Origin of the sequence: Zoogloea sp. (genome assembly GCF_041914405.1) — a bacterium.
GTDB lineage: Bacteria > Pseudomonadota > Gammaproteobacteria > Burkholderiales > Rhodocyclaceae > Zoogloea.
The window spans coordinates 170068-226526 of sequence record NZ_JAYSDK010000003.1 but is presented as its reverse complement, the minus strand read 5'-3'; the positions used below and the strand labels follow the sequence as shown (position 1 = coordinate 226526).

The window sequence follows — 56459 nt, the reverse complement described above, 5'->3', positions numbered from 1 at the left end:
GCTTGAGCACCACCTGGTACTGGTAGTAGTGCTGCAGGCGGTTGGGGTTCTCGCCGTAGCGGCCGTCCTTCGGGCGACGGGACGGCTGCACATAGGCCGCGTTCCAGTGCTCGGGACCGATGGAGCGCAGGAAGGTGGCGGTATGGAAGGTGCCGGCGCCGACCTCGATGTCGTAGGGCTGGAGCAGGGTGCAACCGTGCTCGGCCCAGAAGTTCGAGAGGCGCAGGATGATCTGCTGGAAAGTCGGTTTTTGGACGGACATGGGCGCTCCGCGGCGGACAGCCGCGTGAATTTGGGCAAAACGCGGATTTTACTGGGTTTCTGCGCAGTGGGGAGCGTCCACGGCAGGATGCGGCCTTCTCCTCCGGGCGGCCTCACTCCGGTAGCGGCGGCGCCGAGTGTCAAGAAAATGAACAAATCGGCCGTTAAAGGCAGAACATACAAACAATATCGGCCAGCCGGTATCCCACGTGGAAAACCGGCGGCACCTGAAACATTCAGGTTTGAGGAGAGGACCCGCCATGAAACTGGAAAACCTGCGCGTATCCACGCGCATGCGACTACTCGTCGCACTGACCCTGCTCGGCTTGATCGCGCTGTGCGCCGTGAGCCTGGCCCACCTGCACAGCAGCATGATGGATGACCGCAAGCTGCAGACCCAATACCTCGTGGAGAGCGGCATCGGCATTGTCGACCATTTCCACAAGCTCTCGAAGGCCGGCACCCTCAGCGAGGCCGACGCCCAGAAGGCTGCCAAGGATGCCCTGCGCAACGTCCGCTATGCCGGCAACAACTACCTGTTCATCGTCGACAACCGCAGCCATTACGTGCTGCTGCCCCCCAAGCCGGAACGAGAAGGCACCGATGCCAGCGGCCTGAAGGACACCAACGGCAAGGCCATGATCGTTGAAATGGTCAAGGTTGCTGCCGCCGGAGGTGGTTTCGTCGACTATTGGTTTCCGAAGGCAGGCGAGAGCACTCCCCAACCCAAATTGTCCTATGCGGCGCCCTTCGCCCCCTGGGGCTGGGTACTTGGAACCGGCATCTACGTGGATGACGTGGACCGCCAGTTCCACTCCATCGCAGCCTTGCTGGGGGGCATCTCCCTCGGCCTGCTGATCCTGCTCGGCATCGTCGGCTGGCGCGTCAGCACCAGCGTCACCAGCCAGCTCGGCGGCGAACCGACCGATGCCACGGCGGTAATGCAGCGCGCAGCCCAGGGCGACCTGACCGCCAACCTGGGCACGGTACAGAGCGGCAGCATGCTCGGCGCCCTCGACACGATGGTCAGCGCGCTGCGCAGCATGATGGGCGAGATCAACAGTGGCGCCAATCAGCTGGTGCATAACGCCGACCACATCAGCCGCGTATCGAACGAGGTTGCCGCCGCCGCCGAACGCCAATCCGATGCCACCACGTCCATGGCCGCGGCGATGGAGGAGCTGACCGTCAGCTCCAGCCATATCTCAGCCAGCGCACTGGAAACCGAACAGAACTCCCAGGAGGCCATGCGCCTTGCCGCCGAAGGCAGCCAGCGGGTGGATCAGGCCTCCGGTGCGATTCGCAAGATGTCGGAAACCGTCACCAGCGCATCCGGCCGCATCCTGGCGCTGGAGGAGCGCATCGGCCAGGTGTCGTCGATCGCCAACGTGATCAAGGAAATCGCCGGCCAGACCAACCTGCTGGCCCTCAACGCGGCCATTGAAGCAGCCCGTGCCGGCGAGCAGGGGCGCGGCTTCGCAGTGGTCGCCGACGAGGTGCGCAAGCTTGCCGAACGGACCTCCTCGGCCACCACCGAGATCGAGCAGATGATCGCTGGCATCCAGAGCGACACCAGCAGTGCCGTCGAGGCAATGAACGCGGCACTGCCCGAAGTGGATCAGGGCGTCGCGCTCGCGGCTGCGGCCGCCGAGGCCCTTCACGCGATCGAGAGTGGCGCACGCCAGACCCTTGAGCGGGTCCGCGAGATCGCTGACGCGACACGGGAACAGAGCGCCGCCAGCACCTCCATTGCACAACGTGTCGAAGAGATCTCGACGATGGTGGAGAGCACCACCGAGAACATCCGCGGCGCCGCCGATGCCGCTATCGGCCTGGAGAAGATCGCCTTCAGCCTGAAGGACCAGATCGGCCGCTTCCGCGTGTGACCCCGTACCGGCCAGGCCTCTGGGCATGGCCGGTCAGATCACCTCCACGGGCGAATGAATTCGCCCCTACGCCTGCCCCCATATCGGTTGGCCAGGGCTTTCTCGATGCCCACGACCACGGACGTCATTACCGCGGCCGCCGCAATCTCGACCCACGCGGCGACTGGCGGCGGCGCCGACGCAAAGACCCGGTTCATCGCCGGCAGCCATGTGAATAGCGCCTGCAAGACCAGCATCGCCGCGATCCCCGCCCAGAACCAGGGATTGGAGAACCAGCCGCAACGCCAGAACGGGCCACGCAGGTTTCGGCAGTTGAAGAGATAGGCGATCTCCCCCGCCACGAAGACGTTGACCGCCACCGTGCGCGCCTCCTCCAGCGTCGCCCCCAGCCCCCGCCAGCGCAGGAACAGTCCGAAGGATGCCACCAGCAGCAAGGCGCCGACCAACACGATGCGTCGCACCAGCAGGCGATCCACGATGGGCGTGCCCGGTGGCCGCGGCGGGCGGGCCATCACATCACCCTGGATTGGCTCGAAAGCCAGCGCCAAGCCGAGCAGGACCGCAGTGGTCATGTTGATCCACAGGATCTGCAGCGGCGTGATCGGCAGGGTCACGCCGGCCAGCACCGCAAAGAGGATCACCAGGCCCTCGCCGAAATTGGTCGGCAGCGTCCAGATGATGAACTTCACTAGGTTGTCGTAGACGCCGCGCCCCTCCTCCACCGCCGCCTCGATGCTGGCGAAGTTGTCATCTGTGAGGACCATCGCCGCCGCCTCCTTGGCCACCTCCGTACCGCCAGCCCCCATCGCCACGCCGATGTCGGCGGCTTTCAGGGCCGGTGCGTCGTTCACGCCGTCACCGGTCATCGCCACCACCTCGCCGTTGGCCTGCAGGGCCTGCACCAGGCGCAGCTTTTGCTCGGGCTCGACACGGGCAAAAACATTGACATCCCGCGCCACGCGACACAGTCCGTCGGTGTCGAGCTGCGCCAGTTCGCGCCCGGTCAAGGCCCGCGCGTTGCCCTCCACCAGGCCAAGCTGGCGGGCGATCGCCAGTGCCGTCACCGCATGGTCGCCGGTAATCATTTTCACCGTGATGCCGGCCCGGTGGCACGCCCGGATAGCCCCGATCGCCGCCTGACGAGGCGGGTCGAGCATGGCCTGCAGGCCAAGGAAGCACAGGCCATCGGCCAGCGCAGCCTCGTCCAGCGCGTCTTCCGCTATGGACAGGCGGGCGAACGCCAGCACCCGCAACCCTTCCGCCGCCAGGCCGCGCGCCACGTCATTGACAGCCTGCGCATCAAGCGGAACCACGCGGCCATCGCCGTCGAGCATGTTCGCGCAGCGGCGCAGCACGACTTCCGGCGCGCCTTTCAGCATGACAACGCAGCGGCCGTCGGCGCGGTGCAGGGTAGCCATGAATTGGCGCGCCGAGTCGAAGGCGATTTCGTCCAACCGGGGCATCGCCGAGCCCAGCACAGCCTCGTCGAGGCCGCCCTTCCGGGCAGCAACCAGTAGCGCTGCCTCGGTGGGATCGCCGGTAATCTGCCAACAGCCCTCCTCCTCCCGCAAACCGGCGTCATTGCACAGGGCGCCAGCCACCAGCAGTTCACGCAGGGCGGGCGACAGCTCGGTCAATTCTGCGCCACTGGCGCTCACGGCGCCCCGCGGCGCATAGCCATCGCCGCTGAAGTCATACCGCTGGCCACCGGCCAAGGCGGCGCGAACAGTCATCTGGTTCTCGGTAAGGGTGCCGGTCTTGTCGGAGCAGATCACTGTCGTGCTGCCGAGGGTTTCCACCGCCGGCAGGCGACGGATGATCGCGCGGCGGCGGGCCATGCGCGCCACACCGATAGCCAGGGTCACCGTCACGGCGGCAGGCAGTCCTTCAGGAATCGCTCCGACCGCCAACGCCACCGCCGCCATCAGCATGTCGAGCCAGGGTTCGCCGCGCAGGCTGCCGACCCCAAAGCCCAGCGCCGCCAGCGCCAGGATCAGCACCAGCAGCGCACTGGAAAAACGCGCCATGGCCCGGGTCAGCGGGGTTGCCAGCGTGTCGGCTTCTTCCAGCATGTCGGCGATGCGCCCGGTCTCGGTGCCCCGGCCGGTGGCGACCACCAGCCCGGCCGCCTGACCGGCAACGACCAGCGTCCCGGCAAAGGCCATGCAGGTTCGCTCGGCCAGGCCGCTATCGGCGGGCACCGGCTCAGTGTTCTTGCCGACCGCCGTGGATTCGCCAGTGAGGGACGCCTCGGTCACCTGCAAGGCCCGGGTGTCGAACAAGCGTAGGTCGGCCGGCACCTTGTCGCCCGCGGCCAGCCACACCACGTCACCCGGCACCAGTTCGGCGGCGGAGAGGCGTCGCCGTTGGCCAGCCCGCTGCACCGTCACCTCGCTGGCGACACTGCGGGCCAAAGCCGCTAGCGCATCCTCGGCGCGCCCTTCCTGGATGAAACCGATCAATGCATTGACCAGCACCACGCCGAAGATGACGCCCGCGTCGGCCCATTCGTGCAGGAAGGCGGCGGTCGCCCCGCTGGCGAGCAGAATGTAGATCAGCGGTTGATGGAACTGCAGCGCGAAGCGCAGCGCCGCCCCGCGCCCTGGGCGCACCTCGATGCGGTTGGGCCCGTGGACACCCAGGCGCTCGGCGGCGACCTCCTCGGCGAGCCCGTCGACCGGGCTCGACTGGAAGGTCGCGAAAGCCTCCTGATGGGAGCGGGCGTGCCAGCCCGGCGAGTCGACAGGCGTCATGACAATGGGTGCCGGACGGGCCTAGCCCGTCCGGCGGGCTGGGTCAGCCGACCTTGGGCAGGCCCGACAGGGCCATCGCCAGTTCTTTCTCGTCGTAGTCCTGATCGACCAGCTTGCCGGACAGGTAGTTGGTGTAAGCGCTCATGTCGAAATGGCCGTGGCCAGACAGGCAGAACAGGATCGTCTCGCTCTTGCCTTCCGCCTTGCAGCGCAGGGCTTCATCGATGGCGGCACGCACCGCGTGGTTGGACTCCGGCGCCGGCACGATGCCCTCGCTGCGGGCGAACATCACACCGGCCTCGAAACAGGCGGTCTGGTGGTAGTTGCGCGCCTCGATCAGACCCAGTTCCTTCACGTGGCTGACCAGCGGCGCCATGCCGTGGTAGCGCAAGCCACCGGCGTGCAGGCCCGGCGGCGTGAATTCGCTGCCCAGCGTGTGCATCTTGACCAGCGGCGTCATGCGGCCCGTATCGCCGAAATCGTAGGCGTACTGGCCGCGGCTGAGGGACGGACAGGCCGACGGCTCCACCGCGACGATGCGCCGCTTCTTGGCATTGGAACCACCGCGCAATTGCAGGCCGATAAACGGGAAGGCGATGCCGGCGAAGTTGGAGCCGCCGCCAGTGCAACCGATCACGACGTCGGGATCGTCACCAGCCATTTCCAGCTGGGTGATCGCCTCTTCGCCAACGATGGTCTGGTGCAACAGCACGTGATTCAACACCGAGCCGAGGGCGTACTTGGTGTCTTCGTTCTTGGCCGCCACTTCAACGGCCTCGGAGATGGCGATGCCGAGGGAGCCGATGTGGTCCGGATACTGGGCCAGCACCGCGCGGCCGTACTCGGTCTCGTTGGACGGCGAGGCCACGCAACGACCGCCCCAGGTTTCCATCAACGCCCGGCGGTAGGGCTTCTGGTCGTAGGACACACGCACCTGGAAGATCGTCACGTCCAGCCCGAACAGGCCACCGGCGTAAGACAGGGACGAACCCCATTGCCCCGCGCCGGTTTCGGTGGTCAACCGCTTCACCCCTTCCTGGGCGTTGTACCAGGCCTGGGGCACGGCGGAGTTGGGCTTGTGGCTGCCGGCCGGCGACACGCCTTCGTACTTGTAATAGATCTTGGCCGGCGTATCGAGCAGCTTCTCGAGGCGGCGGGCGCGGAACAGCGGGCTGGGCCGCCACTGGCACAACACGTCGCGGACCGGCTCGGGAATGTCGATCCAGCGCTCGGTGGACATCTCCTGCTCGATGATCGCGTTCGGGAACAAGGGCGCCAGGTCGGACGGGCCGAGGGGCTGCAGGGTGCCGGGATGCAGCGGCGGCGGCAGAGGCACCGGCAGGTCGGCGGCAATGTTGTACCAGGACTTGGGCATGCGGCTTTCGTCGAGCTGGTACTTGATCCTATCGGTCATGGCGATCTTCCTTGCGTTGGTCTTGTTATCGAACGGAGCGGCAGGCCGCCAGCACACGGCGGGCAGGAGCTGCAATGCATTGAAACTGGATAGTCCGGATGATAACCCGACCGGCTCAAGCGCGTCGGCGAGCCCCCGCCACCACAGCGCCGACAACCAACATGGCCACGGCCACCGCCGGCCAGTTGCCCCAGCGGGCGTAGGGTGTCAGCCCCCGGTAGCCGCGCACCTCGGCATGCAGGGCGCCGGCTTCAAATGGCGGCAGCACCGCCTGCACGCTGCCATCCGGCCGGACCACCGCGGTCATGCCGGTGTTGGTGGAGCGCAGCATCGGCCGGCCGGTTTCAAGCGCTCTTATCCGGGCGATCTGCAGGTGCTGGGGCTGGGCCCAGGAATCCCCGTACCAGGCCAGGTTGGAGATATTGAGCATCAGGCTCGCCTCCGGCAGGCTGCGGATCAGCTCCTCACCGAAAACATCCTCGTAGCAGATATTGATGGCGAGCTTCTGCCCCGCCAGGTGCAGCGGCGGCTGGCGCTGGGCGCCACGGGTCTGATCGGCCATCGGAATGCTGACCAGGTCGTAGAACCATCGGAACATCGGCGGTGAATACTCGCCGAAAGGCACCAGATGCTGCTTGGCGTAGTGGCCGGACGGCGACAGGCCGAGACTGATCGCCGCATTGAAGATATGCCCGTCACCATCGCGGGTGAAGGTGCCGAGCACCGCGTCGGCACCATTCGCTACGGCAATCTGCCGTACCGCATCCAGGTATCCAGGCGGGAGATCATCCACCAGCAGCGGGATGGTGGTTTCCGGCAACACGACGAGCTGGGCCGGGTTGTCACGCAGCATCGTCAGGTTGCGCTCCAACCAGTGGCGCAGCATCTCCGGACGCCACTTGAGGCTCTGCTCCACGTTGGTTTGCAGCAGGGCGACCTTCACCGGTTCACCGACGGGTTCGGTCCAGGCCACCTGGCGCAGGCCCGCGCCCACCACCAGCATTGCCGCGCCCCCCGCCAGCAGACGCCCGCTGCGCCGCCGCAGCGCCTCGACACCCAGGGCCGCCAGCAGGGCCAGCAGGCCACCGACGCCATACACGCCGAACAGCGGCGCGAATCCCGCCAGCGGACTCGGTGGCGTCTGGCTGTAGCCGCTGGCCAGCCACGGAAAGCCGGTGAACACCCAGCCGCGCAGCCATTCGGAAAGCAGCCAGAGAGCAGCGAACAGCGCTGCATCCCAGCCGGGCCGACCGCGCCGCAGGCGGGCAAACAGGACGCCCGCCAAGCCCGCGTAAAGCGAGACGAAGGCGCAGAACAGCAGGATTGCCAGCGCCGCCAGCGCCATCGGCATGCCACCGAAACGGTGCAGCGCCACATACAGCCACGAAACCCCGGCCAACATCGCGCCGAGCTCCCAGGTCCAGGCGATGGAGAAGCCAGTCCGCATCGGCCGCCGGCTGTCGGCCAATGCCGCGCCGAGAAGCCAGTAAAGCAGGCCCAGCGCCAGCGCGGCAACGGGGAACAGTTCGAACGGGGCGTAAGCAAAGACTGACGCGCCCCCCGCCAGCAGGGCCGCGCCCTGACGCAGGAAACGCATCAGCCGCCGACCGCTTCCGGATCGGGCAGGCGCTCGACGAGCAGGGAATGCACGCGTCGGCTATCGGCGCGCAGCACCTGGAAGCGCAGCCCTTCCAGGTCCACCACCTCATTGCGCTTGGGCAGGCGCCCGAGCTTGCGGATCAGCAAGCCGCCGACGGTGTCGTACTCGGAATCGCTGAAGGTGGTACTGAAGGCTTCGTTGAAATCCTCGATCTCGGTGCCGGCCTTGACGCGGTAGCGGCCTGCCTGGTCGAGGCGGATGTTGTCGGCGGTCTCGTCGAAGTCGTATTCATCCTCGATGTCGCCGACGATTTGCTCCAGCACATCCTCGATGGTCACCAGTCCCGCCACACCGCCGTACTCGTCCACGACGATCGCCATGTGGTTGCGGCTGACTCGGAAATCGCGCAACAGCACGTTGAGGCGCTTGGATTCCGGCACGAAGACGGCCGGGCGGAGCATGTCGCGGAGATCGAAGGCTTCGCCGGCGAAGACCCGCAGCAGGTCCTTGGCGAGGAGGATGCCAACTACGTCATCCTTGCCTTCACCGATGACCGGGAAGCGCGAATGGGCTGCGTTGATGGCAAAACGGGTAATGTCTTCGATGGAGTCGTCCACATTGACGACATCCATCTGCGCCCGGGGAATCATCACGTCGCGCACCTTCATGTCGGAGACCTGCAAGGCTCCTTCGATGATGGCCAGGGCATCCGCGTCGAACAGGTTACGGTCGTGAGCGGAATGCAGCAGGTGCAGCAACTCTTCCCGGTCTTCCGGCTCCCGGGTCAGGAGTGCGGACAGCCGTTCGAGCAAAGACGGTTTACTACTATAGGGTTCCATAAAAAGGGTGGATGAGAAATGGGCCATGGGCAATGGCCGACCCATCGGTCCGACATTGCCCATGGCGCATTGCTCAGCCCACCATCGAGTCTCCGGCTAGCGTTCGTCCGCGTAGGGGTCAGCGTAGCCCAATTCAACCAGGATGGCGCGCTCCCGCGCTTCCATTTCCTCCGCCTCGGAATCCTCTTCGTGGTCAAAGCCTTGCAAATGCAGCATACCATGCACACTTAAGTGAGCGTAATGCGCATCCAGGGGCTTGCCCTGCTCCGCCGCCTCCTTCTCGACGACCTGCCGGCACAGCACCAGATCGCCCATCAGCGGCAAACCTTCCGGCAGGGGCATGTCCTCGCCTTCATCATAGGCAAAGGTCAGCACGTTGGTGGCGTAGTCCTTGCCCCGGTAATCCCGGTTGAGTTCCCGGCCCTCGGCCTCATCGACGATACGCACGGTGATCCGCGCAGCACCGGGCTCGGCCGCCCGCAGCCAGCGGCGGAATTCGGTGCGGGACGGTACGCCTTCCCTATTGCAGGCGTATTGCACGGAAAGGTCGAGGCGGCGGGGCAGTTTGATGTCGCTCATTGCTGGTTCTGCTGTTGCTGGTTGCGGTTCTGGGTGTGGTGCTCGTAGGCGGCGACGATGCGCGCCACCAGAGGATGACGGACCACATCTTCCTTGAGGAACTGGGTGAAGGCGACGCCGCGCACGTCGGCGAGCACCTGCGCAGCTTCGCCGAGGCCGCTCTTCTGGCCGCGCGGCAGGTCCACCTGGGTCAGGTCGCCGGTGATCACCGCCTTCGAGCCGATGCCGATGCGGGTCAGGAACATCTTCATCTGCTCCGGCGAGGTGTTCTGCGCTTCGTCGAGGATGATGAAGGCCCGCGACAGGGTGCGCCCGCGCATGAAGGCCAGCGGTGCGATCTCGATACAGCCGCGCTCGAACAACTTGGTCACGCGGTCGAAGCCCATCAGGTCGTAAAGCGCGTCGTACAGCGGACGCAGATACGGATCCACCTTCTGGGCCAGGTCGCCGGGCAGGAAGCCGAGGCGCTCACCGGCTTCTACCGCCGGACGGGTGAGCACGATGCGCTCCACGTGCTCCCGCTCGAAGGCATCCACCGCACTGGCCACTGCCAGGTAGGTCTTGCCGGTGCCGGCCGGCCCGATGCCGAATGTGATGTCGTGCTCCTGGATCTGGCGCAGGTAGTCCACCTGGCGCGGCGTGCGGCCATGCAGCTCGCTCTTGCGGGTCAGCAGGGCCGGCGCCGGCTGGTTGGCCTGGGACAAATTGCTCAACTCGATGAGACCGAGCTGGATGTCATCCACAGACAAGGCGTTATCGGCGCGGCCATAGAAGTGGCGCAGCGCCCGCGCAGTGATCTGGGTCTGCGGCGGCTCGCCGTTCAACGTGAAGCGCTCGCCGCGGCGAGCGATGGTCACGTCGAAGGCGGTTTCGATCTGGCGGATGTTCTCGTCGAGCGCCCCGCACAGATTGGCGAGTCGCACGTTGTCGAGGGGATGCAGGACGATTTCGGTCGGTTTCATCGGACGCATGCTGCCAGAGCCGCGCCCGCGGGGGAAGACACGATCATCGACAGCTCAGTCCCGGGTGACGATCTCGCCACGCAGGGAATGGGGCAATGCCGACACGATGGTGACGTCCACGAAATTGCCGATCAAGCGCGGATTGCCGGCGAAATTGACAACGCGGTTGTTGTCGGTGCGCCCGGCCAGCTCGTTCGGATCCTTCTTCGACGGCCCTTCCACCAGAATGCGCTGAACGGTACCGACCATGCTCTCGCTGATCTTCGCGGCGTTTTCCTCGACGCGCTTCTGCAGACGGGACAGGCGCGCCAGCTTGACGTCCTGCGGCGTATCGTCGGCCAGATCGGCGGCCGGCGTACCGGGGCGCGAGCTGTAGACGAAGCTGAAGGAGGTGTCGAAGCCCAGATCGTCGATCAGCTTCATCGTCGCCTCGAAATCCGCCTCAGTCTCGCCGGGGAAGCCGACGATGAAGTCGGACGACAGGGAGATGTCCGGCCGCGCGCCGCGCAGCTTGCGCACCAGTGACTTGTATTCGAGCACCGTGTAGCCGCGCTTCATCGCCGCCAGCACCCGGTCGGAACCGGCCTGCACCGGCAGGTGCAGGTGCGACACGAGCTTGGGCAGCTTGGCGTAGGCATCAACGACGCGCTGGGTCATCTCGCGGGGATGGGACGTGGTGTAGCGGATCCGTTCGATGCCCGGGATTTCATGCACGCATTCGAGCAGGAAGGCAAAGTCGGCCATCTCGCCGCCATCGCCATCCACCGGCGCACGCCAGGCATTGACGTTCTGGCCGAGCAGGGTCACTTCCTTGACACCCTGGGCAGCCAGCCCCGCCACTTCAGCCAGCACGTCGGCCAGCGGACGGTAGATCTCGTCGCCGCGGGTATAGGGCACGATGCAGAAGGTGCAGTACTTGGAGCAGCCTTCCATGATCGACACGAAGGCACTCGCCCCTTCCACGCGGGCCGGCGGCAGGTTGTCGAACTTCTCGATTTCCGGGAAGGAGATATCCACCTGCGAACGCCCCGAAGCCTTGCGCTCGGCAATCAGCTTGGGCAGGCGATGCAGGGTTTGCGGCCCGAACACCAGGTCAACATACGGCGCGCGCGCCACGATGGCCTCGCCCTCCTGGCTCGCCACGCAACCTCCGACACCGATGATCAGGTTGGGGTTCTGCTGCTTGAGATGCTTGACCCGCCCGAGGTCATGAAAGACCTTCTCTTGCGCCTTCTCGCGCACGGAACAGGTATTGAAGAGGATCACGTCCGCCTCTTCAGGGTTGTCCGTTTTTTCCAGCCCATCGGCCGCCCCGAGCACATCCGCCATCTTGTCCGAGTCGTACTCGTTCATCTGGCAACCGAAAGTCCGGATATAAAGTTTTTTCATCGCATGTTGACCAACAACCATCAAGACACTATTATAGCGGCCTTCTCCGGTCGGTGATGTAGCTCAGATGGTTAGAGCGATGGATTCATAACCCATAGGTCGGCGGTTCGACTCCGCCCATCACCACCAACAGATTCAAGCAAAAAGGCCAATCCGCAAGGATTGGCCTTTTTGCTTTGGGGCTTAGCCATCCTCATCGCCGCGAAATCCCCGCCAGCGCCGCCTTCACCAGATCAGCCGCAGCGCGAATCTGTAAATCTCCGTGACACCCCCGCGGCCTGAACGCGAGCGAGACATAGTTCTCATCCCCCGCCGGCCCACACCTTGGACAATCAAGTCCAACAACAGGGAGGTCTTATGGGCTCAATACATGCAAGCACAAAGCGCTGGAATGGCCTGGAGCGTCGCTCGGGAGAGGATCGTCGACAGATCGAAGGCGAATCGCCGACTGGACACGAACGCAGGAAGCGCCCCGAGCCACGTCAAATGACAGTCGTCGAGTTGTTCCTCTCTCCGGAACAATGGCGTGTTGCGCAACGGCATTGGCTCGCCGCACCCAGCAGCGACACTCAAGGCATCTAAAGAACGCGCACCGACGAACGGCGGCCTATTGCACACCAACAGAGTGCCGCCCAGCGCCCTACCCACCAGGGCGTTTCGCAGCCCCCCAAAAATAGAATCAAACCGTCTATCTTGACGCCCCGGGCACATACGCGAATAACGCTGAAGCTCGCTCCTCTGCTCGCCCACCCGCAGCGCAAAACCCAGTCGACGCTTTGAAGCCCCCCCTGCCATCAAGCCGGGCAAGATCACTCCCGAACCGACAACTTTGTTAAATTTTACTAAATCTTTACAAACACTCACCGATGAAAGCATAAGTTAAGACTTGGTCTCTAGCATTCAGTGAATCGACCACACTCGTTGCTCCACTCCAATGGCTCAATCGATCGAGCGCTTCCTGCGCAAAAGCCTGAATCCGGCGTATCGCCTGTACAAGCTGCGGCGACGCCTGAGGAGAATCGGACAAGATCTGCAATATCGGCGACTCCCTGGTGAGACACGCAACCTGGAATCACTTTTCCGCAACGAAAAGCTGATCCGCCTGTTCGCCGACACATCTCCCCGCCTGCACGCCAACTATTACCAGGACTACGTGTCCTGCCGCTGGTCCGTCGACGAGGTGATTCATCGCATTCACGACCACTATCGCTTCCTGCTCGACCGCTTTCCGCCCGCCGCACTTGAGGCCCTGTCCGGGAACGGCATCTCCCTGTGGTCCACCACGCATGAGGACATGAATGCAGAAGTACGGCTGCTGCTGCTGACCCACGACACGATCCGCAACGAAGGCGAATTCCAGCTGACCCTCTTCCTGAACGGCACCTGGAGCCACGCCCTGGGCTTTCTGTATCACGCGGCGCCCGATGGCCGCCATTACCCGCTGGTCTGCCGCAACCAGGGGTGCATTGGGCAGTTCGAACAGGTCAGGCAATTCCGCAAAGCGCATTTCGAACTGGCGCCACTGTTCCTCCTGATGGACAGCCTGATCGCCCTTAACACCTTCATCGGTCTGGACGAAATCCAGGTGCTGGCCCCCGCCGAAAGCTATCAGTCACGCCTTGGCGAAGAACGCCTCGACGCCCTCTACCGCCAGGCCTTCGAACCTTTCCATGCACGGGTACGCACCGAGGACGGCCGGGCAGCGATCCACCTGCCCCTGGAGGAAAAGCCCCTGGAGAGCATCGACCGCCGCCACCGCAAGCGCACTCAGCAAAAGCGGCAAGCCCGTGAGCAGATGCGGACTGAGGTGCTGCAGCGTCTGGAGGCACTCTCCCGGCCAGCAGAAGCGCGGCACGAGGACGCGCCCCTCCTCGCAGCCTGACTCCAGAAAAACGAACTCGCCTCAAAGCCGGCGAGAGAAGCCGCAACGCCCCTCACCCCAGCCCCGGAAACAGCAACGCCCGTCATCTCCCGATAACAGGCGTTGTCGCTTGCCGCGGCAGCGCCTCAACGGCCTGCCCAGCGAATTCCGGCCGCCCGCAAAGGGGCGCCGCCGGCAGATCAGGCGAAGGTATTGATGACCTGCCCGACGACCTGCCCGTTCAGGTTGGAGGTGGGCTCCGGCGCGGTCTGGGCGGCCTGCGCAGCCTGAGCCTGCTGCTCCTCTTTCTTGCGCACATCCTCCGGCGCCTGCTGTTGCTGGACTTTGCTGGCTTCCGCCTGCTGCTGGAGGGCCTGGGTGAAGGCAGCGCTGGAAGCGCCGCTGACCGAACTAACGCTCATGATGTACTCCTGATGATTCCACCACCCGGACTTCCAAGTGGCGCGCTTTTTTCATTTTACGGCAGGCCACACGAAAACATGAGGCCCAAAAACACGCCACGCGATCGATGTTCAGGCGCCACTACGGTGTCGGACGCAACGCCTCGCCTACGCCCTGCAACGGCCCCAAAGGATTGTGGCGGACCTCGTTTTCCTCAATGCGTGGCTGGCCGCTCCATTGTTTATAGACGACCCTGCCATCGATGACGACGATCAGCGCGCCAAAGCGCCAGCCGGTCACCAGGGTGCTGCGCTTGAAATTGAGAAAATCGAGCATGAAGTTGCCGACCCGCTTGCGGTCCACATTGCTCGGTTCCATGAAATAGCCAACGCAGCCATCCAGTACTTTCATGCACTCCTGGATGCCCTTCGGAACCGTCGCGGGATCCTGCAATGGCGAAGGCAGCACTGCGCGCACCACCTGCGAGTGGTTGAGGATCTGCATGTTGGGCGTCGTGTAGGGATCGAAGCCCAGCTTGCGCACCGTTTCCAGATCGGTCTGGTAAGGCACGATCTGGTCGAAGGTACTCTTGATGTCGTCGAAATCGCGCCAACGCCTGCCGACTTCCTGCTGGGCAGTAGGCAGCATGCCGCCGCAACCAGCCAACAGTCCGGCCAACAGCAAGGACACCATCACCTTCACAGCACACATCCTTTCCGCCACCACGGCTGGAGCCGGACACGCCCGTCTATCCTGATTCTCAGCGTAATCCGCCAACACCCACATGGCAACCGCGACGCATTGCCCCGCGTGGTGGAGCGCACACCGCCGCGCCTGACCGCGCCAGATTGCTCAGCTGACGCGAACCGGCAGGGATACGATGCGCGCCAGCTCGGCCTCCACCTCCGCAAACAGCGGACGGCACTCGGGCAAGGGGTCCGCGCAGCGCAGCTGCAAGCGGGCCAGCGCCTGCAACTGCGGCCCCAACTGTTCATCCCGGGCACAGCAGGCGATCAGTTCTTCCAGCAGGCAGGCAAAAGCCCGCAGCTCGATGCGCTGGAGGGCCGGCGCCAACTGTGCATCGTCCGGAGCGAAGAAGGATGCCGCCCCGAAATCCCCCAGCAGCACCCGCCCTTCGCCGGCATGCAGGATGTTGTGGGCGTACAGGTCGCCATGAAGAATGCCGCGCCGGTGCAGATGGGCCGCGGCCGAGGCAATCCCCACCGCGATGCCCAGGGCGGCATCGACAGTGAGGGCCGCGCCATCCGGATAGATATCGCGGGTGCAGGACGCCAGACTCGGCGGGCCGGCCAGGCTCTCGAAGGCCCGATCGATCAGCGCCATCACCAGCCCGTCGGCGGCCTCCTCCTCGGCCTCCAGGCGCCCGAGCAAAGGAATCAGGCCCGGATGAACCCCGGCCTCGAGACAGGCCGCCATCTCGTGCTGCGGCAAGCCGTCACTGGTCACGGCCCCCTTGAACAGCTTGACCGCCACCGGGCGTCCTCTGCCAGCCCCGTTCCACTCGGCCCGACGGATGAGCCCGGAAGCCCCTTCGCCAAGCCGTTCCCCCAACACCAGCTCGGCACGCGAAATACGGATCGCCGCCTCGCCTCCCAGACGCCGCTGCTCGACCGACGCGCAGAACGGATTACCCGCATAGGCCAGCCATGACAGGCGCGGCAGCGCAAACAGCCACGCCGGCAGGGCTGCCAGTCGGTTGGCGGAGACGCGCAGCAACTCCAGGCCGGCGCAGGCCGCCATTTCGTCAGGCAGCGCACGCAGCCGGTTACCGGCCAGCATCAGTTTCTGCAGGCTGGTGCAGCGGCCAATGGAGGCCGGCAGCTCATCGAGCTCGTTATCGGTCAGGATCAGCCAGCGCAGGCGGGGTGGCAACGCAGCGGCCGGCACCGTATCCAGGCGACAGGACTTGAAGCCGACCATCTCCAGGCGTGGGCACTCCCCGAGCACTTCCGGCAGCACGGTGAAGGGATTGCCCGAACCGAACAGGATGCGCAGATGGCGCAGGCGCGACAGATCGGGTGGCAAGGATGTCAGCCGGTTGCCCGAAAGGTCGAGCACCTCCAGCGTGTCGGCCAGATCGAAGATCTCCGGCGGAAACTCGGTCAGGCCACATGCCAGCTTGAGCTGGCGTGCGCCGGCTAGCCGACCGGCGCGCAAGTCCTCGAGGGAATTCATCGGGCTGATTTTCCAGTACGTGCGGGACATCGCCGGCAGGGGCCGGCGCCCGGCCTACTCCGCAGCCTTGACCAGCTTGCGGGCCACCTGAGCGCGGGACTCGCGCGCCTCGTGCTGCGCACGGGCACGCATGCTTTCCTGCACGAAATCCATATGCCTGTGTACTGCATCCTGGGCAGCCTGGGCATTGCGGGTACGCACCGCATCCCAGATCGCCGCATGCTGGGCGCGCAACTCCTGCCAGTCGCCTTCAAGCCGACGCAAGTGGCGCAGATTGCGGTCGATATGGTCATGGGTAACGCGAAACAGGCTGGCGGTCAGGTGCCCGAACATCACGTTGTGGGCCGCCTCGGCAATGGCCTGATGGAAGGCCAGATCGGCCTTCACCTGTTCCTCGAAGACTTCCGCCGACGGCCCCTGGGCGAACAGAGCCTCGACCCGGTCGTACGCCTCGCCGATGCGCTGCAGATCCGCGTCCGTCGCCCGCCGGGCCGCCAGCAGCGCGGCCTCCGACTCCAGCATGCCGCGGAACTCCAACAGATCCTCCTGCACATTCGGGTGGCGCCCGAGCATCTCCTGCCAGGGATCGGTGAAGCCGGCATCCAGCCGGTCCGTCACGTAGGTGCCACCACCCTGACGGCTGTGCAGCAAGCCCTTGGAAACCAGCTTCTGCAGGGCCTCCCGCAGGGACGGACGGGACACGCCCAACTCTGCCGCCAGCTCGCGCTCGGGCTGCAGACGGTCGCCGGGCTTCAGCGCGCCCTCCAGGATGCGCCGCTCCAGCTCAAGGGCGATGGTGTCGGACAGACGCTGGACGACCAGCTTGCCGCTGCTACTCATTGGGATCTCGCTCAAATGGTCAGACCACAATATTACGACGGCACATTCGCGCCAACAACTCCCCAACAGCGGACAAGTACCCCTCCAGAGGCTATAAATTGGAAAATCGGAGGTATCAGGGTTTTGGATAATTGACTCACTTTTCGCCAATGCGTAAAGTTCCCGCGAACGTGATAAATTGGTCTTACCATTTTACCCATCAACCGGATCGAACACCCATAACGCCGTGGCGCGGAACACCGTTTTCGCACTTTCAGGCGAGACAAAGACTGGAGGAGACGTGAGCAACCCCGTGGTCAGTACGCATGCCGGACATCAGGCGCGCAGCTATCCGTCCCGCCCCGAGGCGGTCTACTTTTATGGAACCTGCCTGGTGGACATGTTCGTCCCCGAGGCCGGCATGGACGCCATCACCCTCCTCGAACGGGAAGGCATCCGCGTGATCTTCCCGGACAACCAGACCTGCTGCGGCCAGCCGGCCTTCACCAGCGGCTTTCCGGAAGAGGCCCGCCAGGTCATCGCCTCCCAGCTCGATCTGTTCCCCGGCGACTACCCCATCGTCGTCCCGTCAGGCTCCTGCGGCGGCATGATCCGCTGGCACTGGGAAAAGGTCATCGGCGACGACACCGCCCTCAAGGCCCGCGCCGCCGCGATTGCCGCACGCACCTACGAATTCGCCGAATTCCTGCTCCACGTGGTCGGCTTCAGCCGCAAGGACGAAGGCCCAGCCACCACCGTCACGCTGCACACCTCCTGCTCCGCCCGCCGCGAGATGGGCACCCACCTGGTCGGCCGCGAACTGCTGGCCCGCCTCGGCAACGTGACCCTTGCCCACCACGACCATGAATCCGAATGCTGCGGCTTCGGTGGCACCTTCTCGCTGAAGCACCCGGACATTTCCACCGCGATGGTCACCGACAAGGTCGCGGCCCTCAAGGCCACCGGCGCCAGCCAGCTGGTCACCGCCGACTGCGGCTGCATGCTCAACATCACGAAGCGCGCCGCCAAGGAAGACCTCGACGCCGGCCGTGCCAAGCCTTCCCTTCCCGGCGAACACCTGGCCACCTTCCTGCTCCGCCGCACGGGCGGCAAACCTGCAGGGGACCAGCAATGAGCGCCCGCGACCGCATCCTCGCCAAGCTGCGCGCCGCCCAGCCGGCCCAGCCGAATGCCATGCCCGACCTGGACGCCCATTACACGCCGCGAGTCCGCGGCGAAAGCAAAGCCGAACGCCTGGCCCGCTTCCGCACCGGCATCGAAAGCTTCCACGCGGAAGTCCACATCAGCAGCGAAGCCGACTGGCCCGCCCTGCTGGCCCGCCTGTGTGCCGACAAGCAGGTTGCCACGATGCTCTACGGCGCCGACACACCGGCCGGCCGGCGCCTTGACCAGGCCGCCTTCCCGGCCACCACGCTGCGCCCCTGGGTCGGCCAGGTCGAAGAACTCAAGGCCGACCTGTTCCACCGCGTCGACGCCGGCTTCACGCAAACCCACGGCGCCATCGCCGAAACCGGCACGCTGATGCTGTGGTCCTCCGAAGCGGAGCCGCGCACCCTGTCGCTGGTGCCGCCGATCCACTTCGCGCTGCTCGACGCCGCCACCATCCAGCCCACCTTTTTCGACGTGTTGCGCACCGAGAACTGGGCCGCCGGCCTGCCCACCAACGCGCTGCTGATCTCCGGCCCGTCGAAGACCGCCGACATCCAGCAGACCCTCGCCTACGGCGCCCACGGCCCGAAGGAACTCGTCGTGATCGTCATCAACGCCGAAGGAGACGCCCAGTGAGCACCCAGCCCCAGCAGCAATCCGCCGGCCAGCCGATCGCCTTCGTCTCCGCCCAAGCCCTGCGCGCGCGCATGCACGACGCGGTGAACGATGCGCACCTGCGCCAGAGCTTCCGCGGCGCGATGGACTTCCTGATGGCCAAGCGGGCCGCCCAGTTCCCGGACCAGGACGAGCTCGACTCCCTGCGCGCCCTGTCGGAAGGCATCCGCCAGTACAGCCTGTCCAAGCTGCCCGACCTGCTCGAACAGCTCGAAGCCAACCTGACCCGCAACGGCGTCAAGGTGCATTGGGCCGAGACGCCCGACGAAGCCAACGCCATCATGCTCGACATCGCGCGTCAGCATCAGGCCAAGCTGATCGTCAAGGGCAAGTCGATGGTCAGCGAGGAGATCGAGTTCAACCACGCGATGGAGGCCGCCGGCGTCGGCGCGCTGGAGTCGGACATGGGCGAGTACATCGTCCAGCTCGCCGGCGAAAAGCCGTCCCACATCATCATGCCGGCGATCCACCAGACCAAGCAGCAGATCGCCAAGCTGTTCGCCGAGAAGATTCCTGGCGTCGATTACACAGACAACGTGGACGCGCTGATCCGGATCGGCCGCAACGTGCTGCGCGACAAGTTCGAGAGCGCCGACATCGGTCTCTCCGGCGTGAATTTCGCGGTGGCCGAAACCGGCACCCTGTGCCTCGTCGAAAACGAAGGCAACGGTCGCATGTGCACCACGGTGCCCAAGGTGCACATCGCCATCACTGGCATCGAGAAAATCGTCGAGAAGCTGGAACACGTCGCCCCGCTGTACTCCATCCTCACCCGCTCGGCCACCGGCCAGGCAGTGTCCACCTACTTCAACATGATCTCCGGCCCGCGCAAGGCCGGCGACAAGGACGGCCCCGAGGAAGTGCATCTGGTGCTCCTCGACAACGGCCGCAGCCAGGCCTACGCCGACGAGCAGCTGCGCAAGACCCTGCAGTGCATCCGCTGCGGTGCCTGCATGAACCACTGCCCGGTTTACACCCGAATCGGCGGCCACGCCTACGGCACCACCTACCCCGGCCCGATCGGCAAGATCATTTCGCCGCACCTGATGGGCCTCGAACAGACCCACCTGCTGGCCACCGCCTCCAGCCTGTGTGGCGCCTGCGGCGAAGTCTGCCCGGTGAAGATCCCGATCCCCGAGCTGCTGATCCGCCTGCGTGGTGAAGCCAATAGCGCCCCCCACGCCAACCCGGCGATGGTCGGCCAGGGCGCCGCCTACGATCCGAAGATCAGCTTCGTCTGGCGGATGTGGGCCCGCCTCTACGCCCGTCCCGCCACCTACCGGGCCTTCAGCTGGCTGGCCACCCGCTTCCGGGCGCTGACGCCGCGCAAGCAAAGCGGCTGGACCGCGGCCCGTACCCCCCTTCAACCCGCAACACGAAGGCTGAGGGACATGGTCAAGGACCGACGCTAAGCCTGTCGCGCCGGGGCACGCCCCCGGCGCCTCAACCCACCCCGAATCGACAACATCCCTGCACTGGGAGGAGCCCCTGTGTCCGCTCTCATCGACGCCCTGCGCCTGCGGCTACCCGCCGACCGCGTAATTACCGACGAACTGCGCCGCCTTGCCTATGGCACCGACGGCAGCTTCTACCGCCTGATCCCGGAAGTGGTGGCGGTCGTCAATGACGAGGCCGAGGTGCGCGACGTGGTCGACCTGGCCCGCCAGCACGGCCACCCGGTCACCTTCCGCGCCGCCGGCACCAGCCTGTGCGGCCAGGCCGTCACCGACGGGGTGCTGGTGCTGCTCGGCGAGGGGCTGGCCACCTGCCGCATCGACGGCGACGGCGCCACCGTGCGCGTCGGCCCGGCCATCATCGGCGCCGAGGTGAACCGCCGCTTGGCCCCGCTGGGCCGCAAGATCGGCCCCGACCCCGCCTCGATCAACGCTGCCAAGATCGGCGGCATCGCCGCCAACAACAGCAGCGGCATGTGCTGCGGCACCGCCCAGAACAGCTACAACACCCTCGCCTCGGTGCGCGTGCTGCTCGCCGACGGCACCGTGCTGGACACCGGCGACGCCGCCAGCGTCGCCACCTTCAAGAGCACCCATGGCGGGCTGCTGGAGCGCCTCGCCACACTGTCCGCCGACGTGCGTGCCGACCATGCGCTGGCCGAGCGCATCCGCGCCAAGTACAAGATCAAGAACACCACCGGCTACAGCCTCAACGCGCTGGTGGATTTCAGCGACCCGGTGGACATCCTGGCCCACCTGATGATCGGCTCGGAAGGCACGCTGGGCTTCATCTCCCAGGTCACCTACAACACGGTGCCGGAGTACGCCCACAAGGCCAGCGCGCTGGCCTTCTTCCCGGACATGGAAACCGCCTGCCGGGCGGTAGCCGGCCTCAAGAACCAGCCGGTGGACGCGGTGGAGCTGCTCGACCGCGCCTCCCTGCGCTGCGTCGCCCACAAGCCGGGAATGCCGGCCCTGCTGAAGACCCTGGCCGACGGCGCCACCGCGCTGCTCATCGAGACCCGCGCGCCCAATGCCCTGGCCCTCGACGAGCGCATCGCCGCGGTCCTCGCCGAACTGAACCTCTACCCGCTGATCGAGAGCCCGGCCTTCACCACCGACCCGGCCGAGATCGAGCGCCTGTGGAACGTCCGCAAGGGCACCTTCCCGGCGGTCGGCGCGGTGCGCAAGCCCGGCACCACGGTCATCATCGAGGACGTGGCGGTTGCCGTGCCGGACCTCGCCGCCTGCTGCCTCGACCTGCAGCACCTGTTCGCCAAGCACGGCTACCACGAAGCGATCATCTTCGGCCACGCGCTGGAAGGCAACGTGCACTTCGTGTTCACCCAGGATTTCGGCATCGAGTCCGAGGTGGAACGCTACGCCGCCTTCATGGATGAGCTGTGCACCGTGCTGGTCACCAAGTACGACGCCTCCCTCAAGGCCGAGCACGGCACCGGCCGCAACATGGCCCCCTTCGTCGAGCTGGAATGGGGCACCAAGGCCTACGGGCTGATGAAGGAGATCAAGCAGCTCTTCGATCCGGAAGGCCTGCTCAACCCCGGCGTAATCATCAACGACGACGCCGAGGCCCACCTCAAGCACCTCAAGCCGATGCCCGCCGCCGGCCAGCTCTACGCCCCGGTGGACCGCTGCATCGAATGCGGCTTCTGCGAGCCCCAGTGCCCGTCCCACGGCCTGACCCTGTCGCCGCGCCAGCGCATCGTCGGCTGGCGCGAGCTGTCCCGCCGCCAGGCCGCCGGCGAAGCCTTCGGCCAGCTCGGCGACGACTACCTCTACATGGGCCTCGACACCTGCGCCACCTGCGGCCTGTGCTCCACGGCCTGCCCGGTCGGCATCGAGACCGGCGCCCTGACCCGCGCGGTACGCGGCGACCAGCTTTCAACGGTGGCCCGCCAGCTCGGCCACGTGGCGGCCAACCATTTCGGCGCCACCCAGGCCCTGGCCCGCACCGCCCTCAAGGCCGGCCACCTGGCCGAGGCGGTGATCGGCACCAAGGCGCTGTCGCGCCTCACCGGCGGCGCCTGGAAGGAAGGCATGCCCAAGCCGCAGCCGGCCGGCCGCGCCACCCGGACCGACGGCGACAAGGTGGTGTACTTCCCCACCTGCGCCGGCCGCATGTTCGGCGCCGACACGCCGGAACACGCCCTGTCCGCCACAGTCATCCGCGTGCTCGAACGGGCCGGCTACGCGCCCATCGTGCCCGACGACGTCAACAGCCTGTGCTGCGGCCAGTCCTTCGCCAGCAAGGGCCTCGCCGAAGATGCCGACCGCAAGTCGGCCCAACTGGAAGCCGCCCTGCTGAAGGCCAGTAACAACGGCGAATACCCGGTCATCCTCGACGCCAGCGCCTGCTCCCTGCGCATGAAGACCTTCCTGGCCGAGCGCCTGAAGGTGTACGACCTGGTGGAGTTCGCCCACGACGCGCTGCTGCCGCGCCTGATGCTGCACAAGAAGGCCGACCCGATCCTGGTGCACCTTAACTGCTCGGCCCGCCGCATGGGCTTCGAGGCCAAGCTCAAGCAGCTCGCCGGTGCCTGCGCCGACCAGGTCGTGCTGCCCGCCGAGGTGAAGTGCTGCGGCTTCGGCGGCGACCGCGGCTTCGTCGTGCCCGAACTCAACACTCACGCGCTGCGCAAGCTGCACGCCGACGTGCCGGCCGGCTGTTGCGGCGGCTATTCCAGCAACCAGACCTGCGAGATCGGCCTCACCGCCGCCACCGGCCTGCCTTACCGCTCCATCGTCCATCTGCTCGACGAATGCAGCGCCGAGGCCGCCCGCCTGGCGACCTGCTGACGCCTGCCCACCCCCGTTTTCACCACAGATAGAAACGACCAACCGCATTCATTAGAGGAGGAATACCGAATGCAACCCTGGATGCAGATATATGACCCGCTGGGCAACCTCTGGTTGTCCTCGCTGGTCGCCGCCTTGCCGATCATTTTCTTCTTCGTCGCGCTGGCCATCCTGCGCCTGAAGGGGCATATCGCCGGCACCGTCACCGTGATCATCGCGCTGGCCGTGGCGATCTTCTTCTACAAGATGCCGGTGCAGATGGCCCTGGCCTCGGCCGGCTACGGCTTCCTGTATGGCCTGTGGCCCATCGCGTGGATCATCATCGCCGCGGTATTCCTCTACAAGATCACCGTGAAGACCGGCCAGTTCGACATCATCCGTGCCTCGGTCGTGTCGATCACCGATGACCAGCGCCTGCAGATGCTGCTGGTCGGCTTCTCCTTCGGTGCCTTCCTGGAAGGTGCGGCCGGTTTCGGCGCTCCGGTGGCGATCACCGCCGCGCTGCTGGTCGGCCTGGGCTTCAACCCGCTGTACGCCGCCGGCCTGTGCCTGATCGCCAACACCGCTCCGGTGGCCTTCGGCGCGATGGGCATCCCCATCATCGTCAGCGGCCAGGTGACCGGCATCGACCCGTTCAAGATCGGCCAGATGGCCGGCCGCCAGCTCCCGCTGCTGTCGGTGATCGTGCCCTTCTGGCTGGTCGCCATGATGGACGGCTGGCGCGGCATCAAGGAAACCTGGCCGGCGATCATCGTGGCCGGCGGCTCCTTCGCCATTACCCAGTTCTTCACCGCCAACTACATCGGACCTGAGCTGCCGGACATCACCTCCGCGCTGGTCAGCCTGATCTCCCTGACGATCTTCCTGAAGAACTGGAAGCCGAAGAACATCTTCCGCTTCGACAAGCAGCACCACGCCGAACTGGGCGAGGACAAGCACTACAGCTTCGGTGAAATCGCCAAGGCCTGGTCCCCGTTCGTGATCCTGACCATCATGGTCACCATCTGGAGCCTCAAGCCCTTCAAGGCCATGTTCGCCAAGGACGGCGCCTTCTACGCCACGGTGCTGCAGTTCCCGGTGCCGATGCTCGACAAGCTGGTCATCAAGATGGAGCCGATCGTCACCAAGGCCACGCCCTACGCCGCGGTGTACAAGCTCGACCTGCTGTCCGCCACCGGCACCGCGATCTTCCTGGCCGCCATCATCTCGATGTTCGTGCTCGGCATGAAGTCCGGCGAGGCCGCCAAGACCCTGAAGGAAACCGTCATTGAACTGAAGCGCCCGATCTACTCCATCGGCATGGTGCTGGCGTTCGCCTTCATCGCCAACTACTCCGGCCTGTCCGCCACCCTGGCCCTGCTGCTGGCGGGTACCGGCGCGCTGTTCCCGTTCTTCGCACCGTTCCTCGGCTGGCTGGGCGTCTTCCTGACCGGTTCCGACACCTCGTCCAACGCGCTGTTCTGCTCGCTGCAGGCCACCACCGCCCACCAGGTCGGCGTCTCCGACACCCTGCTGGTGGCGGCCAACACCACCGGCGGCGTGACCGGCAAGATGATCTCGCCGCAGTCCATCGCCGTAGCCTGCGCGGCCGTCGGCCTGGTCGGCAAGGAATCGGACCTGTTCCGCTTCACCGTCAAGCACAGCCTGGCCTTCGCCACCATGGTCGGCATCATCACCACGCTGCAGGCCTACGTGTTCACATGGATGATCCCGTGATCGGCTGAAACCGCTTCAGAACGGGGAGATGCGTCCCCGGGGAGCCTCGACGGCGGCCGTGCAAACGGCCGCCGTTTTTTTATTGCGGCGGCCCTCAGCGCGGGGACAGCGTGACGAGGCCGAACCTCGCCGCCAGCTGGATCAACTTGAAGTCGTTGTCCACCTCCAGCTTCTGGCGGATCGCCGTCATGTGGTTGGAGACGGTCTTTTGGCTCAGGTGCAAGGTTTCGGCAACGCTGGCGGTCGGCTCGCCATTGACCACCATGCACAGCACGTCAAACTCCTTGGGAGTCAGGCGCGTCATCAGCGCATCCTCCTCGAGGGCGGCGCAGGCCAGCGCCTGGGCAACGTCCGTCGACAGGAAGCGCCTGCCGGCCGCCACCGCGCGGATCGCCTCCAGCATCTCATCCGGTTCGCTGCACTTGGTCACGTAGCCAAGCGCGCCGAGCCGGATGGCCTGGGTAACATAGCTCGGGTTGTCGTGCATCGAGATCACCAGCACCTTAAGCCCGCGCTCCCTGGCCAGCATCCGCCGAATCGCATCGAGCCCGCTGCTGCCGCGCAGATTCAGGTCCACCACAGCCAGCTCGATGCCGCCCGCGCTGAGGCAGGCATAGGCCTCGTCGGCGGAGGCAGCCTCCGCCACCACCCGCATGTCCCCCTCGGCATCGAGCAGACGCCGATAGCCGTTGCGGACCACCGCATGGTCTTCGACCAGCATGATTTGAATCATTTCACCCTCCTGACCCACCCATCATAGATGGGCGCAGCCGCTCACAGACCGCCGCCCCCTCACGTCGGGAAGAATTCCCGGTGCCGCGGGGAGCGCTTCCCACGACGGCATACGACCTCGAATTCCATACTCCGCCCGTCCTGGCTTCCGTCACAGGGAGACGGCCCAGGCATCGAACGACAACGAAGCGGAGACAAGAACCACCATGAAATCCCGACGCCTCAAACTCAAAGCCGGCCTGCTGGCCGTCGCCCTCTCCAGCGCCTTCGGCAGCGCCGCCCACGCGACGGGCACCACGGTGAGCTGGGACGACATCAAGAACGACGACAAGACGCCGGGCGATGTGCTGACTTACGGCCTCGGCCTGAAAGCCCAGCGCCACAGCCCGCTGAAAACCGTCAATGCGAAGAACGTCGCCGGCCTCGTGCCGGCCTGGAGCTTCTCCTTCGGCGGCGAGAAGCAGCGCGGCCAGGAAGGCCAGGCGCTGGTGCACGACGGCGTGGTTTACATCACCGCCTCGTACTCGCGGATCTACGCCATCGACGCCCGCAGCGGCAAGCGCCTGTGGGAATACGAAGCCCGTCTGCCGGAGGACATCCGCCCGTGCTGCGACGTGGTCAACCGCGGCGCGGCGCTTTACGGCGACAAGATCTTCTTTGGCACCCTCGACGCCGGCATCGTCGCCCTCAACAAGGACACCGGCAAGGTCGTGTGGAAGAAGAAGTGGGGTGACCACAAGGTCGGCTACACGATGACCGGCGCGCCCTTCGTCATCCAGGACCAGAAGAGCGGCAAGGTGCTGCTGGTGCACGGCTCGTCCGGCGACGAGTTCGGCGTAGTCGGCTGGCTGTTCGCCCGCGACCCGGATACCGGTGAGGAAGTGTGGGCCCGCCCGATGGTCGAAGGTCATATGGGCCGCCTCAACGGCAAGGACAGCACACCCACCGGCGACGCCAGCGCGCCGTCGTGGCCGAAGGACAAGGACGGCAAGCTCACCGAAGCCTGGGACCACGGCGGCGGCGCTCCGTGGCAGACCGCCAGCTTCGACATCGAGAAGAACATGGTCGTCGTCGGCACCGGCAACCCGGCCCCGTGGAACACCTGGAAGCGCACCCAGGAAGGCGACGATCCGCGCAACTGGCCAAGCCTGTTCACGTCCGGCCAGGCCTACGTGGATGCCAGCACCGGCGAGCTGAAGGGCTTCTTCCAGCACACCCCCAACGACGCCTGGGACTTCTCCGGCAACAACTCGGTGGTTCTCTTCGAATACAAGGACCCGAAGACCGGCAAGCTCGTCAAGGCCTCGGCCCACGCCGACCGCAACGGCTTCTTCTTCGTCACCGACCGGGAGAAGCTCACCAACGGCGCCGGCTACCCCAACAAGCCCACTTCGCTCATTGGCGCCTGGCCCTTCGTGGACGGCATCACCTGGGCCAAGGGATGGGATCTCGCCACCGGCAAGCCGATCGAGACCGGGAACCGACCGCCCGAGCCAAAGGCCGGCGCCGACAAGGGTGACAGCGTCTTCGTCTCGCCGCCCTTCCTGGGTGGCACCAACTGGATGCCCATGTCCTACAGCCCGAACACCGGCCTGTTCTACATCCCGGCCAACCACTGGGCGATGGACTACTGGACCGAGCACCTGACCTACAAGGCCGGCTCCGCCTACCTGGGCCAGGGCTTCCGCATCAAGCGCCTGTTCGACGACCACGTCGGCACCCTGCGCGCCCTCGACCCCAAGACCGGCAAGATCGCCTGGGAACACAAGGAGAAGTTCCCCCTGTGGGCCGGCACCCTGACCACCGCCGGCAACTTGTTGTTCACCGGCACCTCGGACGGCTTCATCAAGGCCTTCGACGCCAAGACGGGCAAGGAGCTGTGGAAGTTCCAGACCGGCTCCGGCATCGTCTCCGTGCCCATCACCTGGGAAATGGACGGCGAACAGTACGTGGGGATTGCCTCCGGCTACGGCGGCGCCGTGCCCCTGTGGGGCGGCGACATGGCCGAACTGACCAAGCAAGTCACCCAAGGCTCCTCGTTCTGGGCATTCAAGCTGCCCAAGATCGCGCGCTGACCCCGCCAGCGCCTTGCCCCGGGCCGGATCATCTCCGGCCCGGGCTTTTTCTTCGCTCGCTACCGCCGGGAATCCATCCATGCACAGCCATCCCCGTCTTCGCGCGGCGCTGCTCGCCGTCGCGACAGCCAGCCTCGCCGGCATCGTCCAGGCCAACGATCCGCCGGTCTTCAAGACCTGCGGCGCTTGGGCTCATGCCCGCTGCCAGGGGGCCGACCTGCGCCACGTCGACCTGTCCGGCCGCGACCTGGCCGGTACCGACTTCACCGGCGCCAACCTGGCCCGCGCCGACCTGCGCGGCGCCAACCTGGCCGGCGCGATCCTCGATGGCGCCGACCTGACCGGTGCCCGCCTGTCCAAGGCCAACGCCCCCGGCGCCTCCTTCCGCAACGCCAGGATGATCGGTGCCGACCTGGAGTTCGCCCGCATCATGCGCAGCGACTTCAGCGGTGCCGATCTCACCGCCGCCAATCTCGAAGCCGCCCGCGCCGCCTTCGCCTGGTTCGAGGGCGCCAGGCTCACCAACGCCAACCTGCAGGAAACCAAGTTCAGCACCACCAACTTCCGCGGCGCCAATCTGGAAGGGGCGCTGCTGCGCTACACGATCTTCCCCGACTCGTCCTTCGAGGGCTGCACCGGCTGCCCGACCGACTGGTGAACACCATGCCCAAGCTCACCCTCAGCGCCCGCCTCGTCGCCATCGGCCTCCTGCTCGGCGCAACCGTTGCCGGCGCCAACGAAGTGGCGGACACCCGCATCGTCGTGGATACCTCGACACTACCTGCCATCACTGGGGCGGCCGGCGACGCCAACCCCTACCGCGGCAATTCGCGCGCCGCCGACATCGGGCGCCAAGCCTTCAACCAGGCCTGCGCCCGCTGCCACGGCCCGGATGGCGACAACAAGGGCCAGGTCGGCCCCGACCTCCTGAAGCTCGACCGCGGCTGCTCGCGTATCGCCGACCCGGCCATCCGCGAGATGTGCATCGTCGACAATGACCAGTACTTCCTCAAGTCCGTGCAAGACGGCAAGACCCGCGTCGGCGTCGTCCATATGCCCGCCTGGAAGGACGTGCTCCCGCCCGCCGCGATCTGGACGATCCGCAGCTTCCTCGAAAGCCGTGCCCGTCCGGCAACTCCGGTACAGTCCCGCTGACCGCCTGCGACGTCGGGCCAGGCCATGCCGTCGGGATTGCTATACTGCCGTCCCCCAGCCTCCCCGACTACGATGCACGAATACCTCGCCGCCAGCCGCTACATTGACTTCGACCACCCGCAGGTCAGCGCCAAAGCCGCCGAACTTGCCAAAGGCACCAGCGACAAGACCGAGATCGCCCGCCGCTGCTTCGAGTTCGTGCGCGACCACATCCGCCACAGCTGGGACTACCGGCAGAATCCGGTGACCTGCCGCGCCTCCGACGTGCTGCTGCACGGTACCGGCTACTGCTACGCCAAGAGCCACCTGCTCGCGGCCCTGCTGCGCCCCAACAACATCCCCGCCGGCCTGTGCTACCAGCGCCTGTCGGTCGGCGACGCAAACAGCGCTCCCTACTGCCTGCACGGCCTCAACGCCGTGTATCTCGACGGCTTCGGCTGGTACCGCATCGACGCCCGCGGCAACAAGCCCGGTGTCGCTGCGGACTTCTGCCCGCCGACGGAAGTCCTCGCCTTCGCCCTCCGCGCGCCGCACGAATGCGATCTGCCGGGCATCCACGCCGAGCCGCTGCCGGTCGTGACCGCCACGCTGGAACGCTGCACCGACGTCGCTGAGGTCATCGCCAACCTGCCCGACATCACCCCTTGAGCGGCCGCGCCACATACCGCGCGTTACCGCTCACACAAACAAACGCTGCACCTCCGTGCCGAAAATCGCATTTTTGCTATTTCCAGCTTGCACGCCGCGGAACACCCCGGCAATCTACGTCCGAGCCGACACAGAATCGGCACGACTAGCCCCAACGCGAGATGGACACGAATCATCAAGACCGCCTGCTGCACAGCATAGATCTGCTCCTCGACGCAGTCTTTCTCGTCGATCCCAGCGGCCGTATCGTCTATGTGAACGCCGCCAGCGAGCGCATCCTCCAATACTCGCCACGCGAACTCATCGGCCACCTGCTGATCGACTTCGTCGCCCCCGAGGACCGCGACCGGACCTGCGAAGAGGCCGCCCGCGTGATGGCCGGCCATCCCCGCGTCGGCTTCGAGAACCGCTACGTGCGCAAGGACGGCAGCCGGGTGCACATCATGTGGTCGGCCCTGTGGTCGGACGCGGATCAGATGCGCATCGGCGTCGCCCGCGACGTCACCGAACAAAAGCGGGCCGAAGCCTTCCAGGCCGCCACCTACGCGATCGCCGATGCAGCCCTCAAGGCCGACGACCTGGACACGCTGTTCCCGCAGATCCACCGGATCATCGCCGAACGCATTCCACTGACCGGCGTCGCCGTTGCCACCAGCGACCGACAGAGCAAGCTGCTGAGCGTCCCCTACCAACAGGACCCGTTCGGCAGCGCCCTCCTCCTGGATGAACCCGTCGCCCAGCGCTATTGCAGTGATGTCATCGACAGCGGCCATCCGCTGCTCACCAGCGACCCGAAGCTGCTGCCTTCGGGCGCGGCCTCCACGGTAAACACCGCCTGGCTCTTCCTCCCGCTCGTCACCCGCCGGGACGCCATCGGCGCCCTGATTCTCAAAGCAGATGCGGGTACCTTCGATTCGCAAAAAGACCGGGAACTGCTCAACTTCGTCGCCACCCAGGTCGCCATCGCCGTCGAGCGCGGGCAACTGAAAGCCGAACTCATACGCGCAGCGCAGTACGATGAACTGACGGGTCTGCCCAACCGCCGCCTCTTTCATGAACGCCTGGACAGGGCACTGGCCCGCAGCCAGCGTCGCGGCGGCCAGATGGCGCTGCTGTACGTGGATATCGACGATTTCAAGAAGGTGAACGACACCCTCGGCCACGCCGCAGGCGATCTGCTGCTGCAGGAGATCGCCCGCCGCCTGGGTCGCTGCGTGCGCCAGGTGGACACCGTCGCCCGCCTCGGAGGCGACGAATTCGTGGTGATCCTCGAAGACATCCACGCCCCAGCGGACGCGGCCCAGGTGGCGGACAAGATCCGCCACAGCCTGGCCCGGGAGTTCCCCATCGACGGCCTGGCCCTGCACACGCAGGCCAGCATCGGCGTGGCGATCCACCCCGAAGACGGGCAGGACGCCGACACGCTGCTGAGGCACGCGGATACCGCCATGTACCTGGGCAAGGCGCTCGGGCGGCCACGCTGACCCGGCACGGGGCGCAGGGAGCCGGGGCCATGCGTTCAAGCTGTATCGTTCGACCGGAACACAGACCGACCACAAGAATAAGGTGGCCCATGCCCCTGCCGCAGGCCTCGCGCCTCCTCACATCGGCCCTGCTTCTTGCCGTCAGCACCTGCGTGACGGCCGCAGCGCCGACCACGACCGTGCTACCGGCGGTAGTGAAATTCGACCCTATCCCGGTCCATCTCATCCCGCGCCCGCTGCCCCCCGGCCTGACCGCCGACGCCGCCCTGCGCAGCGGGCGCGTCAGCACCGGCAGCTACGCGATGAGCGCCCGCGCCAGCAAGCCGTGGCGGATTGCCTTCCTTTTTCCGCATCTCAAGGATCCCTACTGGATCGGCTGCAACTACGGCGTCATCAGCGAAGCCAGACGCCTCGGCGTGGCGGTGGATATCCTGCCGGCCGACGGCTACAAGGACCTCATCGGCCAACTGCGCCAGATGGAAGAAGCCAGCAACGGCCGCTACGACGCGATCGTGCTGTCGCCGATCAGCCTGGACGGCAACAACCCATCGATCGCCCGTGCCCGTGCGAAAGGGATACCGGTGTTCGAACTGGCCAACGACAGCACCAGCGACGACCTGACGGTCAAGATCACCACCTCCCTGCGCAGCATGGGCCTCGACGCAACCCGCTGGGTTATCCGCGACGCCGAGCAGCGCGGCCTCACGTCGATCAACATCGCGCTGCTGCCCGGTCCGGCCGGCGCCGGCTGGGTCAAGGGCGAGGTGGAGGGCAGCCGGGAGGCCGCACGCACCGCCCCGATCCGCGTCAACATCGTGGACATCCGCTATGGCGACAGCGACCGCATCGAGCAATCCCAGCTAGCCGCCCAGCTGCTGGCCCGCCACGGGCACGAGCTCGACTACATCATCGGCTGCACCGGCTGCGCCCCGGCAGCGCGCCTGCCGATCCATGAGGCGGGGCTCGACGGCCGGATCCGCGTCGTCGCCTACGACCTGACCCGCGAGATCGCCGGCCTCATCCGCCGCGGAGAGATCTTCGCCTCCGCCGACACCAAGGGCGTGAGCCAGGCGCGGGTGGCCATCAACGCGGTCGTCAATCATCTGGAGGGCCGGGTCAGGACGCCGCCGCACACCGTGCTCGTCAAACTGGGCATCGTGGATCAATCCAGCCTTAACCACTACCGGCTCGACGAATCCATCGCCCCGGATGGCTACACGCCAATTCTTTCCTATGACCCGCAACAGGAACGCCCGTAAGCTGCGCCGCCGCCCCTTCTACGGGCCACCGCATCCCCACGGGAATTCACCGGCATGAGAATCCGCAAGCTCCGGAACAGACTGCTGCTCAGCGCCGTCGTCATCAGCACGGCGACGGCACTGGCCTACATGTCGGCCGTGTCCCTGGTCATCAGCGGCCAGTACCTGGAGCAATCCCGCGGCCAGCTCAGGAAGGCCGCCACGGTCATCTCCGAAGAGCTCGAAGCCCGTCAGAACGCGCTGCTCGGCGCATCCCGCCACCTGGCCGCCCAACATAACCTGGGCACCACGATCTGGTACCTGTCCCAGTACGCCGGCTCGGACCTCGACCGGGAGACCCTGCAGAGCACCTATCGCCAGTTGGCGCGGGAGGTCCGCGAGGTGCGCAACACGACCCGCGCAGCCGGCGTTGCGATCTACGATGCCGCCGGCCACCTGATCGCCTTCACCCGCTTCGACGGCCGGCTCGAACGGATGGGCTTCGTCGAACGGGATCCCGACCCGCGCCTGATGATGACGGAGGGGATCCCCGGCGAAGATAACCACGACCCCGTCCTGAAGCCGTCGCCGCTGGCGCCCTTCATCCGCCCGGAGCTTGGCCGGCCGCTGCCGACGAAGGCCGACGCCCACTACGCGCTGATCGACGATGAGCTGTCGATCGAAACCTACGTCCCCATCATGGACAGCACACCCGGCGGAAAAGCCACGGCCCGGCAGGTCGGGCTGATCGTGATGACCCACGACCTCGGCCAGGGCTTCGTCCACGAACTGGCCCGGCGAACCGACACCGACATCAATGTGTTCACCCCCGAGGGCCTGCGCCACGGCACCCTTGCCGCCTACCGCAAGGCAGACTGGCGGGGCCAGCCCGAACCGGCGCCCGATGCCGCACCGGCCCTGGCGCTGAACGAGATCAGCATCGATGGAACAGGCTACTACCAGGGGCTGATCCCACTCCGTCGCGACGGGCAGCCCATTGGCAGCATTGCCGCGCTGCGCTCGAAGGCCGTCGTCGAGGCCAACACCTGGGAGATGATCCGCATCCTGGGGCTGATCGCCGCCGCCATCATGGCCTTCGTGCTGCCGCTGGCCTGGTATTTCTCCACCTCGATCTCGCGCCCGCTGACCACTCTCAGCCGCATCTTCCGGGGCATCAGCGACAATGACCGGGCCACCGTCGGCGACGACGAACTGGTCCTGCTCGACAGGGCCACCCTCGACTACGAACTGGCCGACCTAACCCAGAGCTTCATCGCCATGAACAACGCGGTGAGCCAGAAGATCCGCCAGATCAACGACATCAACGCGTCCCTCGAAAACACCGTCAACGAGCGCACCGCCGCCCTCATCGCGAAAGAGCAGGAGTCGCGCACCCTCATCGAGAACTCGCCCGACTCCATCGCCCGCTACGACCGCGACTGTCGACGCATCTATGCCAACCCGGCTTTCAGTTCGGTGGCCGGCCTGCGCCTCGCCGAACTGCTGGGGAAACGACCATCCGAAGTCCCCGGCGGCAGCAATGCAGAGATCTACGAAGCCAAGATCCGCGAGGTCCTCGCCAGCGGCAGGAATACCCAGTTCGAGCTGAAATGGCACAACAGGGAGGGCAAGGAACTCTGCAGCCTCATCCACCTGGCCGCCGAGGTCGATACGGCCGGCTCCGTGACCAGCGTGCTGGCCGTCGGCCGAGACATCTCCGATCGCATTGCCTTCGAGGAGACGATCTGGAAACAGGCCAATTTCGATAGCCTGACCCAGTTGCCCAACCGCCAACTGTTCCACGACCGCCTGGAGCACGAGTCCCGCCTGGCTGACCGTAGCGGCCGCTCGATGGTGTTGATGCTGATCGACCTGGACCACTTCAAGGAGGTCAACGACTCCCTCGGCCACGACAAGGGCGACGTCCTGCTGATCGAGGCCGGGCGGCGCATCAGCGCCTGCGTACGGGCCTCCGACACGGTGGCCCGCCTGGGTGGCGACGAGTTCACGGTGATCCTGTCCTGCGTGGACGACATGGAGAGCGTCGAGCGCATCGCCCGCGCCCTCATCGACAAACTGTCGAGTCCTTTCGTGCTGGGCACCGACAAGGCCTTCGTCTCCGCCAGCCTCGGCATCACCCTCTACCCCAGCGACGCCCGCGAACTGGACATCCTCTTCAAGAACGCCGACCAGGCCATGTACGCGGCCAAGAACGCCGGCCGCAACTGCTTCAGCTACTTCACGCCGGACCTGCACGAGGCCGCCCAGAAACGCCTGCACCTGAGCAGCGACCTGCGTGGCGCCCTGAGCGATGACGAATTCAGCATCCACTACCAACCCATCATCGAGCTGACGACCGGACGGGTCTGCAAGGCCGAGGCACTGATCCGCTGGCAGCACCCGCAGCGGGGGCTGACCGGCCCGCTGGAGTTCATCTCGGTGGCGGAGGAGACCGGGCTGATCGTGCCCATCGGCGACTGGGTCTTCAAGCAGGCCGCCCAACAAGCCCTGCACTGGCGCAAGCGCTTCGACAGCGGCTTCCAGGTCAGCATCAACACCTCGCCGGCCCAGATCCGCCACGACGGCAGCACCCTCGCCCACTGGCCCGAATACCTGGCCGAACACGGCATCCCGGGGCACAGCGTGGTCATCGAGATCACCGAAAGCCTGCTGCTGCACGCCGAAGCGCGGATCAACAAGAAACTGCTCGGCTTCCGCGATGCCGGCATCCAGGTCGCCATCGACGACTTCGGCACCGGCTACTCATCCCTCGCCTACCTGAAGCGCTTCGATATCGACTACCTCAAGATCGACCGCAGCTTCGTGCGCAACCTGGGCACCGACGCCAACGACCGCGCCCTGTGTGAGGCGATCATCGTGATGGCCCATGCGCTGGGCCTGAAAGTGGTCGCCGAAGGTATCGAGACCAGCGCTCAGCGGGATCTGCTCGTCGCCGCCGGCTGCGACTACGGCCAAGGCTTCCTGTATTCGCAGGCGATGCTGCCAGAGCAGTTCGAGCGTTGGGCCTGGTCAGCTGGCGAGACGGCAGCCTGAAACCAGCGCGGCTCAACTGAAGAACTGGCTCGGCGTCTGCCCGAACTGCCGCTTGAACATCGTGGTGAAGGCACTCGGGCTGTCGTAGCCGAGGGCCAGCGCGATGTCGACGACCCGCTCGCCGCCGGCCAGCAGCTCCAGCGCTCGCAGCAGGCGGGCCTGCTGGCGCCATTTGCCGAAAGTCATCCCGGTTTCCCGCTGGAACAGGCGCTGGATGGTCTTCACGTCCACACCCAGGTGCGCCGCCCAATCGCTCAGCGTGGACACGTCATCCAGGCGCTGCTGCAGGCGGGTGCAGATCTCCAGCAGGCGCGGCTCTAGGGGCATCGGCAGGTGCAGCGGCAACACCGGCAGGGTGCGCAGCTCGTCGAGCATCAGGCGCATCAGGCGACCGTCCCGCGAGTTGGACGCATAGGGAAGCTGCACCTCCGCCGCCGCGCGGATCAACTCCCGCAGCAAGGGCGAAATGCCCACCACGCAGGACTCAGCCGGCAGGCTAGGCACCGCCCCCGGCCGGATGAACAGGCTGCGCATATTGACCACGCCGACGCATTGGATGGCGTGAGTCATGCCCGCCGGCATCCAGATGCCCCGCGTCGGCGGCACCACCCACTGCCCGGCGTCGGCCTTCACCGCCATCACGCCGTGCACCGCGTAAATCAGCTGATGTTTGCCGTGAGCGTGGGGCGCCACTTCCCAGCCAGCAGGATAGTCGGTCGCCCGGCAGCTCACCGGCGCAGTGCTGGCGTCGATCTCGGCAAGCGCCTCGGAAAGGGGTTTCACCGTCATGAAGGCCTACATCGAACAATGTCTTTTTCTAGCAACCCCAAGGCCGGATGGCGTGAGACAGACATGCATCGTATTTCTAGAATCGACGGACGTCGAGACATACCAACACGCAGCCAGCCCCTGATCGACGAAGGGTCGGCACACCGCACAGAGAGCCCACACCATGACGAAACCCACCGCCTTGCCCTTGCAGGCGCGCCACGGCGAAGCCGCCTTCGGCATCCTCGGGGCCATCAGCACCTCGCACTTCATCAACGACATGATGCAGTCGCTGATCCTCGCCATGTATCCGCTGTTGAAGGGCGAATTCCACCTCAGCTTCGGGCAGGTCGGTCTGATCACCCTCACCTACCAGCTGACCGCCTCGCTGCTGCAGCCGCTGATCGGCCTGTACACCGACAAGAAGCCCCAGCCCTATTCCCTGCCCTTCGGCATGGCAGCCACCCTGTGCGGCCTGTTGCTGCTCGCCTATGCGCCGAGCTACGAGGTCGTGCTGCTCGCCGCCGCCTGCGTCGGCACCGGCTCGGCGATCTTCCACCCGGAATCGTCACGCATCGCCCGCCTGGCCTCGGGCGGACGGCACGGGCTGGCCCAGTCGGTCTTCCAGGTCGGCGGTAACACCGGCAGCGCCGTCGGCCCGCTGGTCGCGGCGGCCGTCATCGTGCCCTTCGGGCAGCACAGCGTGGCCTGGTTCGGCCTCGCAGCGGTGCTCGGCATCGTGCTGCTGGTGCAGGTCAGCCGCTGGTACGCCACCCACCACATCGCCGCGGCCGGTCGTGCCCGCCCGCCGGTGGAGTCGCCCTATCCGCGCAAGGTGGTGCTGGGCGCCGTAGCGGTGCTGCTCGTGCTGATCTTCTCGAAGTATTTCTACATCGCCGGCCTGAGCAGCTTCTACACCTTCTACCTGATCGAGAAATTCGGCCTGTCAGTGCAGAGCGCCCAGGTGCACCTGTTCGCCTTCCTGTTCGCATCGGCGGCCGGCACCATCCTCGGCGGCCCGATCGGCGACCGGGTCGGCCGCAAGCCGGTCATCTGGGCGTCCATCCTCGGCGTCGCCCCCTTCGCGCTGCTCCTGCCCCACGCCGACCTGTTCTGGACCACGGTGCTGACCATCATCATCGGCCTGGTGCTGTCGTCGGCCTTCTCGGCGATCCTCGTCTATGCGCAGGAACTTATGCCCGGCAAGGTCGGCATGGTGTCGGGCCTGTTCTTCGGCTTCGCCTTCGGCATGGGCGGCCTGGGCGCCGCCGTGCTGGGTCTGCTCGCCGACCGGACCAGCATCGACGCGGTCTATCACGCCATCGCCTACCTGCCGCTGCTCGGTATCGTCGTGGCCCTGCTGCCCAAGAGCCGACGCGTCGCAACAAAACCCTAGTGGCTGATGCACAGCGCGTTGATCAGGCCCACGGCGACCGACAGCGTCGCCAGCAGACTGGCCGGTGCAGTATCGCCGGCTTCGATCTGCGCCGCCCTGCTCCGCATTAGCAGGAACACTGCAAACTGCACCACGCCTGTGATAGCCGCCCATAGGGCCATCTCCGGCAGGCTCTGGGTGTAGTAGATCGAGGACAGCAGCGGGAAGGTAAAGCCGAGGATGGCCCCCGACAGGGAGATCGCCGCAGCCTGGTTGTTGCGGCTGATCAGCTCGAACTCCTTGTAGGGCGTGAGGTGGACATACGCCACCACGAACACTGCCAGCAGGGCCAAGGCCGCAGCGAAATAACTGATGAATGCGAGAAAGGCGCTCACGGCTCGTCCTTATTCGAAGAAATGGGGCACGAAGTTGCTCATGTTGGTGGTGATCGGCGAGACATCCTCTCGGATGCACATGCCTGCCGGCTCTCCGCCAACGATCCACGCACCGAGCACCGGATACTTGCCGTCGAACTCGGGAATGGTCGCCAGCCCCTGGTAGACGAAGCCTTCCGCCCCATAGGGCCCGGAGTCCTGTGCCAGCAGACGCCCGTCAGCGTAGAGCGCCACATTGGCGCCCTCGCGGGAATACAAGGGCTTGCGGGCGTAGGACTTGAGGCGGCCCGGCTCGAAATAGGCCGGCAGCAGGTTGGGATGATCGGGATACATCTCCCACAGCAGCGGCAGCAGGCCCTTGCAGGCCAGCACTGACTTCCAGATCGGCTCGACGAAGCGCGTCCCGCCGCCGACGATATGGCGGCCAAAGTCCTCGCGCATCAGCCATTCCCACGGATAGAGCTTGAACAAGGTGTCGATAGGCTGGCCGTCCAGGTCGACGAAGCCCCGGCGCGCGGCATCCCAGCCGATGTCCTCGACTGCGAGGTGACGGGCCTCGCGCCCGGCCTGCACCACCACGTCCTGCATGTAGGTGGTGCACACCCAGTCCTCCTCGTTGCCCCGCAGCGAGGCCAGGTGGACCACGCCCTCCCCTGGCAGACGCTGCCACTGCGCCACCAGGCGCTCGTGGAGCGAGTTGAACTGATCGGCGTCCGGCCGGCAGTCCTCCAGCCAGTACCACTGGGCTACCGCCGACTCGAGCAGGGATGTCGGCGTGTCGGCGTTGTACTCCAGCAGCTTCGGCGGATTGACGCCGTCGTAGGCCAGGTCGAAACGGCCATAGAGGCTGAATTCGTCCTGCGCCAGCGAATCCGCCAGCGCACCGTGGAAGGCCTCCGGAATGCCCAGCTGCGCCAGGCGCCCATCGGCCACGGCGCGGCGGGCAGCAGCCACGCACATGACTTGCAGTTCCTGCGCGGCAGCCTCGATCTCGTCCACCTGGGCCGCCGTGAAGCGGTAGCAGACATCTTCCTTCCAGTAGTTGTCCCACGAGTGGAAGGACAGGCCGACGGCCTCCAGCCGTCGCCCGAAATCGGGACGCGGCGAAATGGGCAGACGCTCCATCGCCGTCAGCCCCCCGCCGAGAAACCGTGGGCGGAGCTACCGAAGCCGCCGCGGCTCACCGAGCTGACCGTCGTGCCACGGGCGGCCGACTGCGCGCCGCGACTGAGGTAGGAGTCGCTGACGACCCGCGCGTCCCCCGAGGGCGAGACGGCGACTGGATGTCCCGCCGAGCGATCCCAGTAGTAACGCGGCCCCGCATAGGTCGAGCTGCTGCGGGAACCCGAACTGCTGCCATGGCCACTGCCGCCTCCGCTGCTGCCACCTTCGTCATGGCAGTTGCGGGGATCCAGCCCCCAGTCCTTCTCGCAGGCCTCCCGGCTGGCGTAGAAATCCTGCCGGATCTCCTGCACATCGCCACCGCCATCGCAGCCGGCAATCAGCCCTGCAGTGCCAATCACCAGCAGGGGAATCTTCCTAGAGCGTTTCAAATTCGCGTTTCCTCGTCACCGACGACAGTCTGAAATTCTTGAAGGACAGATCGCCCCCCGGCCCCGGCTGCCAGTCCGTCGCCACGCCCGACACTGCTCCCAGGTACGGACGGGCCACCGCCAGAACCCGTGCATGATCCATCTCCTCGGCCTCCACCACGCCAGCCCGCGGGTTGGCCAGCATCCAGTCGAGCGCGCCGAGGATCCCGGCCACCACCTGCAGGGACGTCGCCGTGTTATGGGGTGCCAGCGCGCGGGCCTCATGGAGCGACAGGGTCGAGCCATACCAGTAGGCCCCGCCATCGAAGACGAACAGCACGCCCAGCTGGTCGAAACCGTCCACCAGCTCGTCCCCCAGTACCCGCCCGTGGCGCGGCGGCTGAAAACCGCCGGCGATCCAGCCCTCCAGGGAGCGCTGCGCCGCCGGGCTCGGCCGATAGGCGTAATAGACGGTGGGACGATGGACGAGCCCGCCGGCGGCGTCCCGCAGAGTCAGCAAGGCGGCCAGAGACAGCGCTTCGTGATGGGTGATCAGGCGGGCCTCCTGCTCGCCGCAGCACGGCACCCAGGACTTCACCCTGACCTCGGCTCCATGGCCGTCGAGATAGATTGCACCGGGCTCACCCTCCTGGCGGTACGCGTCGTCCGGCAGGGCCGGCTCGTGGCTGCCCCAGCCGAGCTCGGCGCACTGCCAGGCCTCGGACAAAAAGCCATCCACCGACCAGGTGTTGTGAAACTCCCCGGCCGGCAAGGCGAGGCGGGAGACCTGGCTGTCCCGCTCGGCGACCTGGACCACCCGGACGCCCAGCGCGCAAGCCATCTGCGCCCATGAAATACGGCTCTCCAGCGGGACGCCACGGGCTGCGGCGAGCGCCGCCAACCCCTCCTTCGCCAGATGACTGATCAGCCCCGGATTGGCCCCGTGCGCGATCACCGCCGTTGGCGCCCCGGGTTCGTGCAGGGCCAGCGCGGCGCGGCGCAGCAAGTGATTGGTGGAGCTGCCGTCGGCAGCCGCATAGCCACCGGCCCAGGGCTCGACACAGGTATCGAGATAGAGCACCCCGTGCTCGCGGCACCAGGCGATCAGCGCCAGCGACGATACCTCGACGGCGACGTTGATCAGCACATCGCCCGGCTGCAGACGGCCTTGCAGGACGTTGCGATGATTATCGGGCGTGATTGGCCGTCTTTCGAGGCGGATACCGAAACGCTCGGCCACCGGCCGGCCGCACGCATCCGCGGCAATCGCCGCGATGTTCGACGCCGGCAGCCCGGAGTGCCGCAGCAACAATGGCAGCAGCGCCTGCCCGACACTACCGAAGCCGATCAAGAGGATACGCACCGCAGCGCCCGAAAAAATGACGAGGAGATTATAGCGTGAGCGCCGCCGCAGTCTCCGCACGCCGCAGCCGGCGTCATCGACGGCGGCGGAAGAGCACCGACCGGAGCGTTAGGTCGCCCGGGCAGCGGCCCGTGGCATCACCACATCAGGTCGTCCGGCACCTTGAAGTCGGCATACGGATCGTCCTCGTCCACTTCGATGGTGGCCCGCTTGATCTGCACGACGATGGACGGATCGCGCTCGGCGATCTTGTCGGCGATGATCTTCGGCACCAGCTCGGTCACATCGCCGCGGCAGATGATCACCAGATGCCCGGCGACGATGTGGTCGCGCACCTTGGCCGACACATACAAGCGCTTGATCTTGTTGTCGTGGGTGAAGTTGTAGGCGATGTCGCCGCCGCCCTTTTGCTGGCGGTTCTGCTGCACCATTTGGGCGATCTGCGCGGCAATCGCCTTCTGGGTGGCCGCCGCATCGCGCTGGGCATTGAGCTCGCGGGCCCGCTCGGCGTTCTTGCGCTGGGCCTCCTGGGCCGCCACGCGGGCCTCATCAACGCTCTCGGTGCCGGTACGCCGCTCGATCTTCTGCTGCCGGGCCTTGTCCTGGTGCATCTGTTTGGCCTTCTTCTTGTCCACCAGGCCGGCTTTCAAGAACTGTTCCTGCAAAGACGCCATCTGCGCCACTCCGTAAAAAGAGAGCGGCAGCATAACAAAAAGTCGTCGCCGCCAGCCCCTGCATGCTCAGCGCCACGCAATCTCATGCACCATTCGCCCATGAGTGATTCAGACCTGCCCCACCTGCTGCTCCTCGCCGTCGGCTGGCTGCTGTTCGGCGCACTCCACAGCCTGCTTGCCGGCACGACCCTCGAGCGCCTTTTCGGCCGCCACGCCCGGCTCGCCTTCAACGTCCTTGCCGTCGTCACGGTAGCCGCGCCGCTGGCAATCCTCGCCAGCCTGCCCGCCACGCCGCTGTTCGACGAGCCCGCCTGGCTCCGCCATGGCCTTGGCGCCGCCGCCGTGCTGGGTTTCATCCACACGCTAAAGTTCTATTCGATGTCGGCCTTCCTCGGCCTGCGCCAGGAAACCTGGCCGCTGACCTTCAGCCCATGGCACTGCCGGGTCCGGCACCCGTGGTACTTCCTGATGCTGGTGTTCATCTGGACGCGGCAGATGAGCGCGCCCTGGCTGGTCTCCGCGCTGTGCATCAGCGCCTATCTGGTGATCGGCAGCCGCCTCGAGGAGAAGCGCATCCTGCGCCGCCATCCCGGCTCGTACGCGGCCTATCGCCGCATCGTGCCGGGCCTAATTCCCTGGCGCGGGCGAGCACTGGACGAAGCCGCCCGCCGCCGGCTCGAAGCCCAGGCCCTCGAGGAGAACTGAAACCGCCGTCCGTCAGGCCGCTTTCCGCAACCACACCAGCAGGGTTGCAAACAGGGTTTCCGGATCCACCGGCTTGGCGATGAAACCGTCCATGCCGGCCTCGGCACAGCGGGCCTGGTCTTCAGCAAAGGCATTGGCGGTCAGGGCGAGGATGGGCAGCGTGCGTTTCTCCGGCAACTGCCGGATGCGCCGGGTAGCCTCGAGGCCGTCCATTGCCGGCATCTGCATGTCCATCAGGACCAGCGCGTAGTCGTTCCTGCTCACCCGATCCAGGGCTTGCGCACCGTCCTCGGCCACGTCGGCGCGCAAGCCGACGTCTTCCAGCATCGACAGCGCAACTTCCCGGTTGGTCGGATCATCCTCGGCCAGCAGGATGCGCATGCCGGCAAAGTCCCGCCGCAGGATCGTCTCGGAGTCGTTGGTGGCATCGGCCTCAGGCTCACCCGGCGCATCGACACGCTTGCGCAGGCGCACCGTCAGCCAGAACGTACTCCCCTCCCCCAGCACGCTGCTCACGCCGGTCTCACCGCCCATCAGCGCGATCACGCGCCGGGTGATCGCCAGCCCCAGCCCGGTCCCACCGTATTTGCGCGAGATGGAATTGTCAGCCTGCTCGAACGCCGAAAACAGGCGCGGGATCACATCCGGCGCGATGCCGGCACCGGTGTCGCTGACCTCGAAGCGCAGCAGGCTGTGCTCCGCCGCATCATCGACGACGCGGACGCCAAGGGTGACGCCCCCCGTCTCGGTGAACTTCGCGGCATTGCCCAAGTAGTTGAGCAGGGCCTGCTGCAGGCGGGTGCGATCCCCAAGCAGGTGGCGGGGCATCGCTTCGATCTCGGTGGCAAGGCTCAGTCCCTTGGCCCTGAGCTTCCCGCTCACCATGTCGCAAACGTTGTCCACCAGCTCATCGACACACAACGGGCGCTCGTCCAGCAGGAACTTCCCAGCCTCGATCTTGGACAGGTCGAGGACGGTATTGACGGTCTCCAGCAGGTGCTCCCCCGCCGCCTCGATCTTGTCGAGCTTGCTCGCCTGCAGGGGCGTCGCACCGCTGCGGCGCAGGATGTGCGCCATGCCGATGATGGCGTTGAGCGGCGTCCTGATCTCGTGGCTCATGTTGGCCAGGAAGGCGCTCTTGGCGATGTTGGCGGTCTCCGCCTGGTTCTTGGCCAGCGTCAATTCGAGCGTCCGCTCCTCGACGAGGCGTTCGAGGTGGTTGCGGTGTTCCGCCAGCTCGTCCTGGATCTCCTTGGTCGCCGTGATATCCATCGCCAGGCCCTCGATGAGGGTGTCGTCCCCCTCCCGCCGGAGCCCAATGGAGCGGTCGAAAAGCCAGCGCCAGCGTCCCTCCCTGTCCCGGATGCGGTACTCGAGTCTGAACGGCGTCTGGTCGGCCAGCAGCCGGACTATCGCGTCCCTGACCGCCGGCTGGTCCTCCGGGTGAATCGACTCGGCCCACACGAAGGGATGGCCCAGCAGGTAGTCCATCGAATGGCCGAACACATCCACGACCCGCGGCGAATAGTAGATACCCCCGCGCTGCGCGGAATAGGTGTATGCAATGTCCGGCAGGCTTTCCACCAGGTGGCGATAGCGGGCCTCCCGCTGCTCGAGGATGGCCTCCGCCTCCTTGCGCGGGGTGACGTCGGTGTGCGTACCGCACATGCGCAGCGGCCGCCCTTCCCCATCGCGCTGCATCACGCTGGCCTGGTCGAGAATCCATCGGATGCTGCCGTCCTTGTGGAGCATCCGGTACTCGAGCTTGTGGATCTCGGACTGGCCCTTGAGAACGGCGTCGATGGAACGCCAGGCCCGCTCCCGATCCTCGGGATGGATGAAATCCGTCCATTGCTGGGTCGTATGCTGGATCTCCTCGTGGGTATAACCCAGCATCACCGCCCACTGGCTGTTCCGCTCGACCGTTCCAGCCGCCAGATCCCAGTCCCAGAAACCCAGCCCCGACCCCTCCAGTACGAAGCGCAACTGCTTCTCGCTATTCTCCAGCGCCAGCTGCGACAACTTGCGCCGGGTGATGTCATGCCCGATGCCCAGCACGCCAATCAGGCCGCCCTGCTCGTCCCGCATCGGGATCTTGGTGGTTTCGAGGATTTCCCGATGTCCGTCGGAGGCGAAGGTGATCTCCTCCTCATTGACGCTCGGGCCATTTCTCTCCATCGCCACCCGGTCTTGCTCGCGGAAGAAATCCGCCAGCTTGTGGCCGACGAAGTCGTAATCGGTCTTGCCGACGATGTCCTTTTCCGGTGCGCCGCAAAACTGCTCGAAGCGCTGATTGCAGCGGAGATAGACCCCGTCCGGATCCTTCAGCCAGACCAGATCGGGCAACGTCTTGATCAGGGTGCTCAAAAAGCTGCGCTCGTTCGACAGTTCCCGCCTGGCCATCACCTCAGCCGTAATGTCGCGGGCGATCGTCGAGGCGCCGATGACCGCCCCCGCAACATCACGGATCGGCGAGATCGTGACCGAAGCGTGGAGGGTGGTCCCATCCTTGCGGAGTCTCCGCGTCTCATGATTGGTCACAGTTTCGCCGGCACCGATGCGCAGCAGCGTGCCCGCGGCCTCGTCCCGCAGATCCGGCGGATACAGCATGTGGGTAGGCTGCCCCAGCGCCTCCGCCGCCGTGTAGCCGAAGATTTTTTCGGCCGCCGGATTCCAGTTGGTGATGATGCCGTCCAGCGTCTTGCCCAGGATCGCGTCCTCGGACGAATTGACGATCGCTGCCGCGCTTTGCAGCGCCCGGTTGGCTTCCAGCATCCGCAGGCGGGTGAGCCCCATCTCCCCCATGACCTTGGCCAGGTCGGTGAGAAAGGCCATGATCGACTGCACCTTTTCGCGGGAAAAGACCGGGGCTCTCTTCAACGCGTCGAGATAGGCCGCTTCCTCGAAGCCGAACTCCTGAGCCTGGCGGATGAAATACGGCAGGTCCGGATCGGAAAAGAAGAACTGGCCGGTGAACAGGTTGGCGACGTGCTCGCCATCAACGGTGATCGGCACCGCCACATCCACCAGACCGTTCTTGCAGTTGTAGACGTTGTAGGCCTCGCCCTCCTTCAGCTTGCTCGCCAGGATCGTGTCGCTTTCGAGGCAACGGCGGGCGGTGCCTGAATTGCAGCGATGAAAGCGGGTACACACGTCCTGCCAGCCGGTCGCCACCAGCACTTCCCCATCGAGCTCGAGAATGGCGGTCACCGCGCCGGTCACCGCAGTGAAGCTCTCGCACAGGGTTTTCAGCTGCTGGACGTCCACAAGCTCGGAAAATTTCATGGGTACTGACCTATTCAGACATGTCCAGCAGGCGGCGGAATGAACGTGCGGCGAGAGCGGACGGACTCGCCCGGTCACTTCGACGGTGGATGCATTCTTCGGCCGCCAGCGGCGGCACGTCAAGATGAAATCCCGCGCACAATCCTAGTGGATCACACTGGCTTTCATGGCGACCATCGCCACCCTGGGCGCCGGAAATGCCTCCGCTTCAGAAGCCGATCCGCAGCGACAGCCGCAGGCTGCGCGGTTCGGACGGATGGGTGTGGATGTCGTTCACCGCAGCCCCCTCGCCGCTGAGCTGCGAAGCGTAGTAGTAGTCGATGTCGCTGACCTTGCGGTTGAAGGCATTGAGCACATCGAGGAACAGCTTCATGCGGGCGTCGATCCGGTAGCCGGCGCGCAGATTGACCAGCGTCGAGCCCTTGGAGCGCACCGAATCGTCCTCAATCAGCGGGCGCGGGCCGAAGTAGCGCAAGCGCGCCCCGCCCGACCACTTGCCGCCGGCGTCGTAGCTCACCCCCACCGACGCCACCTTGCGGATCGCGCCGGGGACATGGTCGCCCGGCACGCTGTCGTCCACCCGCGTGTAGCGTGCCTTCGAGATCGACAGGTCCGCATCCACGATGGTCGCCGGGTTCGGCATCCAGTAGTTGGCCCACTCGATCCCCGTCCGCTTGCTCGGAAAGCTCGGCTCCGTCGTACCGGCATCGCCGGAAAACACCAGCTCCGAGGCGATATCCAGCTGCCACAGGGACAGGGAGGTCTGCAGGCCGGGGATCAGCGCGCTGCGCACGCCCACTTCGTAACCCTTGGTGCGCACCAGGGGCGTGGAACCTTCCACCGGCGTGCCAAAGCCCGCATCACGGAAATCCGGATTGGTCTTCACGGCGATGCCGCGGGCGTCATTGCTGTGAAAGCCGTAGCCCATGTTCAGGTAGTACTCGGTCTTGTGCCACGGCCCGAAGATCAGCGACAGCTTGGGGCTGCCGATGCTGGCGTCCACCTTGCCGGAATTGGCCGGCGTATCCGCGCTAACGTCGAAGCGGTAGAAGTCCTTGCGCCAGCCCACGCTGCTGCGCAGCCAGTCCAGCCACTGCACCTGGCTCTCCGCGTAGAAGCTGATGCTCCTTTCCCGCACGCGGTCCTGCGCCACCGTGCCCCAGCGCTGGCGGGCGGTCGTCGTGTAAAGGCCCAGTTTGCCGATGTCGTCGAGGCGGGACTGCAGCCCTAGCGTGAAGTCCGTGCCCTGGGCCAGCCAGTCGCCGTACCAAGTTTGCGCCAGGTTGAAGCCATACACCTGGCGCCGGTCCTCCTGCTCGAACTGGTCGCCGGGCCCCGGATCGCAGCCAAGCGTGCAATAAGTGAAGTTGGACCACAGATTGAGGCCGTAATCCATCGCATACACATTGCCACGCAGCCAGCCGCGCTCGTCCTTGCGCGACCACTCGCCGGACAAACTGTAGCGATGGGTCCGGCCGCCATCGCTGGCGTCCAGGTTGCCATAGCGGGAGATCAAGCCGGCCTCCACCGCCCGCAGCGGCACCTGGTCTGTGGCCGCCCACTTGGCGGTGTAGGCCATCGCCGCCACCGACCAACCGTTGGCGCGCGTCCCTTGCGAATAGCGCAGCAGCCCATTCAGCTTGTCGAGGTTCTCCGGCATCGACCACGGGCCCTTGTTGCCGCTCCATTCGAGGGCATACAGCAGGCGTCCGTCAGCCACGTCCGAAGAGCCGGCCAGCAGCGCGCGGCGGTAGCTCCGGGAGCCGACCGACAGCTCGGCAAAGTCCTGCGCCAGCGTGCGCACATAGTCGATGGAGGCGGCGCCCGCCGACGCAAAGTCCCCGGCTTCCGCCGCATAAGGCCCCTTGCGGTACTGCATGCTGTCCACCAGTTCGGGAATCAGGAACTGCAGGTCCGAATACCCCTGCCCGTGGGCATGGGTCGGCATGTTCACCGGCACGCCCATCAGGCTGGTGGCGAAGTCCGTGCCGTGGTCGAGGTTGAAGCCGCGCAGGTAGTACTGGTTGGCCTTGCCGTCGCCACTGTGCTGGGACACGATCAGCCCCGGTACGACCTCCAACACCTCGGCCGGGCGCAGCAGCGGCCGGTTGGCGAGCTGCCGGGCCGTCACATTGCCTTCGGACGCCGCGCTCGCCACGCCGACCAGGTCATGGGATTCACTGCCCGTCACCTCGACGACCTCCAGCGTCTGGATGCCGCCCCCGTGGGCCACGGCCGCCCAGCAGCTGGTCGCGGCGAAGAGTAGTTGCGTGAAACGGTCTTGTACGGTGGGTCTGGCGGCCTTCATCAGGGAGGAAATCGTTGGCAGGCTGCCGCAGCGAACGTCGCCGCGCACCACGCCTCGCATAGATGTATGAAGATACTGAGATTGATCATACAACTATCGTGCCAACGGCCACGCGACGGCGTCCATGGGGCATTCACGCCCTTCGCGCAGCGGATTCGATCAAGCACGCGCCCATCCGGCGCCCGCTTTGGAAAGCCGCTTACCAGTGTGCAGGCAGAAACGCCGGGCCTATCCCCGGCGTGGCGCACCTATTTGCGCCAGGGCAGATCCATTACAGTGCCATCCGGCAGGGTCACCACGCCGCCGATGGGCATGGCGCCGACAAACTCGCTGTCGGTCTCCGCGAAGATCTGGTGCACCTGCCCCGCGGGCAGGATCAGCGTGTCCCCGGCCTGGTAGCGCAGTTCACGCTCGCCCACCGTCGCCCGCCCACTGCCCTTGAGGAACACCACCACCTCCTCGGTGGTGTGGCAGTGGGGCGGCGTCGCCGCATCGGCATCCATGCGCCCGTGCCATACCTCCACCTGCTGCGCGCCGCTCGTCGGCGTGGCCACGCCGGCGATGTGGTTGCCCACCATGCTATGGACCTGGTTCTGCTCTTTGCGAAACACCGACATCATCGACCTCCGCTCATCCATCAACACGCCCGGCACGCCGCCGCGCGCGCTCCATCAATCCGGGCCGGTCCGCTCCAGCCGGCCGAGATCGAACCCTTTCTGCTCCAACCTTGCCAACAGCCTTGCATAGTCCTCACGGGCGACCTGCGGCGTTCTGGCAAGAATCCACAGGTACTCCCTGCGCGGTTCGCTCACCGCCACCAGCTGGTAACCCTCATCGAGGTCGATGACCCAGTAATCCCCCCAGACGAAGGGCAGGAACGACAGCCAGGCCGGCGCAAAGCGTACCTCCAGCTTAGCCGAGGTCGTAGGGCCAATCTGCCTCGCCGTGCCGACGGCCTCCATCATCGCGCCGCCTTCGGTGCGGCAACGGTTGATCACTTGCACCATCCCGTCCTGGCGGAGGCTGTATTCCGCCTTCGAGTCCCCCGTGCATTTGCGCTGGAACCAGTTGGGAAACCTGGCGATCTCGTACCAGGTTCCCATGTAGCGGGGTACGTCCAATGAGGGAATCGCATTCAAGGCGGCAGGGGCCGGCGGAGCGCCATCGGCCGCAACGGCATTTTCAGTAGCGGCGCTCATGGCGCCCAGGCAGCACAGCAAGGCAAGCAGGTTCTTCTTCATCATGGCTATAGAATAGTCATTGGAGTGGCATCACCCAGACCGGCCGGGAGGCAATCGGTTCCCCCTCTCCGGATGGGCAGCACAGGGTTGCGGCCGGTGTGCGAGCGTAGGGTCCGCGGCCTGCTTCAGACGCCCCTCGGCCGCCGGCTGCAATATCCCTCACCAGGTCGCCTACGATCACAACGTCGCCGGCGCGCGCCGGGCAACTCAATCCCCGGACGTACCCTTGCGGTAATGCGCTTCGGCCATCCCGAGCGCGGCCTCCCACAAGGCAGGGGCGCCGCGTTCGATCGGCGGCTGGCAGCGCGACTTGACCTGCTCCAGCGTCACCTCGCACTCCACCCACGTCCCGCCATCCGTCGCCGCGTTGTGCAGCATCGGCTGGAACCGGTCGAGCGCCTTCGCGAACTTCGCATCGTCGCTCTCCGCCCCCTCGAACTCGAACCACAGCTCCCGGAACTCGACCGCCTGCGCCTCCGGCAACAGACCGAACAGACGCTCTGCAGCCAGCCGCTCGCGCTCGTCCTGCCCGGCATGCGTCGCCGGCACGTGAAACGGCACATCCCCGGCGTCGATCTCCACGATGTCGTGGATCAGCAGCATCTTCACAACCCGCTGCACATCGACCGTCCCTGCCGCATGCTCGGCGAGCACCAACGCGTACATCGCCAGATGCCACGAATGCTCGGCGCTGTTCTCACGGCGCGAACGGTCGATCAGCGGCGACAAGCGCACGATGCTCTTGAGGCGGTCGATTTCCTTGAGGAAAGCCAGTTGGCGTTCCAGGTCGGGGAGAGTCACGATACGGTGCTTTCTGTGAGACTGGGGGGATGAGCGAGTCTAGCAGAGCGGCGCCAACGCCCCGGTCACGGGCGCCTCCCAAAGCCAGTCCTATGCGCTCTAGCGCTTGAGAAAGGAAGACGGCCAGCGGTAGCTTCTACAGACCACCGTTTACGAGCGGCTTGACCACACAGCCGGCCATGAACAGTCGGTCACCGAATGGTGCTAAACGACTATTTCCAGCAGTAGTATCAGTCGGTCGATACCCTAGCGCCGCATGTCAGCCGGAAGTTAAGCTACGTTCATGCGTACCGCCAAAAGAAGACCCGATCAGCACATCATCGACCAAGAGGGCCAACAGCTCTTGCGCGAGCGACTGCCGCGGACATGGATTCTTCGGGAGTACCGCCCCGATTACGGCTTAGACTTCAGTATTGAGGTGTTCAAAACCTTGAAATCAGTGGCGGGTAAACGGCCGATGCATGAAACGCTGGGCGAACACATCTTCGTGCAGCTCAAGAGCGTTGACGACCCAGAGATCAAACCGCTCGACATCTACAGCCGCAACAATGTCGAGAAGGGGCGCGAACGGCTCGACCGAGAAGAGAAGGTTGGAACGCTCGACACTTATCGGTTTTCGCTTGAGACGCCGGAGTTGATGACCATTGAGCGAATGGGCATTGGCGTTCCGGTCCTGTTGGTTATCGCGGACCTAAAGGCCCGCCGCTGCTCTTTTGTCTGCCTAAACGATTACATCGACAAGATTCTGATTCCGAGACACTGCGACTACGGAACCAAAGAGCACCGGACAGTGCACGTTCCCGTAGCCAATGAGATCGGCAGCATGCAAGGAACTACGGCGTTGCGCTGGTACGGAAGGTGAATCGCCCCGGGTTTCGCGGAGGCCATTTGGTTTTAGTCAGGCCATGACAGCCTGACCGGTTTGACTGCGGTAATAGTTTGCCTCAGCTTCTGCCGGCGGCACGTAGCCAATGGGCGCGAGTAGCCGATGATGGTTGAACCAGGCCACCCACTCAAGGGTTGCCAACTCCACCGCTTCAGCGTTCTTCCAGGGCCCGCGACGATGGATCAACTCCGCTTTGTAGAGTCCGTTGATCGTCTCTGCCAAGGCGTTGTCGTAGCTGTCCCCCTTGCTGCCGACCGATGTTGCAATGCCCGCTTCGGCGAGCCGTTCGGTGTAGCGGATGGACACGTATTGGGCCCCTCTGTCCGAATGGTGGATCAGGGCATCGCGCTGGGGCTGGCGTGCCCACAAGGCCTGCTCCAGTGCGTCCAGCACGAACTCGGTATGCATGGAGCGGCTGACGCGCCAACCGACGACGTAACGGGCAAACACATCGATGACGAAGGCGACGTACACGAACCCCTGCCAGGTCGAGACATAGGTGAAGTCGCTGACCCAGAGCTGATTCGGGCGTTCGGCCACAAACTGCCGCTTGACCCGATCCAGCGGGCAAGGCGCGGCGGGATCGCCGCGCGTCGTGCGGACGGCCCGCCCGCGCCGGACGCCGGCGAGCCCCTCGACGCGCATCAGCCGCTCGACCGTGCAGCGGGCCACCTCGATGCCTTCGCGCTGCAACTGTCGCCACACCTTGCGCACGCCATACACCCGCAGGTTGGCTTGCCAGACCCGCTGGATATCCCTGATCAAGCGTTCGTCGCGTAGTGCCCGGGCGCTACGCAGATCTGGGTTGCGCCGGCGTGCCACCCGGCGTCGATACGCCGACGGGGCGATCTGCAAGACCTTGCAGATCGGCTCGACCCCAAGGCGGTCCCGGTGCATGTCGATGAAGTCGTGGGTCACTTGTTGCGGCGGTCGAGCTCCGCCTGCGCGAAATACGCACTGGCCAGGCGCAGGATCTCGTTGGCCCGCTTCAACTCCCGAACCTCCCGCTCCAGTTCCTTGATGCGCGCCGTCTCGGCACTGCTGACCCCGTCCCGCTGGCCGGTGTCCCGCTCATGCTGCCGAACCCAGGCATGCAGTGTCTGGGCGGTACAGCCAATCTTCGCCGCAATCGACTGGATCGCTGCCCATTGCGACGGGTGCTCGCCGCGCTGCTCGAACACCATCCGCACTGAACGCTCGCGCACTTCCGGGGCGTATTTCGTTGTCTTCTTCATGGCTCCATCATCTCAAGAGTGGGAGCCTCCGCGAAACCCGGGGCGATTCAAAGCGAGCAAAGCTGCTTGCAGCCTTTCAACGATTCATCTACCAATTCGACGAGCTACAAGCGGCCTCAGATAATAACTGGGAAGAACTCGCTCGGTACTTTGGAGAGCGAATTGCGAGCTATGACTTCTGGGACGACACAGAGATGTGCTGCCTAATTCAACACCATGCCAAAGGCCTCCGCCGATTCCTCGCTGAAGGTTCGCCCCATGACTCCCGACCAGACAATGCAATATTGACTGCATTTCTCGGAAAGGAGCAGCCCGCCCGTAAGCGGGCCGAAGTGCTAGAGCTATGGCGCTCTCTTGCGTTGCTGCCACAGCTCTACGAGGATGTATGGCGCGAGTGGTTCCTGCCAACCGCCCTGAACGAATGGGCTGCAAGCTTGGCTTAAAGTGTGTCACCCCGGTTTGGGTAGCCAACTGATGTTGCACCCCCTCCGCCGGCAGCAAAGACCGCACAGGCCTCGCCTAACAATCAAAAAGGCCCGGCAATCCGCCGGGCCTTTCTTCATTCACTGAGCGCTACACAAAAACCAAACCTCACGCCGCGCCGACTTCCTCCTTGCTGGCCCTGGTCTGGGATCTGCGTCGGTCGGACTTCTTTTTCAGTCCCAGCACCGCCACCTGATCGGAGTCGGGGCCGAACTGGGCTTTGACCTGGCTTTTGACGCCGAGGATGGCGTCGTGGAATTCGCGTTCGATGGCGCTCAGCGCGTCGCGGGCGGCGGCGAGGGCGTTCTGGGCGTGGATCTCGGTTTCCTGGGCCTTGCGCAGCGCGTCGTGCAGTTGGCTGACGGCGTCGAAGGAATAGGCCGGGTTGACCGGGGTGTAGTTGGGGATGGCCTTGAGGCCGACGAAGGCTTCGATGTCTGCCTGGAGGGTTTGCGGGGGAATGCGGGTGTTCAGAACGGTCGCCATGGATTCTCCTGTCGATGAATGCGAAGAAGCGGAGTGGAGCCGCGCGATATTACATTCGCATTACATCGACGTGAACCATGCCATCCAGATTTTTCGACCAGTCCCTGCGTGGCCGGCTGCGGGCTCCATGCTGCCGGCCCACAGATGAACATTGGGGCGCCGAAGAAGACCTTCGGCGCCCCAATGTTGATGCTGCAGCGCTGCGCGTTCTACGTGCACGGCGCGTAGCTGATCGTGCACGCGTGCACGATCAACGTGCCCCGTCCGACGTTCATCGTGCACGCGCCAATGTTGAGCGTGCACAGCTCAGAGTTGATCGTGCACCCGTGCACGTTGATCTCACAGCGGTGCACGTTGAGCGTGCACGTGTGCACGCTCAACTCGCACGCCTGTTAGAAGGACTTTGCGATGCTGACGAAGAACTTTTTCTTGGCGATGTCGGAGTACGAGGTGGTGTCGCTCAGGCTGAGGAAGTGCTTGTAGGCATTCGGCTCGCTGGAGGCGGAGTAGAAGGCGCCGGCACTCCAGCCGTCGGGCAGGCTGCGGGTGATGCCGAGCTTGTAGTAGCTGATGTCGAGGCCGGTGGAGTTGGCGACGACCTGGCGGCCGATCTGGCCGCTGAGGTTCCAGCCCTCGGCCACGTCGCGGGCGGCATTCAGTTCGTAGAAGTAGGAGCCGCGGGTGCTGCCGGTGACGCCGGCGTTGGCGTCGCCGTAGAAGCCGCCGTTCACCGGGGAGTTGTTGGTGCTCCAGCCGAAGTATTCGGTGAGGGTGCGGCCGGTCTTGAAGCTGAGCCAGTCGTAGCTCACCGACACATAGGCCTCGGCGGTGTTGAGGCTGTTGGAGCGGTTGTAGCCGTCGAAGGCGGAGTCGTGCCAGTTGGCGCCGGGGTAGGTGTAGTAGATCAGGCCGACGTCGTAGCCGACCGCCTCCGTGACCTTGCCGCGGAAGCCGCCGTAGAAATCCATCTCCACCGCCGCACCGGGCAGCCAGTGGTCGGACACGTTGGAGGCGGCGAAGCCGGCGTAGGCGCCGGAGGCGTGGTCGGCCTCGACGCTGAACTGCAGGGCCGGCTTGCCCCAGCTCTGGGACTGGCCGCGGAAGATGTAGTCGCTGACGAAGCTGACGCTGACCGGCACGGTCCAGGCAGACTCGCCCTCCGCCGCCGCGGCGGGCAGGGCGGTGGCGAGGCAGGCGCCCGCGAGGGCGAGGGGAAGCGCAGTGCGCAGGGCGCGATGGGTTGCTGCGGGCATGACGATCTCCTTGAAGTGAACCAATAGGGGGTAAGGCAAAACACGGTTGGGCACAGCCCCGGCGTGGGGCTGCTCGGGGATTCAGGCGGGCGGCGTGGCCTCCAGCACGGACGGGTCGGCGGCATCGGGAAGCAGCGCGTGGCTGTCGCTGTCGTCCTTCAGGTCCACGCCGCTGCGGCCGAGGCGGCGCGCGCCGGCGATCAGGAAAGCCAGCTTGCGGGCCGCTTCCGCGTAGGGCAGCCCTTCCGGCCGCACGTTGGAGATGCAGTTGCGGTTGGCGTCGGTGAGGCCGGGGCGCGGCTGGGCGGTGAGGTAGAGGCCGAGGCTGTCCGGCGACGACAGGCCCGGCCGCTCACCGATCATCACCACCACCTGTTCGGCGCCGAGGATGTGGCCGATCTCGTCGCCGAGCGCGACGCGGGCCTGGGTCGCCACCACCACTGGCAGGCGGTACAGCTCGGGAAAGTACGGCACCAGCGCCTCCAGCAAGGGCTGCGCATGGCTGCGGGTGGCCAGCGACGACAAGCCGTCGGCCACCACGATGGCCAGCTTGGGCGCCGCCGGCCACAGGGAAGGTGCCTGCTTTGCCAGGGCGTCCGCGCTGTCCGGCGCGAGGCGACGGCCCCAGTCGGGGCGGCGCAGATACACGCCGCGGTCGGCCGCCTGGCTGTGCACGGCGAAGGTGTTGAAGCCGGCTTCGTGCAGTTCGCCCTGCAGGGCCGGCACATCTAGCGCCTGATGCACCGCGTCGCGGGCCTGGGCGTGGGCGGTGCCGAAGCGCAGCACCTCGCGGGTCGGCAGGCTGACGCCGCTGCGCCCGAGGGCGACCCGCGCACGGGTCAAGCTTTGCAGGCGCAGCCAGGGGTCGGGGGTGACGATGGCGGGTTTGCTCATGATGCGCCCTCCTCCTTACAGACGGCCGGCCAGGGCCAGCAGCGGTTGGGTGTCGCCCTGGGGCAGCAGCTCGCCGCGGTAGTCGGCGATGCCCATGCGTTCCAGCCAGTCCTCGAATTCCGGCGCGCGGCGGCGGTCGAGCACGCGGCGCAGGTAGAGGGCGTCGTGGAAGGACGTGCTCTGGTAGTTGAGCATGATGTCGTCGGCCCCGGGCACGCCGATGATGAAGTTGATACCGGCCACGCCGAGCAGGGTCAGCAGGGTGTCCATGTCGTCCTGGTCGGCCTCGGCATGGTTGGTGTAGCAGATGTCGCAGCCCATCGGCAGGCCGAGCAGCTTGCCGCAGAAGTGGTCCTCCAGCCCGGCGCGGATGATCTGCTTGCCGTCGTAGAGGTATTCCGGGCCGATGAAGCCGACCACGGTGTTCACCAGCAGCGGCTGGTAGCGCCGCGCCAGCCCGTAGGCACGGGCTTCGAGGGTCTGCTGGTCGGCGCCGTGGTGGGCGTTGGCGGACAGGGCGCTGCCCTGCCCGGTCTCGAAGTACATCACGTTGTTGCCGACGCTGCCGCGGCCAAGCGCCCTCGCCGCGGCGTTGGCCTCGTCGAGCAGCGCGGCGCTAACGCCGAAGCTGCGGTTCACCGCCTCGGTGCCGCCGATGGACTGGAACACCAGGTCCACCGGCGCCCCCTTGTCGATGGCACGGAGGGTGTTGGTGACGTGAGTCAGCACGCAGCTCTGGGTCGGCACGTCGTACTGCTCGCGGAACTCGTCGATCAGGCGCAGCAGCGTGGTGATCGCCGGCAGGCTGTCGGTGGCCGGGTTGATGCCGATCACCGCGTCGCCGACGCCGTAGAGCAGGCCGTCGAGCATGGAGGCAGCAATGCCCTTCGGATCGTCGGTCGGGTGGTTGGGCTGCAGGCGCACCGCCAGCCGGCCCGGCAACCCGAGGGTGTTGCGGAAGCGCGTCACCACGCGGCACTTGGCGGCCACCAGGATCAAGTCCTGGTTGCGCATCAGCTTGCTCACCGCGGCGACCATCTCGGGCGTCAAACCGGGTGCCAGGGCCTGCAGGCTGTCCGCGTCGGCGGCATCGGACAGCAGCCAGTCGCGCAACTCGCCGACCGTGAGGCCGGCCACCGGCGCAAAGGCCAGCGCGTCGTGGCTGTCGAGGATCAGGCGGGTGACCTCATCCTCCTCGTAGGGCACCACGGCTTCCTGCAGGAAGCGTGCGAGGGGCACGTCGGCCAGCGCGATGCGGGCCGCCATGCGCTCCTCTTCCGAGACCGCCGCCACGCCGGCCAGCATGTCGCCGGAGCGGAGCGGGCTGGCCTTGGCGAGCAGGTTCTTCAGATCACCGAAGGCATAACGGCGCAGGCCGAGGGTGCAGGTGTAAGTCATGGCTGTGTCGTTGTTGAATGAGAGTCATCGGCAGGGGGTGGGCGTTGCTGTCCTTCTTTTTTGGATGCTTGCCCTGCAGTCAGGAGAGGAGTCTGCTGTGGGGGGGGGAAAAAAAGACCCCGCGGAAAGCATAACACAAAAACGGCCCAACAAAAATGACCCCCCAGCGAAAAACAAACCCCACAAACGCCCCCCAAA

Annotated in this window: 47 protein-coding genes, 1 tRNA gene and 1 other annotated feature; of the genes, 19 read left to right on the top strand and 29 right to left on the bottom strand. The window is 65.8% G+C overall.

The genetic code is table 11. From position 1 onward, the window contains the following. Positions 1-262 (bottom strand): glycine--tRNA ligase subunit alpha (locus ACE3RX_RS03320; protein WP_374480290.1); only part of this gene is annotated, 262 nt, incomplete at its 3' end. A 259-nt stretch (positions 263-521) separates the two neighbouring features. Here ACE3RX_RS03320 and ACE3RX_RS03315 point away from each other — a divergent pair. After that, positions 522-2147 (top strand): methyl-accepting chemotaxis protein, encoded by a 1626-nt coding sequence (locus ACE3RX_RS03315; protein WP_374480287.1) that lies wholly within the window; start codon positions 522-524, stop codon positions 2145-2147. A 38-nt stretch (positions 2148-2185) separates the two neighbouring features. Here the strand turns inward: ACE3RX_RS03315 and ACE3RX_RS03310 are convergent, their stop codons facing one another. The 7 genes from ACE3RX_RS03310 to miaB all read right to left on the bottom strand — a co-directional run bounded on the left by ACE3RX_RS03310 (position 2186) and on the right by miaB (position 11683). Beyond that, complete coding sequence (locus ACE3RX_RS03310; protein ID WP_374480285.1) at positions 2186-4900, bottom strand: HAD-IC family P-type ATPase; 2715 nt, start codon at positions 4898-4900, stop codon at positions 2186-2188. 43 nt (positions 4901-4943) lie between these two features. Then, positions 4944-6314: a TrpB-like pyridoxal phosphate-dependent enzyme gene (locus tag ACE3RX_RS03305; RefSeq protein WP_374480283.1), complete on the bottom strand. Its 1371-nt coding sequence runs from the start codon at positions 6312-6314 to the stop codon at positions 4944-4946. Positions 6315-6429: 115 nt separating this feature from the next. Then, on the bottom strand, positions 6430-7911 hold the full coding sequence (gene lnt, locus ACE3RX_RS03300; protein ID WP_374480281.1) for an apolipoprotein N-acyltransferase: 1482 nt from the start codon (positions 7909-7911) through the stop codon (positions 6430-6432). Further along, positions 7911-8753, bottom strand: a complete 843-nt coding sequence (locus ACE3RX_RS03295) for an HlyC/CorC family transporter (protein WP_374480279.1) — start codon at positions 8751-8753, stop codon at positions 7911-7913. The genes lnt and ACE3RX_RS03295 overlap by 1 nt, the downstream gene beginning before the upstream one ends. A gap of 96 nt (positions 8754-8849) precedes the next feature. Beyond that, positions 8850-9332 (bottom strand): rRNA maturation RNase YbeY, encoded by a 483-nt coding sequence (gene ybeY, locus ACE3RX_RS03290; RefSeq protein WP_374480277.1) that lies wholly within the window; start codon positions 9330-9332, stop codon positions 8850-8852. Then, the gene (locus tag ACE3RX_RS03285; protein ID WP_374480275.1) at positions 9329-10294 is read right to left on the bottom strand and encodes a PhoH family protein; all 966 of its coding nucleotides are present in this window, start codon (positions 10292-10294) and stop codon (positions 9329-9331) included. Before ACE3RX_RS03285 ends, ybeY begins: the two co-directional genes overlap by 4 nt. Positions 10295-10348: 54 nt before the next feature. Then, positions 10349-11683 carry a tRNA (N6-isopentenyl adenosine(37)-C2)-methylthiotransferase MiaB gene (miaB, locus tag ACE3RX_RS03280; protein WP_374480273.1) on the bottom strand — a complete coding sequence of 445 codons (1335 nt, stop codon included), beginning with the start codon at positions 11681-11683 and terminating at the stop codon, positions 10349-10351. Between the two features lie 52 nt (positions 11684-11735). Here miaB and ACE3RX_RS03275 point away from each other — a divergent pair. Next, positions 11736-11812, top strand: a tRNA-Met gene (locus ACE3RX_RS03275). Between the two features lie 805 nt (positions 11813-12617). Then, positions 12618-13565 carry a DUF535 family protein gene (locus ACE3RX_RS03270; RefSeq protein WP_374480271.1) on the top strand — a complete coding sequence of 316 codons (948 nt, stop codon included), beginning with the start codon at positions 12618-12620 and terminating at the stop codon, positions 13563-13565. Between the two features lie 179 nt (positions 13566-13744). On the opposite strand, the gene ACE3RX_RS03265 is transcribed toward ACE3RX_RS03270, so the two are convergent. From ACE3RX_RS03265 to ACE3RX_RS03250, 4 genes are all read right to left on the bottom strand, one after another. Further along, positions 13745-13966 carry a hypothetical protein gene (locus ACE3RX_RS03265; RefSeq protein ID WP_079433312.1) on the bottom strand — a complete coding sequence of 74 codons (222 nt, stop codon included), beginning with the start codon at positions 13964-13966 and terminating at the stop codon, positions 13745-13747. 121 nt (positions 13967-14087) lie between these two features. Continuing rightward, the gene (locus ACE3RX_RS03260) at positions 14088-14657 is read right to left on the bottom strand and encodes a hypothetical protein (protein WP_374480269.1); all 570 of its coding nucleotides are present in this window, start codon (positions 14655-14657) and stop codon (positions 14088-14090) included. Between the two features lie 141 nt (positions 14658-14798). Continuing rightward, complete coding sequence (locus ACE3RX_RS03255) at positions 14799-16142, bottom strand: leucine-rich repeat-containing protein kinase family protein (RefSeq protein WP_374480267.1); 1344 nt, start codon at positions 16140-16142, stop codon at positions 14799-14801. A 54-nt stretch (positions 16143-16196) separates the two neighbouring features. Then, the gene (locus ACE3RX_RS03250; RefSeq protein WP_374480265.1) at positions 16197-16982 is read right to left on the bottom strand and encodes an FCD domain-containing protein; all 786 of its coding nucleotides are present in this window, start codon (positions 16980-16982) and stop codon (positions 16197-16199) included. A gap of 280 nt (positions 16983-17262) precedes the next feature. Here ACE3RX_RS03250 and ACE3RX_RS03245 point away from each other — a divergent pair, with 280 nt between their 5' ends. The 5 genes from ACE3RX_RS03245 (at position 17263) to lldP (ending at position 24793) form a co-directional block, all read left to right on the top strand. Further along, positions 17263-18096 (top strand): (Fe-S)-binding protein, encoded by an 834-nt coding sequence (locus ACE3RX_RS03245; protein WP_374480263.1) that lies wholly within the window; start codon positions 17263-17265, stop codon positions 18094-18096. Further along, a complete protein-coding gene (locus ACE3RX_RS03240) occupies positions 18093-18767 on the top strand; it encodes a lactate utilization protein C (RefSeq protein ID WP_374480261.1) in 675 nt (224 codons plus the stop codon). Before ACE3RX_RS03245 ends, ACE3RX_RS03240 begins: the two co-directional genes overlap by 4 nt. A gap of 71 nt (positions 18768-18838) precedes the next feature. Further along, positions 18839-20218: a LutB/LldF family L-lactate oxidation iron-sulfur protein gene (locus ACE3RX_RS03235; protein ID WP_374480300.1), complete on the top strand. Its 1380-nt coding sequence runs from the start codon at positions 18839-18841 to the stop codon at positions 20216-20218. 78 nt (positions 20219-20296) lie between these two features. Continuing rightward, the gene (locus ACE3RX_RS03230; RefSeq protein WP_374480259.1) at positions 20297-23077 is read left to right on the top strand and encodes an FAD-binding and (Fe-S)-binding domain-containing protein; all 2781 of its coding nucleotides are present in this window, start codon (positions 20297-20299) and stop codon (positions 23075-23077) included. Positions 23078-23146: 69 nt separating this feature from the next. Beyond that, a complete protein-coding gene (gene lldP, locus ACE3RX_RS03225) occupies positions 23147-24793 on the top strand; it encodes an L-lactate permease (protein ID WP_374480257.1) in 1647 nt (548 codons plus the stop codon). Between the two features lie 94 nt (positions 24794-24887). On the opposite strand, the gene ACE3RX_RS03220 is transcribed toward lldP, so the two are convergent. Further along, positions 24888-25526: a response regulator gene (locus tag ACE3RX_RS03220; RefSeq protein WP_374480255.1), complete on the bottom strand. Its 639-nt coding sequence runs from the start codon at positions 25524-25526 to the stop codon at positions 24888-24890. Positions 25527-25731: 205 nt separating this feature from the next. Between ACE3RX_RS03220 and ACE3RX_RS03215 the strand changes: the two genes are divergently transcribed. From ACE3RX_RS03215 to ACE3RX_RS03185, 7 genes are all read left to right on the top strand, one after another. Then, positions 25732-27600 carry a methanol/ethanol family PQQ-dependent dehydrogenase gene (locus tag ACE3RX_RS03215; protein ID WP_374480253.1) on the top strand — a complete coding sequence of 623 codons (1869 nt, stop codon included), beginning with the start codon at positions 25732-25734 and terminating at the stop codon, positions 27598-27600. Between the two features lie 79 nt (positions 27601-27679). After that, positions 27680-28258: a pentapeptide repeat-containing protein gene (locus ACE3RX_RS03210; protein WP_374480251.1), complete on the top strand. Its 579-nt coding sequence runs from the start codon at positions 27680-27682 to the stop codon at positions 28256-28258. A 5-nt stretch (positions 28259-28263) separates the two neighbouring features. Continuing rightward, complete coding sequence (locus ACE3RX_RS03205) at positions 28264-28755, top strand: c-type cytochrome (protein WP_374480249.1); 492 nt, start codon at positions 28264-28266, stop codon at positions 28753-28755. A gap of 72 nt (positions 28756-28827) precedes the next feature. Further along, entirely contained in the window at positions 28828-29403 is a 576-nt protein-coding gene (locus tag ACE3RX_RS03200; RefSeq protein WP_374480247.1) for a transglutaminase family protein, read from the top strand. Between the two features lie 161 nt (positions 29404-29564). After that, positions 29565-30887, top strand: coding sequence for a diguanylate cyclase domain-containing protein (locus tag ACE3RX_RS03195; RefSeq protein WP_374480245.1), 1323 nt, complete (start codon positions 29565-29567; stop codon positions 30885-30887). Between the two features lie 89 nt (positions 30888-30976). Beyond that, positions 30977-32146 carry a TMAO reductase system periplasmic protein TorT gene (gene torT / locus ACE3RX_RS03190; protein ID WP_374480243.1) on the top strand — a complete coding sequence of 390 codons (1170 nt, stop codon included), beginning with the start codon at positions 30977-30979 and terminating at the stop codon, positions 32144-32146. 54 nt (positions 32147-32200) lie between these two features. Further along, a complete protein-coding gene (locus ACE3RX_RS03185; RefSeq protein ID WP_374480241.1) occupies positions 32201-35179 on the top strand; it encodes a putative bifunctional diguanylate cyclase/phosphodiesterase in 2979 nt (992 codons plus the stop codon). A 12-nt stretch (positions 35180-35191) separates the two neighbouring features. Here the strand turns inward: ACE3RX_RS03185 and ACE3RX_RS03180 are convergent, their stop codons facing one another. Next, entirely contained in the window at positions 35192-35968 is a 777-nt protein-coding gene (locus tag ACE3RX_RS03180) for a helix-turn-helix domain-containing protein (RefSeq protein ID WP_374480239.1), read from the bottom strand. 163 nt (positions 35969-36131) lie between these two features. Here ACE3RX_RS03180 and ACE3RX_RS03175 point away from each other — a divergent pair, with 163 nt between their 5' ends. Beyond that, a complete protein-coding gene (locus ACE3RX_RS03175; RefSeq protein WP_374480237.1) occupies positions 36132-37343 on the top strand; it encodes an MFS transporter in 1212 nt (403 codons plus the stop codon). On the opposite strand, the gene ACE3RX_RS03170 is transcribed toward ACE3RX_RS03175, so the two are convergent. The 5 genes from ACE3RX_RS03170 to ACE3RX_RS03150 all read right to left on the bottom strand — a co-directional run bounded on the left by ACE3RX_RS03170 (position 37340) and on the right by ACE3RX_RS03150 (position 41286). Next, entirely contained in the window at positions 37340-37717 is a 378-nt protein-coding gene (locus tag ACE3RX_RS03170; protein WP_374480235.1) for a DUF350 domain-containing protein, read from the bottom strand. The genes ACE3RX_RS03175 and ACE3RX_RS03170 overlap by 4 nt on opposite strands. Positions 37718-37726: 9 nt before the next feature. Then, positions 37727-38842 carry a glutathionylspermidine synthase family protein gene (locus ACE3RX_RS03165; RefSeq protein ID WP_374480233.1) on the bottom strand — a complete coding sequence of 372 codons (1116 nt, stop codon included), beginning with the start codon at positions 38840-38842 and terminating at the stop codon, positions 37727-37729. 5 nt (positions 38843-38847) lie between these two features. Next, positions 38848-39270, bottom strand: coding sequence for a hypothetical protein (locus ACE3RX_RS03160; RefSeq protein WP_374480231.1), 423 nt, complete (start codon positions 39268-39270; stop codon positions 38848-38850). Then, positions 39257-40612 carry a saccharopine dehydrogenase NADP-binding domain-containing protein gene (locus ACE3RX_RS03155; RefSeq protein ID WP_374480229.1) on the bottom strand — a complete coding sequence of 452 codons (1356 nt, stop codon included), beginning with the start codon at positions 40610-40612 and terminating at the stop codon, positions 39257-39259. Before ACE3RX_RS03155 ends, ACE3RX_RS03160 begins: the two co-directional genes overlap by 14 nt. A gap of 137 nt (positions 40613-40749) precedes the next feature. Continuing rightward, positions 40750-41286 (bottom strand): DUF2058 domain-containing protein, encoded by a 537-nt coding sequence (locus tag ACE3RX_RS03150; protein ID WP_374480227.1) that lies wholly within the window; start codon positions 41284-41286, stop codon positions 40750-40752. 99 nt (positions 41287-41385) lie between these two features. Here ACE3RX_RS03150 and ACE3RX_RS03145 point away from each other — a divergent pair, with 99 nt between their 5' ends. Beyond that, positions 41386-41991: an isoprenylcysteine carboxylmethyltransferase family protein gene (locus ACE3RX_RS03145; RefSeq protein ID WP_374480225.1), complete on the top strand. Its 606-nt coding sequence runs from the start codon at positions 41386-41388 to the stop codon at positions 41989-41991. A gap of 12 nt (positions 41992-42003) precedes the next feature. Here ACE3RX_RS03145 and ACE3RX_RS03140 read toward each other — a convergent pair whose 3' ends face one another. The 5 genes from ACE3RX_RS03140 to ACE3RX_RS03120 all read right to left on the bottom strand — a co-directional run bounded on the left by ACE3RX_RS03140 (position 42004) and on the right by ACE3RX_RS03120 (position 49626). Next, positions 42004-45276, bottom strand: a complete 3273-nt coding sequence (locus tag ACE3RX_RS03140) for a PAS domain S-box protein (protein WP_374480223.1) — start codon at positions 45274-45276, stop codon at positions 42004-42006. A 208-nt stretch (positions 45277-45484) separates the two neighbouring features. Continuing rightward, on the bottom strand, positions 45485-47584 hold the full coding sequence (locus tag ACE3RX_RS03135; protein WP_374480221.1) for a TonB-dependent receptor: 2100 nt from the start codon (positions 47582-47584) through the stop codon (positions 45485-45487). Positions 47585-47832: 248 nt separating this feature from the next. Then, positions 47833-48201, bottom strand: coding sequence for a cupin domain-containing protein (locus tag ACE3RX_RS03130; protein ID WP_374480219.1), 369 nt, complete (start codon positions 48199-48201; stop codon positions 47833-47835). Positions 48202-48255: 54 nt separating this feature from the next. Continuing rightward, positions 48256-48828 carry a lipocalin family protein gene (locus ACE3RX_RS03125; protein WP_374480217.1) on the bottom strand — a complete coding sequence of 191 codons (573 nt, stop codon included), beginning with the start codon at positions 48826-48828 and terminating at the stop codon, positions 48256-48258. 204 nt (positions 48829-49032) lie between these two features. Further along, entirely contained in the window at positions 49033-49626 is a 594-nt protein-coding gene (locus ACE3RX_RS03120; protein WP_374480215.1) for an HD family hydrolase, read from the bottom strand. Positions 49627-49909: 283 nt separating this feature from the next. Here ACE3RX_RS03120 and ACE3RX_RS03115 point away from each other — a divergent pair, with 283 nt between their 5' ends. Next, positions 49910-50488: a DUF4365 domain-containing protein gene (locus ACE3RX_RS03115; protein WP_374480213.1), complete on the top strand. Its 579-nt coding sequence runs from the start codon at positions 49910-49912 to the stop codon at positions 50486-50488. Positions 50489-50524: 36 nt separating this feature from the next. On the opposite strand, the gene ACE3RX_RS03110 is transcribed toward ACE3RX_RS03115, so the two are convergent. The 5 genes from ACE3RX_RS03110 to ACE3RX_RS03090 all read right to left on the bottom strand — a co-directional run bounded on the left by ACE3RX_RS03110 (position 50525) and on the right by ACE3RX_RS03090 (position 56261). Next, positions 50525-51747 (bottom strand): IS3 family transposase gene (locus ACE3RX_RS03110; RefSeq protein ID WP_374480211.1). Its coding sequence is split into 2 segments (ribosomal slippage): positions 50525-51465 and positions 51465-51747, totalling 1224 coding nucleotides; the frame shifts between segments, so codons are not numbered across the junction. Further along, positions 51353-51469 (bottom strand) — a sequence feature (AL1L pseudoknot). It overlaps the preceding gene by 117 nt. A 591-nt stretch (positions 51748-52338) precedes the next feature. Next, positions 52339-52716 carry a hypothetical protein gene (locus ACE3RX_RS03105; protein WP_374480209.1) on the bottom strand — a complete coding sequence of 126 codons (378 nt, stop codon included), beginning with the start codon at positions 52714-52716 and terminating at the stop codon, positions 52339-52341. A gap of 392 nt (positions 52717-53108) precedes the next feature. Continuing rightward, positions 53109-53969 (bottom strand): TorF family putative porin, encoded by an 861-nt coding sequence (locus tag ACE3RX_RS03100; RefSeq protein WP_374480207.1) that lies wholly within the window; start codon positions 53967-53969, stop codon positions 53109-53111. Positions 53970-54050: 81 nt separating this feature from the next. Beyond that, positions 54051-54863 (bottom strand): ethanolamine ammonia-lyase subunit EutC, encoded by an 813-nt coding sequence (eutC, locus tag ACE3RX_RS03095; protein ID WP_374480205.1) that lies wholly within the window; start codon positions 54861-54863, stop codon positions 54051-54053. Between the two features lie 15 nt (positions 54864-54878). Then, positions 54879-56261 (bottom strand): ethanolamine ammonia-lyase subunit EutB, encoded by a 1383-nt coding sequence (locus ACE3RX_RS03090; protein ID WP_374480203.1) that lies wholly within the window; start codon positions 56259-56261, stop codon positions 54879-54881. Between ACE3RX_RS03090 and ACE3RX_RS03085 the strand changes: the two genes are divergently transcribed. Beyond that, a partial coding sequence (locus ACE3RX_RS03085; protein WP_374480201.1) for a hypothetical protein occupies positions 56260-56459 on the top strand: 200 nt, incomplete at its 3' end. The genes ACE3RX_RS03090 and ACE3RX_RS03085 overlap by 2 nt on opposite strands.

Coding starts and splice junctions, on each gene's coding strand:
- ACE3RX_RS03315 (WP_374480287.1), top strand. CDS start 522: ATGAAACTGGAAAACCTGCGCGTATCCACGCGCATGCGACTACTCGTC.
- ACE3RX_RS03310 (WP_374480285.1), bottom strand. CDS start 4,900: ATGACGCCTGTCGACTCGCCGGGCTGGCACGCCCGCTCCCATCAGGAG.
- ACE3RX_RS03305 (WP_374480283.1), bottom strand. CDS start 6,314: ATGACCGATAGGATCAAGTACCAGCTCGACGAAAGCCGCATGCCCAAG.
- lnt (WP_374480281.1), bottom strand. CDS start 7,911: ATGCGTTTCCTGCGTCAGGGCGCGGCCCTGCTGGCGGGGGGCGCGTCA.
- ACE3RX_RS03295 (WP_374480279.1), bottom strand. CDS start 8,753: ATGGAACCCTATAGTAGTAAACCGTCTTTGCTCGAACGGCTGTCCGCA.
- ybeY (WP_374480277.1), bottom strand. CDS start 9,332: ATGAGCGACATCAAACTGCCCCGCCGCCTCGACCTTTCCGTGCAATAC.
- ACE3RX_RS03285 (WP_374480275.1), bottom strand. CDS start 10,294: ATGAAACCGACCGAAATCGTCCTGCATCCCCTCGACAACGTGCGACTC.
- miaB (WP_374480273.1), bottom strand. CDS start 11,683: ATGAAAAAACTTTATATCCGGACTTTCGGTTGCCAGATGAACGAGTAC.
- ACE3RX_RS03270 (WP_374480271.1), top strand. CDS start 12,618: ATGGCTCAATCGATCGAGCGCTTCCTGCGCAAAAGCCTGAATCCGGCG.
- ACE3RX_RS03265 (WP_079433312.1), bottom strand. CDS start 13,966: ATGAGCGTTAGTTCGGTCAGCGGCGCTTCCAGCGCTGCCTTCACCCAG.
- ACE3RX_RS03260 (WP_374480269.1), bottom strand. CDS start 14,657: ATGTGTGCTGTGAAGGTGATGGTGTCCTTGCTGTTGGCCGGACTGTTG.
- ACE3RX_RS03255 (WP_374480267.1), bottom strand. CDS start 16,142: ATGAATTCCCTCGAGGACTTGCGCGCCGGTCGGCTAGCCGGCGCACGC.
- ACE3RX_RS03250 (WP_374480265.1), bottom strand. CDS start 16,982: ATGAGTAGCAGCGGCAAGCTGGTCGTCCAGCGTCTGTCCGACACCATC.
- ACE3RX_RS03240 (WP_374480261.1), top strand. CDS start 18,093: ATGAGCGCCCGCGACCGCATCCTCGCCAAGCTGCGCGCCGCCCAGCCG.
- ACE3RX_RS03235 (WP_374480300.1), top strand. CDS start 18,839: ATGCACGACGCGGTGAACGATGCGCACCTGCGCCAGAGCTTCCGCGGC.
- lldP (WP_374480257.1), top strand. CDS start 23,147: ATGCAACCCTGGATGCAGATATATGACCCGCTGGGCAACCTCTGGTTG.
- ACE3RX_RS03220 (WP_374480255.1), bottom strand. CDS start 25,526: ATGATTCAAATCATGCTGGTCGAAGACCATGCGGTGGTCCGCAACGGC.
- ACE3RX_RS03215 (WP_374480253.1), top strand. CDS start 25,732: ATGAAATCCCGACGCCTCAAACTCAAAGCCGGCCTGCTGGCCGTCGCC.
- ACE3RX_RS03210 (WP_374480251.1), top strand. CDS start 27,680: ATGCACAGCCATCCCCGTCTTCGCGCGGCGCTGCTCGCCGTCGCGACA.
- ACE3RX_RS03205 (WP_374480249.1), top strand. CDS start 28,264: ATGCCCAAGCTCACCCTCAGCGCCCGCCTCGTCGCCATCGGCCTCCTG.
- ACE3RX_RS03200 (WP_374480247.1), top strand. CDS start 28,828: ATGCACGAATACCTCGCCGCCAGCCGCTACATTGACTTCGACCACCCG.
- ACE3RX_RS03195 (WP_374480245.1), top strand. CDS start 29,565: ATGGACACGAATCATCAAGACCGCCTGCTGCACAGCATAGATCTGCTC.
- torT (WP_374480243.1), top strand. CDS start 30,977: ATGCCCCTGCCGCAGGCCTCGCGCCTCCTCACATCGGCCCTGCTTCTT.
- ACE3RX_RS03185 (WP_374480241.1), top strand. CDS start 32,201: ATGAGAATCCGCAAGCTCCGGAACAGACTGCTGCTCAGCGCCGTCGTC.
- ACE3RX_RS03180 (WP_374480239.1), bottom strand. CDS start 35,968: ATGACGGTGAAACCCCTTTCCGAGGCGCTTGCCGAGATCGACGCCAGC.
- ACE3RX_RS03175 (WP_374480237.1), top strand. CDS start 36,132: ATGACGAAACCCACCGCCTTGCCCTTGCAGGCGCGCCACGGCGAAGCC.
- ACE3RX_RS03165 (WP_374480233.1), bottom strand. CDS start 38,842: ATGGAGCGTCTGCCCATTTCGCCGCGTCCCGATTTCGGGCGACGGCTG.
- ACE3RX_RS03150 (WP_374480227.1), bottom strand. CDS start 41,286: ATGGCGTCTTTGCAGGAACAGTTCTTGAAAGCCGGCCTGGTGGACAAG.
- ACE3RX_RS03145 (WP_374480225.1), top strand. CDS start 41,386: ATGAGTGATTCAGACCTGCCCCACCTGCTGCTCCTCGCCGTCGGCTGG.
- ACE3RX_RS03140 (WP_374480223.1), bottom strand. CDS start 45,276: ATGAAATTTTCCGAGCTTGTGGACGTCCAGCAGCTGAAAACCCTGTGC.
- ACE3RX_RS03135 (WP_374480221.1), bottom strand. CDS start 47,584: ATGAAGGCCGCCAGACCCACCGTACAAGACCGTTTCACGCAACTACTC.
- ACE3RX_RS03130 (WP_374480219.1), bottom strand. CDS start 48,201: ATGTCGGTGTTTCGCAAAGAGCAGAACCAGGTCCATAGCATGGTGGGC.
- ACE3RX_RS03125 (WP_374480217.1), bottom strand. CDS start 48,828: ATGATGAAGAAGAACCTGCTTGCCTTGCTGTGCTGCCTGGGCGCCATG.
- ACE3RX_RS03115 (WP_374480213.1), top strand. CDS start 49,910: ATGCGTACCGCCAAAAGAAGACCCGATCAGCACATCATCGACCAAGAG.
- ACE3RX_RS03105 (WP_374480209.1), bottom strand. CDS start 52,716: ATGGCGACCGTTCTGAACACCCGCATTCCCCCGCAAACCCTCCAGGCA.
- ACE3RX_RS03100 (WP_374480207.1), bottom strand. CDS start 53,969: ATGCCCGCAGCAACCCATCGCGCCCTGCGCACTGCGCTTCCCCTCGCC.
- eutC (WP_374480205.1), bottom strand. CDS start 54,863: ATGAGCAAACCCGCCATCGTCACCCCCGACCCCTGGCTGCGCCTGCAA.
- ACE3RX_RS03090 (WP_374480203.1), bottom strand. CDS start 56,261: ATGACTTACACCTGCACCCTCGGCCTGCGCCGTTATGCCTTCGGTGAT.